The 55,543-nt window shown below is 71.9% G+C and carries 58 protein-coding genes and 1 pseudogene (1 of these 59 cut by a window edge); 22 read left to right on the top strand and 37 right to left on the bottom strand.

Annotation, left to right across the window (positions count from 1 at the left end; genetic code table 11):
• From NP777_RS31790 to NP777_RS31780, 3 genes are all read right to left on the bottom strand, one after another.
• Positions 1-295 carry the 5' portion of a TIGR03086 family metal-binding protein gene (locus tag NP777_RS31790; protein WP_256653618.1) on the bottom strand. Its footprint begins 272 nt before the window's first position, so only the first 295 of its 567 coding nucleotides appear in the window; it begins with the start codon at positions 293-295; its stop codon lies off the left edge, out of view.
• A gap of 389 nt (positions 296-684) precedes the next feature.
• Complete coding sequence (locus NP777_RS31785) at positions 685-1,617, bottom strand: helix-turn-helix domain-containing protein (RefSeq protein WP_256653617.1); 933 nt, start codon at positions 1,615-1,617, stop codon at positions 685-687.
• Between the two features lie 185 nt (positions 1,618-1,802).
• Entirely contained in the window at positions 1,803-2,537 is a 735-nt protein-coding gene (locus NP777_RS31780; protein WP_256653616.1) for a hypothetical protein, read from the bottom strand.
• A gap of 304 nt (positions 2,538-2,841) precedes the next feature.
• On the opposite strand from NP777_RS31780, the gene NP777_RS31775 reads away from it, so the two are divergent.
• From NP777_RS31775 to NP777_RS31760, 4 genes and pseudogenes are all read left to right on the top strand, one after another.
• Entirely contained in the window at positions 2,842-3,528 is a 687-nt protein-coding gene (locus tag NP777_RS31775; RefSeq protein ID WP_256653615.1) for a DUF4232 domain-containing protein, read from the top strand.
• Positions 3,529-3,589: 61 nt separating this feature from the next.
• The gene (locus NP777_RS31770) at positions 3,590-4,336 is read left to right on the top strand and encodes an FG-GAP repeat domain-containing protein (protein WP_256653614.1); all 747 of its coding nucleotides are present in this window, start codon (positions 3,590-3,592) and stop codon (positions 4,334-4,336) included.
• A 294-nt stretch (positions 4,337-4,630) separates the two neighbouring features.
• Positions 4,631-6,154 (top strand): annotated as a pseudogene (locus NP777_RS31765) (MMPL family transporter); the annotation flags it as partial.
• 73 nt (positions 6,155-6,227) lie between these two features.
• A complete protein-coding gene (locus NP777_RS31760; RefSeq protein ID WP_256653673.1) occupies positions 6,228-6,866 on the top strand; it encodes a response regulator in 639 nt (212 codons plus the stop codon).
• 145 nt (positions 6,867-7,011) lie between these two features.
• On the opposite strand, the gene NP777_RS31755 is transcribed toward NP777_RS31760, so the two are convergent.
• From NP777_RS31755 to NP777_RS31735, 5 genes are all read right to left on the bottom strand, one after another.
• Positions 7,012-7,905 carry a dihydrodipicolinate synthase family protein gene (locus NP777_RS31755; RefSeq protein WP_256653613.1) on the bottom strand — a complete coding sequence of 298 codons (894 nt, stop codon included), beginning with the start codon at positions 7,903-7,905 and terminating at the stop codon, positions 7,012-7,014.
• Positions 7,906-8,040: 135 nt separating this feature from the next.
• A complete protein-coding gene (locus tag NP777_RS31750) occupies positions 8,041-9,012 on the bottom strand; it encodes a MerR family transcriptional regulator (RefSeq protein WP_256653672.1) in 972 nt (323 codons plus the stop codon).
• A gap of 65 nt (positions 9,013-9,077) precedes the next feature.
• A complete protein-coding gene (locus NP777_RS31745) occupies positions 9,078-9,545 on the bottom strand; it encodes a GNAT family N-acetyltransferase (protein ID WP_256653612.1) in 468 nt (155 codons plus the stop codon).
• 152 nt (positions 9,546-9,697) lie between these two features.
• The gene (locus NP777_RS31740; RefSeq protein ID WP_256653611.1) at positions 9,698-10,423 is read right to left on the bottom strand and encodes a DUF899 domain-containing protein; all 726 of its coding nucleotides are present in this window, start codon (positions 10,421-10,423) and stop codon (positions 9,698-9,700) included.
• Between the two features lie 221 nt (positions 10,424-10,644).
• A complete protein-coding gene (locus tag NP777_RS31735) occupies positions 10,645-11,328 on the bottom strand; it encodes a DUF4232 domain-containing protein (protein WP_256653610.1) in 684 nt (227 codons plus the stop codon).
• 441 nt (positions 11,329-11,769) lie between these two features.
• Here NP777_RS31735 and NP777_RS31730 point away from each other — a divergent pair, with 441 nt between their 5' ends.
• Together NP777_RS31730 and NP777_RS31725 are read left to right on the top strand one after the other, a co-directional pair.
• On the top strand, positions 11,770-12,465 hold the full coding sequence (locus NP777_RS31730; RefSeq protein WP_256653609.1) for a glycoside hydrolase family 11 protein: 696 nt from the start codon (positions 11,770-11,772) through the stop codon (positions 12,463-12,465).
• 194 nt (positions 12,466-12,659) lie between these two features.
• Positions 12,660-13,214: an NUDIX hydrolase gene (locus tag NP777_RS31725; protein WP_256653608.1), complete on the top strand. Its 555-nt coding sequence runs from the start codon at positions 12,660-12,662 to the stop codon at positions 13,212-13,214.
• Between the two features lie 18 nt (positions 13,215-13,232).
• Here the strand turns inward: NP777_RS31725 and NP777_RS31720 are convergent, their stop codons facing one another.
• From NP777_RS31720 to NP777_RS31710, 3 genes are all read right to left on the bottom strand, one after another.
• Entirely contained in the window at positions 13,233-13,682 is a 450-nt protein-coding gene (locus NP777_RS31720; RefSeq protein ID WP_256653607.1) for a nuclear transport factor 2 family protein, read from the bottom strand.
• Between the two features lie 99 nt (positions 13,683-13,781).
• On the bottom strand, positions 13,782-14,540 hold the full coding sequence (locus NP777_RS31715) for a sulfite exporter TauE/SafE family protein (RefSeq protein ID WP_256653606.1): 759 nt from the start codon (positions 14,538-14,540) through the stop codon (positions 13,782-13,784).
• A 135-nt stretch (positions 14,541-14,675) separates the two neighbouring features.
• Positions 14,676-15,431 carry a DUF4232 domain-containing protein gene (locus NP777_RS31710; RefSeq protein ID WP_256653605.1) on the bottom strand — a complete coding sequence of 252 codons (756 nt, stop codon included), beginning with the start codon at positions 15,429-15,431 and terminating at the stop codon, positions 14,676-14,678.
• Between the two features lie 313 nt (positions 15,432-15,744).
• On the opposite strand from NP777_RS31710, the gene NP777_RS31705 reads away from it, so the two are divergent.
• On the top strand, positions 15,745-18,042 hold the full coding sequence (locus NP777_RS31705) for a protein kinase domain-containing protein (protein ID WP_256653604.1): 2,298 nt from the start codon (positions 15,745-15,747) through the stop codon (positions 18,040-18,042).
• 24 nt (positions 18,043-18,066) lie between these two features.
• Here the strand turns inward: NP777_RS31705 and NP777_RS31700 are convergent, their stop codons facing one another.
• Positions 18,067-19,086 (bottom strand): hemolysin family protein, encoded by a 1,020-nt coding sequence (locus NP777_RS31700; protein WP_256653603.1) that lies wholly within the window; start codon positions 19,084-19,086, stop codon positions 18,067-18,069.
• Positions 19,083-20,486 (bottom strand): hemolysin family protein, encoded by a 1,404-nt coding sequence (locus NP777_RS31695; RefSeq protein WP_256653602.1) that lies wholly within the window; start codon positions 20,484-20,486, stop codon positions 19,083-19,085. The genes NP777_RS31700 and NP777_RS31695 overlap by 4 nt, the downstream gene beginning before the upstream one ends.
• 311 nt (positions 20,487-20,797) lie before the next feature.
• On the opposite strand from NP777_RS31695, the gene NP777_RS31690 reads away from it, so the two are divergent.
• The 3 genes from NP777_RS31690 to NP777_RS31680 all read left to right on the top strand — a co-directional run bounded on the left by NP777_RS31690 (position 20,798) and on the right by NP777_RS31680 (position 22,993).
• Complete coding sequence (locus tag NP777_RS31690; RefSeq protein ID WP_308405272.1) at positions 20,798-21,478, top strand: hypothetical protein; 681 nt, start codon at positions 20,798-20,800, stop codon at positions 21,476-21,478.
• Between the two features lie 115 nt (positions 21,479-21,593).
• A complete protein-coding gene (locus NP777_RS31685; RefSeq protein WP_256653601.1) occupies positions 21,594-21,845 on the top strand; it encodes a hypothetical protein in 252 nt (83 codons plus the stop codon).
• Positions 21,846-21,856: 11 nt separating this feature from the next.
• On the top strand, positions 21,857-22,993 hold the full coding sequence (locus NP777_RS31680) for an SPFH domain-containing protein (RefSeq protein WP_256653600.1): 1,137 nt from the start codon (positions 21,857-21,859) through the stop codon (positions 22,991-22,993).
• A gap of 74 nt (positions 22,994-23,067) precedes the next feature.
• Here NP777_RS31680 and NP777_RS31675 read toward each other — a convergent pair whose 3' ends face one another.
• Positions 23,068-24,084, bottom strand: a complete 1,017-nt coding sequence (locus NP777_RS31675) for a metallophosphoesterase (RefSeq protein ID WP_256653599.1) — start codon at positions 24,082-24,084, stop codon at positions 23,068-23,070.
• A gap of 159 nt (positions 24,085-24,243) precedes the next feature.
• Between NP777_RS31675 and NP777_RS31670 the strand changes: the two genes are divergently transcribed.
• The gene (locus NP777_RS31670; RefSeq protein WP_256653598.1) at positions 24,244-24,687 is read left to right on the top strand and encodes an NUDIX hydrolase; all 444 of its coding nucleotides are present in this window, start codon (positions 24,244-24,246) and stop codon (positions 24,685-24,687) included.
• Between the two features lie 74 nt (positions 24,688-24,761).
• Here NP777_RS31670 and NP777_RS31665 read toward each other — a convergent pair whose 3' ends face one another.
• Positions 24,762-25,652: a LysR family transcriptional regulator gene (locus tag NP777_RS31665; RefSeq protein ID WP_256653597.1), complete on the bottom strand. Its 891-nt coding sequence runs from the start codon at positions 25,650-25,652 to the stop codon at positions 24,762-24,764.
• Positions 25,653-25,760: 108 nt separating this feature from the next.
• Between NP777_RS31665 and NP777_RS31660 the strand changes: the two genes are divergently transcribed.
• Entirely contained in the window at positions 25,761-26,777 is a 1,017-nt protein-coding gene (locus NP777_RS31660) for a PhzF family phenazine biosynthesis isomerase (protein WP_256653596.1), read from the top strand.
• A gap of 16 nt (positions 26,778-26,793) precedes the next feature.
• Positions 26,794-27,807, top strand: coding sequence for a zinc-dependent alcohol dehydrogenase family protein (locus NP777_RS31655; protein ID WP_256653595.1), 1,014 nt, complete (start codon positions 26,794-26,796; stop codon positions 27,805-27,807).
• 56 nt (positions 27,808-27,863) lie between these two features.
• Here NP777_RS31655 and NP777_RS31650 read toward each other — a convergent pair whose 3' ends face one another.
• From NP777_RS31650 to NP777_RS31640, 3 genes are read right to left on the bottom strand one after another with little or no spacing between them, the layout of a single operon-like run.
• Entirely contained in the window at positions 27,864-28,643 is a 780-nt protein-coding gene (locus NP777_RS31650) for a hypothetical protein (protein WP_256653594.1), read from the bottom strand.
• Positions 28,644-28,693: 50 nt separating this feature from the next.
• Positions 28,694-28,918 carry a hypothetical protein gene (locus tag NP777_RS31645; protein WP_256653593.1) on the bottom strand — a complete coding sequence of 75 codons (225 nt, stop codon included), beginning with the start codon at positions 28,916-28,918 and terminating at the stop codon, positions 28,694-28,696.
• Positions 28,915-29,349 (bottom strand): ATP-binding protein, encoded by a 435-nt coding sequence (locus tag NP777_RS31640; RefSeq protein WP_256653592.1) that lies wholly within the window; start codon positions 29,347-29,349, stop codon positions 28,915-28,917. Before NP777_RS31640 ends, NP777_RS31645 begins: the two co-directional genes overlap by 4 nt.
• Between NP777_RS31640 and NP777_RS31635 the strand changes: the two genes are divergently transcribed.
• Together NP777_RS31635 and NP777_RS31630 are read left to right on the top strand one after the other, a co-directional pair.
• The gene (locus NP777_RS31635; protein WP_256653591.1) at positions 29,348-29,905 is read left to right on the top strand and encodes a DUF5753 domain-containing protein; all 558 of its coding nucleotides are present in this window, start codon (positions 29,348-29,350) and stop codon (positions 29,903-29,905) included. The two genes, NP777_RS31640 and NP777_RS31635, sit on opposite strands and share 2 nt — an antisense overlap.
• An 11-nt stretch (positions 29,906-29,916) precedes the next feature.
• On the top strand, positions 29,917-30,111 hold the full coding sequence (locus tag NP777_RS31630; RefSeq protein ID WP_256653590.1) for a DUF397 domain-containing protein: 195 nt from the start codon (positions 29,917-29,919) through the stop codon (positions 30,109-30,111).
• Positions 30,112-30,649: 538 nt separating this feature from the next.
• Here the strand turns inward: NP777_RS31630 and NP777_RS31625 are convergent.
• From NP777_RS31625 to NP777_RS31575, 11 genes are all read right to left on the bottom strand, one after another.
• On the bottom strand, positions 30,650-31,249 hold the full coding sequence (locus tag NP777_RS31625; RefSeq protein WP_308405279.1) for a hypothetical protein: 600 nt from the start codon (positions 31,247-31,249) through the stop codon (positions 30,650-30,652).
• A 34-nt stretch (positions 31,250-31,283) separates the two neighbouring features.
• Entirely contained in the window at positions 31,284-32,384 is a 1,101-nt protein-coding gene (locus NP777_RS31620) for an ABC transporter ATP-binding protein (protein ID WP_256653589.1), read from the bottom strand.
• The gene (locus tag NP777_RS31615) at positions 32,381-33,229 is read right to left on the bottom strand and encodes an ABC transporter permease (RefSeq protein WP_256653670.1); all 849 of its coding nucleotides are present in this window, start codon (positions 33,227-33,229) and stop codon (positions 32,381-32,383) included. Before NP777_RS31615 ends, NP777_RS31620 begins: the two co-directional genes overlap by 4 nt.
• Positions 33,230-33,300: 71 nt before the next feature.
• Positions 33,301-34,143, bottom strand: coding sequence for a molybdate ABC transporter substrate-binding protein (gene modA / locus NP777_RS31610; RefSeq protein WP_256653588.1), 843 nt, complete (start codon positions 34,141-34,143; stop codon positions 33,301-33,303).
• 141 nt (positions 34,144-34,284) lie between these two features.
• Positions 34,285-34,674: a TOBE domain-containing protein gene (locus NP777_RS31605; protein WP_256653587.1), complete on the bottom strand. Its 390-nt coding sequence runs from the start codon at positions 34,672-34,674 to the stop codon at positions 34,285-34,287.
• A gap of 120 nt (positions 34,675-34,794) precedes the next feature.
• Positions 34,795-36,216: an FAD/NAD(P)-dependent oxidoreductase gene (locus tag NP777_RS31600; protein WP_305890332.1), complete on the bottom strand. Its 1,422-nt coding sequence runs from the start codon at positions 36,214-36,216 to the stop codon at positions 34,795-34,797.
• Entirely contained in the window at positions 36,206-36,517 is a 312-nt protein-coding gene (locus NP777_RS31595; RefSeq protein WP_256653586.1) for a (2Fe-2S)-binding protein, read from the bottom strand. Before NP777_RS31595 ends, NP777_RS31600 begins: the two co-directional genes overlap by 11 nt.
• Positions 36,498-37,868: an NAD(P)/FAD-dependent oxidoreductase gene (locus NP777_RS31590; RefSeq protein ID WP_256653585.1), complete on the bottom strand. Its 1,371-nt coding sequence runs from the start codon at positions 37,866-37,868 to the stop codon at positions 36,498-36,500. Before NP777_RS31590 ends, NP777_RS31595 begins: the two co-directional genes overlap by 20 nt.
• Entirely contained in the window at positions 37,865-38,548 is a 684-nt protein-coding gene (locus NP777_RS31585) for a GntR family transcriptional regulator (protein ID WP_256653584.1), read from the bottom strand. Before NP777_RS31585 ends, NP777_RS31590 begins: the two co-directional genes overlap by 4 nt.
• A gap of 27 nt (positions 38,549-38,575) precedes the next feature.
• The gene (locus NP777_RS31580; RefSeq protein WP_256653583.1) at positions 38,576-39,577 is read right to left on the bottom strand and encodes a proline racemase family protein; all 1,002 of its coding nucleotides are present in this window, start codon (positions 39,575-39,577) and stop codon (positions 38,576-38,578) included.
• A gap of 148 nt (positions 39,578-39,725) precedes the next feature.
• Positions 39,726-40,637 carry a dihydrodipicolinate synthase family protein gene (locus tag NP777_RS31575; protein WP_256653582.1) on the bottom strand — a complete coding sequence of 304 codons (912 nt, stop codon included), beginning with the start codon at positions 40,635-40,637 and terminating at the stop codon, positions 39,726-39,728.
• Positions 40,638-41,082: 445 nt separating this feature from the next.
• On the opposite strand from NP777_RS31575, the gene NP777_RS31570 reads away from it, so the two are divergent.
• Positions 41,083-42,879, top strand: a complete 1,797-nt coding sequence (locus tag NP777_RS31570; RefSeq protein WP_256653581.1) for a cellulose-binding domain-containing protein — start codon at positions 41,083-41,085, stop codon at positions 42,877-42,879.
• A 115-nt stretch (positions 42,880-42,994) separates the two neighbouring features.
• Positions 42,995-43,339 carry a hypothetical protein gene (locus NP777_RS31565; RefSeq protein ID WP_191066830.1) on the top strand — a complete coding sequence of 115 codons (345 nt, stop codon included), beginning with the start codon at positions 42,995-42,997 and terminating at the stop codon, positions 43,337-43,339.
• Positions 43,340-43,751: 412 nt separating this feature from the next.
• Here NP777_RS31565 and NP777_RS31560 read toward each other — a convergent pair whose 3' ends face one another.
• The gene (locus NP777_RS31560) at positions 43,752-44,450 is read right to left on the bottom strand and encodes a response regulator transcription factor (protein WP_256653580.1); all 699 of its coding nucleotides are present in this window, start codon (positions 44,448-44,450) and stop codon (positions 43,752-43,754) included.
• Positions 44,451-44,667: 217 nt separating this feature from the next.
• Here NP777_RS31560 and NP777_RS31555 point away from each other — a divergent pair, with 217 nt between their 5' ends.
• From NP777_RS31555 to NP777_RS31535, 5 genes are all read left to right on the top strand, one after another.
• Positions 44,668-46,059, top strand: a complete 1,392-nt coding sequence (locus tag NP777_RS31555) for an aldehyde dehydrogenase family protein (RefSeq protein ID WP_391858615.1) — start codon at positions 44,668-44,670, stop codon at positions 46,057-46,059.
• 62 nt (positions 46,060-46,121) lie between these two features.
• Positions 46,122-47,222, top strand: coding sequence for an AMP-binding protein (locus tag NP777_RS31550; RefSeq protein ID WP_256653579.1), 1,101 nt, complete (start codon positions 46,122-46,124; stop codon positions 47,220-47,222).
• Positions 47,223-47,492: 270 nt separating this feature from the next.
• Positions 47,493-47,903: a hypothetical protein gene (locus NP777_RS31545; protein WP_256653578.1), complete on the top strand. Its 411-nt coding sequence runs from the start codon at positions 47,493-47,495 to the stop codon at positions 47,901-47,903.
• An 87-nt stretch (positions 47,904-47,990) separates the two neighbouring features.
• Positions 47,991-48,659 (top strand): DUF3105 domain-containing protein, encoded by a 669-nt coding sequence (locus tag NP777_RS31540; protein ID WP_256653577.1) that lies wholly within the window; start codon positions 47,991-47,993, stop codon positions 48,657-48,659.
• On the top strand, positions 48,656-49,378 hold the full coding sequence (locus NP777_RS31535) for a DUF305 domain-containing protein (RefSeq protein WP_256653576.1): 723 nt from the start codon (positions 48,656-48,658) through the stop codon (positions 49,376-49,378). Before NP777_RS31540 ends, NP777_RS31535 begins: the two co-directional genes overlap by 4 nt.
• Before the next feature lie 35 nt (positions 49,379-49,413).
• Here the strand turns inward: NP777_RS31535 and NP777_RS31530 are convergent, their stop codons facing one another.
• The 7 genes from NP777_RS31530 to NP777_RS31500 all read right to left on the bottom strand — a co-directional run.
• Entirely contained in the window at positions 49,414-49,959 is a 546-nt protein-coding gene (locus NP777_RS31530) for a TetR-like C-terminal domain-containing protein (RefSeq protein ID WP_256653575.1), read from the bottom strand.
• A 348-nt stretch (positions 49,960-50,307) separates the two neighbouring features.
• On the bottom strand, positions 50,308-51,777 hold the full coding sequence (locus NP777_RS31525; RefSeq protein WP_256653574.1) for an alpha/beta hydrolase: 1,470 nt from the start codon (positions 51,775-51,777) through the stop codon (positions 50,308-50,310).
• Positions 51,778-52,057: 280 nt separating this feature from the next.
• The gene (locus NP777_RS31520) at positions 52,058-52,477 is read right to left on the bottom strand and encodes a GNAT family N-acetyltransferase (protein WP_256653573.1); all 420 of its coding nucleotides are present in this window, start codon (positions 52,475-52,477) and stop codon (positions 52,058-52,060) included.
• Positions 52,478-52,575: 98 nt separating this feature from the next.
• Positions 52,576-53,376 carry a protein kinase domain-containing protein gene (locus NP777_RS31515; RefSeq protein ID WP_256653572.1) on the bottom strand — a complete coding sequence of 267 codons (801 nt, stop codon included), beginning with the start codon at positions 53,374-53,376 and terminating at the stop codon, positions 52,576-52,578.
• A gap of 118 nt (positions 53,377-53,494) precedes the next feature.
• Positions 53,495-54,109 (bottom strand): hypothetical protein, encoded by a 615-nt coding sequence (locus tag NP777_RS31510; protein WP_256653571.1) that lies wholly within the window; start codon positions 54,107-54,109, stop codon positions 53,495-53,497.
• Between the two features lie 71 nt (positions 54,110-54,180).
• Positions 54,181-54,627: a hypothetical protein gene (locus tag NP777_RS31505; RefSeq protein ID WP_256653570.1), complete on the bottom strand. Its 447-nt coding sequence runs from the start codon at positions 54,625-54,627 to the stop codon at positions 54,181-54,183.
• 677 nt (positions 54,628-55,304) lie between these two features.
• The coding region (locus NP777_RS31500) for an ATP-binding protein (RefSeq protein ID WP_256653569.1) at positions 55,305-55,543 on the bottom strand (239 nt) is incomplete at its 5' end.

The following is a 55,543-nucleotide window of genomic DNA, read 5'->3' as shown; positions in this document are numbered from 1 at the left end:
GCACCGTGCGCTCCAGCGCTCCCGGCCCCTCGAAGGCGGCCACCAGGGCGGCGGCCGATGTCGGAAACGTCTTCTTGAGCGCTTCCGGAGCGGGGTCGAGCGCCGGCAGAGGTGGCTGCGCCCCCATCACGACGGCGAACCTGTGCTGTACCGCCACCAGATGGTCGACCAACTGCTGGACGTTCCATTCGGTGCAGGGCGTGGGCGCGCTCCACTGCTCCTCCTCCACGGCCTCGACCAGGTGGGCGATGGTGTCGATGACCCCGGCGAAAGCCGTGACGGGTGTGGTGGACATGGGGAACCTCCAGTAGGGGTGAAAGGGTGGCTGTGCGGGCCGGTCGCGGAATGCGCGTGTTCTCCCGCCGCGTGCGAGCACCGGACGCGTGATGCCGACGGGCGGGGACACAGGGGGGACACAGGGGGAGGAAAGACGGGGGCGGCAGCGTCATCGGCGGCAGGAGGGCGTGCGTGACGGGGCCCCCGCGGCACTCCCTGCCGGCCTCGGGTCGGAGGCTGTCGGGTGATGTTCAGGTGTGACGCTCTGAGCGGACCGTGGCTTTGCGACGGCCGGACGGGCGGCCATCCGGGCGGCCGGGCAGACAGGCGGCCGGACGGGCGGACGGGCAGACAGGCGGCCGGACGGGCAGACAGGCGGCCGGACCAGCGGACGGGCGGACGGCTCGGTCAGGAGTGCGCGAGAGGAACGACGTGTGCGGGGGTGCCGGCCGCGCTACGAGAGGTTGCCGACATGTCCGCGGCGGGCTCGAGGGTCTGGTTGAGCAATTGCAGTGCCGCCTGAGCGGCGGAGCCAGGTGCCGCCGTCGTCACCACCAGCCGGATCCCCTGCCCCCGGGGCACCGGGAACGAGTGCTGCAGCACGTCCATCTCCCCGACCATCGGATGGCGCATCCGGTACTCGGCCATGTCCCAGGCGCGCACCCGGTGCTCGGCCCACAGCGTGGCGAACTGCGGGCTGCGCACGGTCAACTCGCCGATGAGAGCGGCCAGACGCGGGTCGTCCGGGTATTCGCCGACCGCCTGCCGTAGTTTGCCCACCACGTCCCGTGCCTTCCTGGGCCAGTCCACGTACAGGTCCCGCGTATGGGCGTCCAGGAATACCAGCCGGGCGGTGTTGGGCCGCGTGGCCGCCTGATCCGGGCTGTCCGGGGCCAGGTGCCCGGCGAACAACGCATGCCCGGCGCGGTTCCACGTCAGGACGTCCGAGCGTCGGCCGAGGACGACCACGGGTGAGTCCCCGAAGGCATCGACCAGTTGGCGCACCGCTGCGGTGACCCGCTCGGCGGGGAGCCGACGGCGGCTCTGCCGGGCGTCACCGGACAAGGTGTGCAGGTGGCGCCGTTCCGGGTCATCCAGCCGCAGAGCCGTGGCCAGCGCATCGAGGACCTGCGGCGAGGCGTTGAGCGACAGCCCCTGTTCCAGCCGGATGTAGTAGGCCACGCTGACGCCGGCCAACTGGGCCAGTTCCTCACGCCGCAGCCCCGGCACCCGCCGCCGGTCGCCGTAGTCCGGCAACCCCACGTCTGCCGGCTTCAACTGAGCCCGGCGCCGGGACAGGAACTCACCGAGGAGGGATTTGCCGCGCGCTGTCTCGTCCATGCGACCGAGTATGGACAGGCTCTCTCCAACTAGCCTGCCCCTGCGAGTAGCAGGCGCGGAGCCGCCGAGCGCGTGGCGCCGATCGCTGATTCAGCTGGCCGATCGCTGATTCGTCCGGTCCTGTCGCTGATTCCGCTGGTCCGATCTGGTTCCTCCGGCCCTATCGCTGATCCGGACGAAACCGCCTAGTGCGAGACGTTGTCCCACGCCTCGCCCAGCCAGCTCTCATGGCTCTCCTCCAACGCGACCAGGGCGGCGATCAACCGCTCGTCCCACCAGTCCGCGAGGAGGGACAGCTGGAACTCGTAGCCGCCGTCGTGCCAGTCCAGGACGGTCTCGCCGTCGATCCGCCACTTCGTGCGCCGCGGTGTCCGCGCCCCGCCGCCGCCTCCCATGATGCTCAGGAAGGCGAGGGCCAGCTGTACGGGCCAGATCAGCCACCACACGACCCACCAGAAGGGGTGCCCCTTGTGGCCCACGGCGACCGGGCGGCCGGTCTGCTGTACGGTCCAGCGGGTCCTGACCCGCCCGCCCCTCGCGGCCGGTTCGCGGACGATCGAGCCGAGCGGCGCCCCGGACTCGTCCACCACGTCGTACGTCGCCGGGCGGCCCTTGGACGCCGTCCTGGTGACCACCGTCGCCAGCTTCCGCTCCCGGTGCGGGTCGGCCCACAGGACGATGGAGCGGCGGCCCTGCTTACGTGCCTGTCGGTACTCGTCCAGCCCGCCCGGGGGCAGCGGCCGCTCCGGGTAGGCGACGGTCCGTACGAGGTCGCTCCCGTCGGGCGCCTGGCGGCCCTCCCACATCCGTATCTCGCGGTACAAGGCGCCGTCCTCCGGCTCGCTCGCCTTGTCCTTGTCCGCCGTGTGCCCGGCCTGGGTCCGCTCGCCCAGATCCCCCAGCCACATCTTTCGCCCCATGAGACGCCTCACCCTCGTGCACAACAGCCATAACGCGCTGGCCGGGACTCTATCGGGCGGCCCCGCGGACTCGACGGCCCGCGGGCGGACTGAGCCAGGTGATAGGCCGTCACGTCGGTGTACTCGCCATTGATGTGCTGTTGTTCACACCCCAACGACCATGCGGACAGGCCGGATGACGGCACGTCAGCGGTTCGTTAGTGGGGCGCTAATGGAACGGTAGGGGTCAGCGGCAGGGTGGGTGGCACACCGAGCGAAACGTCGCCGGGCGCAGTACTCCGCTGATGACGAAGAGGGTCATTCCATGCTTATCAACCGCTCCCGGATCCGTACGTTCGCCGGTGCGGGTCTGCTGGTGACGGCCGCGATGTTCGCGACCGCTTGCCAGAACTCGGACGACACGAGCAGTGGGTCCGGTGACTCGTCCGCGTCCGCCGGGGCCACGGCCGAGGCCTCGACCGGGACGGGGACCGGCAAGCACAACGGCTCCGGTTCAGAGGCCGGGTCCTCCGGCGAGAAGGGCAAGGGGAGCCAGGATGGCTCCGGCGCCGACACCGGGAACGGTGAGCGGGGCAAGGTCGGGCAGGCGTGCGGGGCCAACGACATTTCCTGGAGCACCAGGTCCGAGACGCAGGCCGGGGGATACATCCTGGTCATCGCGAAGGCCAAGCCGGGGATCACCTGCACTCTGCCCGCCGCGCTTCCCACGGTCGCCTTCGGGTCGGACGGCACCCAGGCGGGCCCCGCGGAGCAGGCCGTCGGACCGGCGATCACGCTGGGCAAGGGGACGACCGCCTATGCCGGGGTGAACCCGAAGACCACCAACGAAGACGGCGGCAAGGAGCTGGACAGCATCATCGTCGGGATCGGCGATGAGGACCCCAACCCGGTCTCCCTGCCGGTCGGCACCATCACCGTCGACGAGCCCATCGTCACCAACTGGCACACCTCCGCGGCGGACGCCGTCCCCTTCGGCGGAACGGACCAGTAGCCCGGAGGGAGTCGGCTCCGCGCCGCGGTGTTCTCGCAACAACAACGTTAGGAGTTCGCAGATGCTTCGCAAACGGTCACGTCTGATCGCCGCGCCGATCGCGGCTGTCGCCCTGACCCTGACGGTCGCCGGTTACCACGCCAGTGCGGCCGGGTCGTCGCCCTCGGGCGGCGCGGGACAGTCGGGGAAGGTCACCAAGGTGGCGGGCCCGTGTCTGGCCGATGCCACGACGCTGATCGGCGATCTCGACGGCGACGGCCACCCGGACAAGATCACGAACCCTGGGCACACCGGAACCAAGATGACGATCCAGTGGGGGACCGCGGACGGCTCGTTCGGCGCGAAGCAGGCAGTCAGCAAACTTCTCGGCGCGAAGCAGGGGGAGGTCGCGACCGCCGCGGTCGCCGACTTCCAGAATGACGGCGCCCTGGACATGGTCGTCAACATCGTCGAGCCGGCCGACGGGGACGACCCGTCGACCGCGCGCGTCGCGGAGTACCGCCCCGGCCCGCTCAAGCGGTCCAACCTGGGCTCCGCCGAATCCCGCCACTCCGACATCGGCGACCACGGCGAGGTCCAGCAGCTCCGGATCGCCAACTACGGCGACGACCCGTACCCGGACCTCGCGATCCTCAACAACTCCGGTGACGGGCAGCTGGATCGGGACGTACGTCTGTCGTACGCGGGCAGCGGCCCGGGGGACTTCGACTACGCGCTGAAGGAGAAGTACGGCGAGTTCGGGTCCACGGGCGAGCCGCCGTCCATGCCCGGCGACGGTTGGAAGCAGTTCTACGAGCCCTGCTCCTGATTCCTGACCTCCTGATTCCTGACCTGACCGCGACTGGCGCCGCCGGGCCTCTGGGCACCGGCGGCGCCCCGCGTCCGGGGTGAAGGCCGCGTATCGGCCACCGTAAGGAGGCCATGGCCACCGTAAGGAGGGCATGGCCACCGTAAGGAGGGCATGGCCTCCGTTGACGCGCCCGGCACGTCGTCCACGACCGGCCGCCGCCCGAGCGGCCGTGCCCGTCCACCGATCGGTGGACGGGAAGTTCAACCGGGTACCTCTGTCGGCCAACTGACCTGGCCAGCGAGGCTTTCGGGCATGAAATCACTCACTGTGCGCATGGCGCGCTGGAGCGCCCGGCACCCCTGGCGGGCCATCGTCGGCTGGCTGGTGTTCGTGGCGCTGTGCCTGGGGGCCGGCGGTGCCGTCGGGACACACGGCGCGACGACGGCCGACTACCGGGTCGGCGAGGCGGGGTGGGCGGAGGCGATGGCCGCCGAGGGGGGTCTGGAGCGCCGGGCCACCGAGCAGGTGCTGATCTCCGCCCGGTCGGGCGCCCTCGACCGGGGCGCGGCCGAAGCCGCCGCCGGGGACCTGACCGCCCGGATGAAGCGGCTGCCCGAGGTCGCGGGCGTCGCCGACCCGCTGCTGTCCGGGGACCGCCGGATCCTCATGGTCGAGGTGGCGCTGAAGGGCGAGGAGCGGGACGCCAAGGACAAGGTCGACGCGCTGGCCGGGCAGACGGACGCCGTGGCGAAGGCGTATCCGGGGCTGCGGCTGGAGGAGACCGGGAGTCCGTCCATCAGCAAGGGGGTCGATCAGCAGCGCGGCGACGACCTGGCGCTCTCCGAGAAGATCACGCTTCCCATCACCCTGGTCACCCTGCTGGTCGTCTTCGGATCCGTGACCATGGCGGGGGTGCCGCTGCTGCTCGCGCTGTCGTCCATCGCGGCGGCCATCGGGCTCTCCATGGTGGCCTCACACGTTTCGCCCGACGCGGGGGTCGGCACGAACGTCATCCTCATGATCGGGCTCGCGGTCGGCGTCGACTACACGCTCTTCTACCTCAAGCGGGAGCGCGAGGAGCGCGCCCGCGCGGGCGGCCGGCTCAGCTCCGAGGCGCTGGTCGACCTGGCCGCGGCGACCTCCGGCCGGGCCGTGGTGGTCTCCGGGCTCGCGGTCGTGGCCTCCACCGCGACGCTGTATCTCGCCTCCGACGTCATCTACTCCTCGCTGGCCACCGGCACGATCGTGGTCGTCCTGGTCGCGGTGGCCAGTTCCCTGACGGCGCTGCCCGCGATGCTCGTCAAGCTGGGAGAGCGGGAGGAGCGCTCGGCGCGGCGCCGCGCCGGACGAGGCAAGCCCGCGCGCCGGACGCGGGGCGACGGCGGTGGCCGGGTATGGGCCGCTCTGCTGCGGCCCGCGAGCCGGCACCCCCTGGCCACCCTGTGCGTGTCCGTGCTCGCCCTGCTCGCGCTCGCCGTCCCGTTGGCCGAGTTGAAGATCACGGAGATGAGCCGGGACACCCACTCCCGCGACATCGCCGCCATGCGGGTGTACGACCGGCTCAACGCGGCGTTCCCGGAACAGCGGGTCACCCACCAGGTCGTCGTACGTGCCGACGCCGCGCGGTCCGGCGAGGTCGGCGGGGCGCTGCGGGAGCTGGCCCGGCGCGCCGACGCCGACCCGCTGTTCACCGGCGCCTCGCGCGTGCGGACCTCCGCCGACCACCGGATCAGCGTGCTCGAGCTGAAGGTGCCCTACCTGGGCAACTCCGACCAGGCGTACGACTCGCTCGACCACCTGCGCGAGGACTACCTCCCCGCGACCGTCGGCCGGGTCGGCGTTCGGTGGGCGACGGGACGCGGATCCTGGCGATGATCCCCATGGCGGGCGAGGTGGAGGCATGAGGGACATGGGCGAGGGCGGTCTGCGGATCGTGGTCGTGGACGATCACACCGTGATGCGGGCCGGGGTGATCGCCCTGCTCGCCGCCGAGGACAGCATCGAGATCGTCGGCGAGGCGGGTGACGGTCGCGCGGCGCTCGAACTCGTCGAGCGGTACGACCCCGATGTGGCCCTGGTCGATCTGCGGATGCCCGTACTGGACGGGGTGGCGACGACGACCGAGATCGTGGCCCGGTTTCCGCGTACCCGGGTGCTGATCCTGACCACGTACGACACCGACACGGAGATCGAGCGCGAGGTGGAGGCCGGTGCCATCGGCTATCTGCTCAAGGACACCACCCGCGAGCAGCTCGTCGACGCGATCCACGCGGCGGCACGGGGTGAGACGGTGCTCGCGCCCCGGGTCGCGGAGAAGCTGGTCGCGCGGATGCGGCGGCCCGTTCAGGACCCGCTGACCGAGCGCGAGACGGACGTCCTCAACGCCGTGGCGGACGGTCTCACCAACGCCGAGATCGGACGACGGCTCGTGATCGCCGAGGCCACGGTGAAGACGCATCTGCTCCGGCTGTTCGCCAAGCTCGATGTGAACGACCGGACGAGGGCGGTGGTGGTGGCCATGGAGAGGGGGATCTTGGAGCGGCCATAGGGGGCGATGCCGTCGGTAAGGCCATTGCCGCCGGGGTCACTCGGGCCACCGGGGCCACTGGCGCCGCCAGGGCCGCCGGGGCCGCCGGGGTCACTGGGGCCGCCAGGGCCGCCAGGGCCGCCGGGGCCGCCGGGGCCGCTGCCGGTCAGGCGTTCAGCCGAAGCTGTTCGAGCACCTCGGCGACCTGTGCGCGGCCGTCGGCATCGAGGCCGCGCAGCGGGAGCGGGAGGCCGCGGGGCGGGGTGAGGCCGATGTGCGCGGCGGCCTCGGCGATCACGCGCGGGGAACCGTGCTGGGTGAACAGGTCCCACAGCGGCTGGAGCCGCCGTGACTCCGCCCGCGCCCCTTCGGCGTCGCCGGACCGCGCGGCACGGGTGATCGCCAGCGCCGGTCCGGGGAAGGTGCCGCCGAGCACCGAATACCAGGCGTCACACCCGGCGTTCAGCCCTGTCGCCCCGAAGGCGTCCCCGCTGACGCCCACGGTCACGTCCCCGGGCAGGATCTGCCGCAGCCGCTGGACCCGGGCCCGCGCGGCCGCGGGGTCGGCGGGCACCCCCGGGATCTTGATGGACGCCACCCGCGGCAGCTCGGCCACCCGCGCGTACAGCTCGTCGGTGAAGGTGAAGTGGGTGGTGCGAGGGTTGTCGTAGACCACCAGCGGCACCGAGAGGTTCGCCGTGACGTCCTCGAAGAGCCCGAACACCTCGTCCTCGGTCAGCGGCTGATACGACACCGGCGCCAGCAGCACTCCGGATACCCCCGCACGCTGCGCGTCCTCCGCCACCTCCAGTACATGCCGGGTGCGCAGCGCGCCGATGCCCACGATGACCGGGGTCCGCTCGGCGTGCTCCACGGCGATACGGGCGGTACGGGCGCGCTCCTCGCGGGTCAGGTAGGCGTACGAGCCCGTGGAGCCCAGCGCTCCGATCGAGTCGACTCCGGCGGTGGCCAGTCGGCCGACCAGGGTGGCGAAGGCCTTCTCGTCGATGCCGGTTTCGGTGGTCGGGGTGAGCGGAAAGGCACTCAGGCCGGTGAACATGGGCGTCTCCCGGATAGTCAGGCGCTGCGCGCCGGTCTCTGCAAGCGGGTCTCTACGGGCGAGTCACTACGGGCGAGTCACTACGGGCGGGTCTCTACGGGCGGGTCTCTGCAAGCGGGTCTCCACCGGCGGGCTCTACCGGCCGGTTCCCTGCTGAGGGTTCGCCCGCAACCAGGTCAGCACCTGGTCCGCGTGCTCGTTCGGCGGGAAGATCGGATAGAAGACGTGCTCGATCGTGCCATCGCGGATGATCAACGTCAGCCGCTTGTAGAGCGTCAGCCCGGTCACGTCGAACGTGGGCAGACCGAGCGTCTGGGCCAGGCTCCGCGTGGGGTCGGAGAGCATCTCGAACGGCAGGCGGAGCCGCTCGACGACCTCGCGCTGATAGCCGGTTTCCTGGCTGGACAGCCCGAACACCTGGACCGCGCCGGCCGTGAGCAGCTCCTGATAGTGGTCGCGGAAGCCGCACGCCTCGGGCGTACAGCCGCGCGCCCCGGGGATCGCGTCCCAGCCCTCGGGCAGGTCGGTGCCCGGACGGCCGGTGAGCGGATAGACGTAGAGCACCGTCCGGCCCGGTCCGAGGGCGTCGAGACGGACCGTCGAATCGCCGGTGCTGTGCAGTTCCAGGGACGGCACGGACGTCCCGGGCAGATGGGCGGCCGCGCCGTCGTCCTCGGGTACGGGCAGGTCGGGCGGCAGGTTCACGTAGTCGGTCATCAGGCGCTCTCCTTCGCGGGTGGCCGGGACACGGCTGTTGCGGTGGGCGGCCTGCTGAAGGTGCGTGATCAGCGCCGCCCGGCGCGCGGTGAGCCCGGCGATGCGCCGGGAGAGCTCGTCGATCGCCTCCCGGTACTCGGCCAGTGAGGCCGGGCAGTCATCGGCGTGCCGATGCCCGACCGCGAGGCAGTCCAGGAACGGCCGGGTCCGCTCCACGGGCAGCCCGAGCCCGCTGAGCGCCCGGATCTCCCGCACGAGCCGCACATCGTGCTCGTCGTAGTCCCGGTAGCCGTTGGCCAGCCGCTCGGGCGTCAACAGCCCCAGCGATTCGTAGTAGCGCACCGCTTTGGTCGTCACACCCGCCCGCCGGGCCAGCTCACCGATTCGCACGTCTCTCACCTCGAAGAACGCTAAACCTTGCCCCCGAGGGTAAGGTCAAGCCGGCGCCCGCCGGGCTACTGATCGGGCGCTGCCGCCCGGGAAACGCGCTTCCGGTAGTGGACGCGGTCGTACTGGCCGTCCTGGCGGCGTTCCGTCACCTCGTATCCGTACCTCGGGTAGATCTCCTGGTTCTCCCACATGAGGGCGTTGGTGTAGAGCCGGATCTCCGGGAGGCCGAGGGCGCGTGCGTGGGTTTCGGCGAAGGTGAGCAGATGCCTGCCCAGGCCCTGGCGGTGGGCGTCGGGGTGTACGGCGATGTTCTCCAGGACGAGGTGGTCGGGCTCCGCCACCAGGACCAGCACGCCCACGACCGGGTCGCCGGTGACGAAGACGCGGCCCGCCGCGATGTCGGCCGCGTGATCGGCGTCCATGGGTGCCGGGCGGAGCCCGATCCGGGTGACGTAGGGGCGGTATGCCGCGTCGATGACGGCCCTTACGGCGTCGGCGTCGGCGGCCGTCGCGGGGCGGGTGTGGTGGTCCATGGCTCCACAGTGTGCGACATGCGGAGGGCGAGGTGTTGTGCTGGTCGCGGGGGTCACGGGGGCCGCGGGGGCCGCGGGGGTCACGGGGGCCGCGGGGGTCACGGGGGCCGCGGGGGCCGCGGGGGCCGCGGGGGCCGCGGGGGCCGCGGGGGTCAGGCGGGCCGGCCTCGCGGGCCTCTGCGCGTTTGGGCCAGCCATTCCGGGGCGGGCTCGGGCTCGCCGTACGCGTCGTGCCAGTTCCACCACTCGTACGGCGCGGTCTGCGGGTAGCCCCCGGGCGAGTCCTCCCAGGTCTCCTGCCGCCCGAGCGCGGTCATGTCGAGGTAGCTCCAGGTGCTGCCCAGTGCCTCGTCGCCGCGGGCGTTGATGAAGTAGGTGCGGAACACGCGGTCGCCCTCGCGGATGAACGCGTTCGTGCCGTGCCATTCGTCCACGTCGAAGTCGGCGTCGAAGTCGTCGGTGATCGTGTACCAGGGCATCGTCCAGCCCATCCGCGCCTTCACCTGCTCGATCTCCGGCTGCGGGGCGCGCGAGGCGAAGACGAGGGTGGTGTCGCGGGCGTTGAGGTGGGCGAGGTCGCCGACGTGGTCGGCGACCATGGAGCAGCCGCGGCAGGCGTGCTCGGGCCAGCCGTAGACGATGGGCTCGAAGAAGGCGCGGTAGAGGATCAGCTGACGACGCCCCGCGAACAGGTCGAGCAGGCTCACCCTGCCCTCGGGGCCGTCGAACGCGTACGCCTTCTCCACCGCCAGCCACGGCATCCGCCGGCGCTTGGCGGCCAGTGCGTCACGGGCGCGGGTCAGCCGCTTCTCTTCCTCGAGCAACTGCTGGCGCGCGGCCTCCCACTCCTGCGGCGAAACGATCGGGGGTGTCTCCATCGTGACGTTCACCTTCCAGTCCGGTTCCAGTCGGGTTCCAGTCCGGTCCACGCTCCACCGCCCCCGCCATCCAGGGTCGGCCGTCGCGGGCGAAGGCGCACGCCGGTGTGCCGGTGCGCCGGAAGTCGAACGTTCGATCGATCAGGCAGCCTTGTTGCCCATACTCGTCGCTCATAGCACATCCCCAGGCCAGTGGCCCGGGGATGCCATGTTGTACGCGCCTACTTGCCGGTGCCGACCGGGTCCACCTTGATGGCGGAGCCGGAGCCGTCGGTGACGGGGACGTTGATGCTCACGGGCAGGGAGTGGGAGTGGGTCTCGTTGGGCGGGGTGACGACGAGGGTGGTGAAGGTCTCGCCGCTGCCGCCGGAGTCGTTCGGCGGGTAGGAGAGCGTGAAGCGGGTCTCCTCACCCGGCTTGACCTCGGTCTTCGGCGCCGCGAGGTCGCTGCGCTCGGCGCTGATCGAGCCGTTCTTGCTCTTGAGGTCCACGCCGGGGAAGCCCTGGAGGGTGCAGGGGGCGGATCCGTTGTTCTTGAGGTCGACGATCAGGGTGCCCTCACCCATGCCGTGCGAGCTCCTGAAACCCAGCTGCGAGGTCTTGCAGGAGTCCGCACCGGCGCCGCCCTGGTCGCCGCCGGCCGAACCCGACGAGCCCCCGTCCGACGAGCCGGACGAGCCGGACGAGCCGGACGAGCCGGACGAACCGGAGTCCGAGGAGTCGCTCGCGGCCGAGGAGGACGAGCTTCCGCTGGCGTCCGCGTTGTCCTGGCACGCGGTCAGACCGAACGCGGCGACAGCGACGACCGCCACGGCGGCGGCCTTGCGGGCATGGCGAAGAGTGGTGGTGCGGTGCGACATGAGTCCTCTGTTGTCGTGGGCCTCGACCCCGTCCTCCGGGGTCATGACAACAAGACTGTCAGCCCACGCCGACGACCTACTGCCACGCCACTAACGCCCTGATAACAGGTTGGCAATGCTCTGACCAGGTACTTCGTCACCCAGACCGCCTTGTAGAGCGAACCTGCTCAATATGAGCGCGAGTTATGGCATGTACGGCATCGTGCCCTTCGCCCGACCGGGCCTCATGGGCACTGCATTGATCCGGAAGGGTTCCGAAAATTTTCGATGGGGAGGTCCCATAAATGATCTCTCATCTCTCCCTCTCATCGATCATTCCTGAACTCGATGGATGAGGTGAGGTGCTGAACAGGCAATATTCACCCTCAAGAGATCACCAGCCCCAGCGGAATTTCCGTAATCCTTGCGGAAACTGTTGACACCCCACCGTGCCGGTCCAACACTGTCCGCACCAACAGGCCCCCATCACAACCGAGGAGGAGAAGCATGCACCGGGACGACACCCCCGCCCGGCCGATCAGCCGCAGGAACTTAATCGGCCGGGCCGGCGCCCTGACGCTGGTCACGTCCGGGCTGACGCTGCCCACCATCGGAACCGCCAGCGCCGACACGACCATCACCACGAACCAAACCGGCACCAACAACGGCTTCTACTATTCGTTCTGGACCGACGGCGGCGGTTCGGTCTCCATGACGCTGTCGTCGGGCGGCAGTTACCGGACCTCATGGTCCAACTGCGGGAATTTCGTGTGCGGTAAGGGCTGGACCAACGGCAGCCGCAGGAGCGTGCAGTACTCGGGCAGCTTCAACCCGTCCGGCAATGGATATCTGTGTCTCTACGGGTGGACGTCAAACCCGCTCGTGGAGTACTACGTCGTCGACAACTGGGGTACATACCGGCCCACGGGGACGTACAAGGGCGCCGTCACCAGCGATGGCGGCACGTACGACATCTACCAGACGACGCGCTACAACGCCCCCTCGGTCGAGGGCACCCGGACCTTCAATCAGTACTGGAGCGTCCGGCAGTCGAAGAAGACGGGCGGCACCATCACCACGGGCAATCACTTCGACGCATGGGCCCGTTCCGGAATGGGTCTTGGCACGTTCAAGTACTACATGATCCTCGCGACTGAGGGATATCAGAGCAGCGGGAATTCGAATCTCACCGTGAGCGGATGACATTCGGATCCGACCCGTCCGTCCCGTGCCACCACCACAGAGCCCCAGGCCGACCCGCCTGGGGCTCACGCGCACGAGGGCGCACGCGGTACACGGGATATACGGGATATACGGGATACACGGAGCAGGGAGCCCGAGTCGAGGGTGAGGAAAACCGCGCGCCGTGGGCGGGCCGGCGTCGTTAGGATCCGCGCATGGCCACAGCCGATCACTCAGTCCTCCATGTCCTTACGGGCTACCGGCCGAAGACCACCGCGGAATGCGCCGACGTCAAGCGGGTGCGCGACGTCATCGAGGCGGGCGCGCCCTGGGACCGCACGAGTCCCCTCCACATCACCGCCTCCGCCCTGATCGTGCACCCCGACAGCGGCCGGGTGCTGCTGCGTTGGCACCAGCGCCACCAGTCGTGGCTGCTGGTCGGCGGGCATGGCGACCCGAGTGAGCACGATCCGCTCGCCATCGCGCTGCGGGAGGGGCGGGAGGAGACGGGGCTGCCCGATCTGGCCCCGTGGCCGGACGCGGAGGTGCGGCATCTGGTGATCGTCCCGGTCCCCGCGAACAGCCGGGAGCCGGCGCATGAGCACGCCGATGTGCGCTTCGTGCTGGCCACCGGCGCTCCCGAGGCGGTACGGCCGGAGAACCCGGACGCGCCGCTGCGCTGGCTGACGCCGGACGAGGCGCGGATGGCGATCACGGAGGCGAACATCCTGGACACCCTGTCCCGGGTGGAGCCCCTGCTCACCCGCTGATCGCTCAATGGCCCGGCGTCATGCCCGCGGCTGGGGCGTGCTGAACGCCTGGGCCACCGCGAGGCTGTCCTCGTAGACGTGGTGCCGGGTGACGAGGCCGCCCTCGAACGTGAGGTGCAGGGCGAACCGCGCACGATAGGCGCGCCCGGTGGACCGGGCGGTCTGACGGATCTCGCCCAGCACCACCGCGTCGTCGCCGTCGACGAGAATCCGCTCGACCTCGGTGTCCGCCTCCTCGGGCACATGGTGCCGGGCCAACTCCCGGAAGTGGCCCACCACATCCGCGCGGGTGGACCGGTGCCGAATCCACGGGGTGGCCGCACGGCCGTGCTCGCTCTCCGGCCAGTCCAGCTTCCAGTCACTGCGCCCGGCATACAGCTCGGCGATCCGCTCGGGGTCCCCCTCACCGATGCGGCGCAGCAGTTCCTCCACCAGGGCGCGGGTGGTCATGGGCGCGGCCGAGGACATGGTGATCCCTCCGATCGGAAACCTTGCGGGAAGCGATCACCATGCTGCCGGGGGCAGCGGATCGGTGCGATTACGTCCGGGGTAATGCCGTCGGCGGGGTCAGCGCCAGAGGGAGATGGCCAGGCCGAGGCCGCCCAGGGCTATGGCGATTCGGAGGGGGGTTTCGGGGAGGCGGCGGACGGCCAGGGGGCCCAGCCAGCTGCCCAGGAGGGCGCCCAGGCCGAGGGTGGCGGCGGCGGGCCAGTTGACCGGGGCTACGGCTACGTAGGCGACCGCGGCCGTTACGTTGGCCGCGCCGGTGGCGATGTTCTTGACGGCGTTGGTGACCGGGAGGGGTTCCGTGGCCGTCAGGGAGAGCACTGCCAGCATCAGGACGCCCGAGGCCGCGCCGAAGTAGCCGCCGTAGAGGCCGACCAGCAGGACCGCGCACGCCAGCGGGAGGGTGGGGCGGGCGGTGTGGGCCAGGGGGCGTGAGCGGGAGGCCATGAGCCGGCGGAGCGGGTCGCGGACCAGGATCAGTACCGAGCCGAGGGCGATCAGCCACGGTACGACGGCCTCGAAGGCGGAGGACGGGGTGGACAGCAGCAGGGCGGCCCCGACCGCGCCGCCCAGCGCCGCGATGGCGGCGAGGCGGAGGAGGCGGTCGCGTCGGCCGCGGAGTTCGGCGCGGGATCCGGCCGCGGTGCCGACGGTGTTGGAGAACAGCGCCACCGTGTTGGTCACATTCGCGGCCACCGGCGGCAGTCCCACCGCCAGCAGCGCCGGATAGCTGAACAGCGAGGCCAGCCCCGCGATCGAACCGGCGAGCCCGGAGGCCACACCGGCCGACACCAGCAGCACCGCGGAGCCGATGCCCATCCGTTCCCCACCCCTGTGCCTGTGCCCGGTGCGCCGCGTCGGCGGCGCCGCTTCATCCTCCAGGGCGGGCTGTCTTCTATGCAAGACAGTGTTCATGTAGATGAACAGTCGGGCACAGGGGTGCTTGTGCGCGTGTTACCAGGTCAGGGCGGTCTGCGCGTCCTTCTGCCAGTACGTGACCTTCGCCGCGCTGTCGACGTAGACCGAGCCGCCGGGCAGTTCGACCGGCTTGGGGTCCTCGTTGCCGTCGATGAAGACCTCGAGCGAGTCGACCTTGCCGCCCTCGACGCCCGAGCCGTCCGCCGCGGAGGTGGTGATGCCCGCGTAGGCGCTCTCGCCCGGGGCGAGCATGACCACGGCCTGCGGCTTGCTGTCCTCGTTCACCGGGGTGGCGGCCTGCGCGTCGGCGCCGAACTTCAGGCTCGGGTAGCCGACCAGCTTGCAGTCCACGCCGGCCTTGTTGGTCGCCTTGAGCAGCATGTGATTGATGGGGCTCTTGACGTTCTGGACGGTGATGGCCGTCTTGTTGATGTCGCAGTCGCCGACCGGGTCGGACTCGGAGCCGCCGCCGGAATTCTGGGTCTGCGACTTCGCGTCCTTGACACCGGCGGCGCCCTCCTTGCCGCCCTGGTTCTCCTTGCCGCCCTGGTTCTCCTTGCCGCCCTGGTTCTCCTTGCCCGGCTCGGCCTTGCCCGCCTCGGCCTTGCCCGCACCCTGTTCGTCCGCGCCGGACGCGGGGGCCGTGGCCGACGAGTTCGCCTTGCCCGCGTTGTCGGAGCCGCCGTCTCCGTCCCCGCTGCACGCCGCGGTCACGCTCAGCGCGGCGACGGCCACGATGGAGGCGGCGATCGTACGGACGGTGCGGCCGCGACGGTAGGCGGTGACGTTCATGGCGGGCTCCCCCAATGGGTCGGCGGTCCGGCCGGTGTTCCGCACCGGCCCTCGGTGTGGCTATGAGCTTTCCGTGGTCCGCTGGCGTATCACTGCCGTCCCGGCTCCGTTCCGCTAACGCGCGACTAACGGAACTTCCCTGTCCGCACCGCCCCGTTCGCCCCCGCGCGCGGCCGTGGCGCACATCACCGTTCCGCCACGTCCTGGACCGCATGGTCCGCCGGGGCCCCGGCCGACCTAATGTAGGTCTCCGGTAGGACCGTGTTCGAGACGCGAAAACAGCGCGGGAGAGGCGCGGGAGAGGGGATCGGCGATGCCGCTGGCCACCGGGGATCCGGAATCCATAGGCGGCTACGCCCTGCTCGACCGGCTCGGGGCGGGCGGCATGGGCGTCGTCTATCTCGGGCGCGCGGCCTCGGGGCGCCGGGTCGCGATCAAGCTGGTCCATGAGCAGTACGCGCAGGACGAGGAGTTCCGCACCCGCTTCCGGCAGGAGGTCGCGGCGGCGCGCCGGGTGAGCGGGGCGTTCACCGCCCCCGTCGTGGACGCCGATCCGGAGGCCGACCGGCCGTGGATGGCCACCCTGTACGTACCGGGCCGAACCCTCTCCGAGGTCGTCCGGAGGAACGGGCCCCTGAGCGGGCGGGAGTTGCGGACGCTCGGCCTCGGACTGGTCGAGGCGCTGCGCGACATCCACCGGGCCGGGGTGGTGCACCGGGATCTGAAACCGGCCAACATCCTGATGGCCGAGGACGGTCCGCGCGTCATCGACTTCGGCATCTCCCGCGCCGTCGACAGCCAGACGCTCACCGTCACCATCGGGCGGGTGCTCGGCACCCCGCCGTTCATGTCGCCGGAGCAGCTGCGCAGTCCGCGGGGGGTCACGGGGGCATCGGACGTCTTCTCGCTGGGCTCGCTGCTGGTGTACGCGGCGCGGGGCAGCAGTCCGTTCGAGTCGGACAGCCCCTATCTGTCGGGCTACCAGGTGATGTACGAGCAGCCGACCCTGGAGGGGGTCCCGGAACCGCTGCGGCCCATCGCCGAGCGCTGTCTGGCCAAGGATCCGGAGGCCCGGCCGGAACTGGACGAGCTGCATCGCCTGCTGCGCGGGCTGTCGGATTTCCCGGCGGCTTCCCCGGCGGCGGCCGATGGCTCCGCGACGGCGCACGGGCCCGGGACGGTCGGCAGCCCCGGGGCGGCCCCCGGCCCCGCCGCGTCCGCCCCTGGACGTCCTCCCGTCTCCCCGGCCGCGAGCCCAGCCCCGGCCCCGACCCCGGCCCACGCCCCGCAGCCCCCCGCCTCCCCGCCGGCCCCACCGCGGCGAGGCGCCCGGCGGCAGCTCGTCGTCACCACCGCCGGAGTGGCCCTGGCCGTCACCGGGCTCACCGTCGCCGCGGCGGTCTTCGCCCCGGACATGACGGACTCGTCGGGCGACGCGTCCGCCACCGCCGACGCCGCGCACTCCCAGCGGCCCGCCTCGCTCCCCAAGGGCTGGCAGCCGTGGCGGGCGGACCTGCGGGCCGAGACCGAGGGGCCGCCCCTCGTCTACAACGAGCCGGGATGTGCCCCGGAGGACGGCCGGACCCTGTACTGCGGCGGCAACGGGTTCACGGTCGCCAGGGTCGACGCCGCCACCGGCCACGTCCAGTGGCGGTGGGGCACCCGCCCCCAGCTGGCGCGGCCCATCGGGGTGCGGGACGGAATCGTCTACACCTACCGGGAGGCGGAGGGCGGCGAGCGGTACGTCGTGGCCCTGGACGTCGCCACCCGGAAGCAGCGGTGGGAGCGGAGCATCAGCGGCTCCGCCGACGTGCGCATGTTCCGCGGCGGGGTGCTGACGCTGTCGTCGGATGCCCGGGAGCTCGTCGCCTACGGGCCGTCGGGCGCCCGGCTGTGGCAGTCTCCGGCGCTCGAGGGGAAGTTCTGCGAGCCGACGACGCTGGACGGTGCGCCGTACGCCCTGTGCGCGCCCAACGACTCCAACGGCCTGGCCGCCGAGGGCCCGTACGACCTGCTGCGGCTCGACCCCTCCGACGGCACGCAGCGGAACCTCACCACCCTCCCGCGGAAGGCGCTGACCCTCGGCGCGGTCCAGGGCAAGCCGCTGTTCCTGGTCCCGCAGACCGCGAAGGAGGTGTACGACTCGGGGTACGAGCGCCCGTACAACGCCATGGTGCGGGTGGATACGCGCACCGGCGAGATCACGCGGATCCCGCTGCGGCGCCCCGTGCTCGGCAAGCCGACCCTGCTGGACGGCACCGTCTACTTCGTCCGTCCCAACGGAATGGTCACCGCGGTGGCGGCGGACAGCGGCCGCGAGCTGTGGCAGCGGTCGACGGAGACGGAGAGCCTGTCCGAGCCGGTGCTGTCCCGGCGGTACGGGCAGCTGTACTTCGCCAACCGCTTCGGCCGTCTGCTCGCGCTGAACGTGGCCGACGGCAAGGAGGCGTGGCGCACGGCCGCGCTGAACGACCCCGGGACCGCGGCGGAGGACGCGGAGCCGAGGGTGCTGCTCGTCAAGGACGCGATCGTGGCGACGGCCGGGGACACGGCGTTCTCCGTACGGCCGGACCGACCGTCGGTTCATCCGCCGGCCCGGCCGTCGGCCTGAGCCGCGCCGTGTGACGCCCCCCGGCTAGGCCGGGGTGGCCGGGCCCACCAGTTCGTCCAGGACGTCCGTCATCGTGACGAAGCCCAGGACCGCGCCGGTGTCGGCCGTCACGGCGGCCAGATGGGCCCCCGTGGCGCGCATGGTGGTGAGGGTGTCGTCCAGCGGGGTGTCGGCGCGCACACGGGGGACGGTGTGCACGGCGGTGGGCGGGAAGGGGCGGTCCCGGTCGGCGACGCCGAGGGTGTCCTTGATGTGCAGATAGCCCAGGATGGCGCCGCCGGGGCCGGTGACCGGGAGCCGGCCGTAGCCGGAGGCGGCCGCCGTGCGTTCCAGTTGGGCGGGGGTGACGCGGTGGTCGACGGTGACCATCTCGTCGAGGGGGACGAGGATGTCGCCGACCCGCCGGGTGCCCAGCTCCAGGGCGTCGCGCAGCCGCTCGCCACCGGACTTGTCCAGCAGCCCGGCGTCGCTGGAGTCCCGTACCAGCCGGATGAGTTCGTCGTCGGTGAAGACCGACTCGACCTCGTCCTTCGGCTCGACCTTCAGCAGCCGCAGCAGCGCGTTGGCGAACGCGTTGACGCCGAAGACCACGGGGCGCAGGAGGCGGGTGAGGGCCACCAGCGGCGGGCCGAGGAGAAGCGCGGTGCGCTCGGGCGCGGCGAGGGCGATGTTCTTGGGGACCATCTCGCCGATGAGCATGTGGAGATACGTGGCCGCCGTGAGCGCGATGACGAACGCGATCGGATGCACCAGGGCGGGCGGGACATGGACGGCGTCGAAACCGGGCTCCAGCAGATGGGCGATGGCCGGTTCGGCGACCGCGCCCAGCACGAGGGAGGAGATGGTGATGCCGAGCTGGGCGGTGGCCATCAGCGCGGACAGGTGCTCCAGCGCCCACAGCACACCGCGCGCCCGTTTCTCCCCCGCCTGCGCACGCGGTTCGATCTGGCTGCGGCGCACGGAGATCAGGGCGAATTCGGCGCCGACGAAGAAGGCGTTGGTGAGGAGGGTGAGGGCGCCGATGGCGAGTTGAACGACGGTCATCGGGCGGCCTCGGAGGACTCAGAGGTGTGGCCGGTCTCGGCGGCCTCGGGGGACCGGGGGGTGTGGCCGGTCTCGGCGGCCTCGGAGGACTGGGGGGTGTGGCCGGTCTCGGCGGCCTCCGTGATCCGTACGCGGTCGGCGCGGTGGTGGTCCACCTTCAGGACCGTGAGCTGCCAGCCGTCGTCCGTCTCAAAGGTGTCCCCGGCCGCCGGGATCCGCCCCAGGGCGGTGGCCAGCAGGCCCGAGACGGTTTCGTACGGGCCCTCGGGGGCGGTCAGGCCGATGCCGGTGAGTTCGTCCAGCCGTACGCCGCCGTCCGCCTCCCAGGCGCCGGGGCCGAGCGGCACCAGGCCCGGCGTCTCGTCGGTGTCGTGTTCGTCCCGGACGTCGCCGACGATCTCCTCGACGATGTCCTCCAGGGTGGCGATGCCCGCGGTGCCCCCGTACTCGTCGATGACGACGGCCATGGTGTGCGCGCGGCGCAGCCGGTCCAGCAGCCGGTCCACCGGGAGGCTGTCGGGCACCAGCAGCGGGGGCGTGGCCAGATCGGTGACGGGGGTGGTGGCGCGGCGGACGGCGTCCAGGGCGAGGACGTCGCGGATGTGCACGGTGCCGACCACCTCGTCCAGGGTGTCGCGGTAGACGGGGAAGCGGGACCGCCCGGTGGCCAGGGTGAGGTTGGCCGCGTCGGCGGCGGTGGCGTGGGCCTCCAGCGCCTGGACGTCCACACGCGGGGTCATCACGTTCTCGGCGGTCAGCTCGCCCAGGTGGAGCGTGCGGACGAACAGCTCGGCCGCGTCCTGCTCCAGCGCGCCCTCGGCGGCCGAGTGGCGGGCCAGCGCGACCAGCTCGTCCGGCGTACGGGCGGAGGCCAGTTCCTCGGCGGGCTCCAGGCCCATGCGGCGCACCAGGCGGTTGGCCGTGTTGTTGAGGTGGTGGATCAGCGGGGCGAAGGCGGCGGTGAAGGCGCGCTGCGGGGAGGCGACGGCCTTGGCCACGTGCAGCGGGCGGGAGATGGCCCAGTTCTTGGGCACCAGCTCCCCGGCGACCATCAGCACCACCGTGGAGACGGCCACGCCCAGCACCACGGCGGTCGTCGAGGCCGCGCCGTCGGGCAGGCCGATCGCGGTGAGCGGGGTTTCGAGGAGGGCGGCCAGCGAGGGCTCGGCGAGCATGCCGATCACCAGGGAGGTGACGGTGATGCCCAGCTGGGCCCCGGAGAGCTGGAACGTCAGCCGGCGCACGGCCGTGAGCGCGCTGTCGGCCCCGCGCTCACCGGCTTCGGCGGCGCGCTCCAGGGCACCGCGCTCGACGGTGGTGAGGGAGAACTCGGCGGCCACGAAGAGGGCGCAGGCGAGGGTGAGGGCCAGTGCGAGGAGAAGCAGCAGGATCTCGGTCACCGTGCCACTCCCGTCTGCCCTGTAAGGGGTGCTCCGCCTAGGGGCGGGCGGGGTGTGGCACGGGTGGTACTGGGAGGTTCGCCCATTGCGGGTCCGGTGCTCCTTACGTCGCTGGGAGAGTGCTGGGGGCGCTAGTAGGTCAAGTGTCCCCACAACCATAGTAAAGGGACGGTAAAGGTGCGCGCCCGCCAGGCCACCGCTGCGGCCCGCGCCCCAATCGGCTCCGCGTAACCTGCGGCTTTCCCGTGTCTGCTTGATTGGCCCCGGGGTTGCCTGTCGTCGGCACAGGTTTATCGGCAATACTTCCGGCCGTGGAGCAGAGCAATGGACCGATCATCCCGCCCATGCACACCGCCGGGACGGATCCGGGGTACATCCCCGGCCTGACGTCCCCGCGCCCTGCCGATGTGGAGGAGGACACCCCGGACAAGGCAGCGGCGGAGCGGCCGCCGGAGGAAGTCACCGCCGAGGACGAGCCGAAGCTCGACGAGGAAGAGCGCGTCGAGGCCGCGGCGGAGTCCGACGGCGAAGCCGACGCGTCGAAGGACGTCGTCGCGTCCGACGGGGAAGCGGACGACGGCGCGGAGGACGCGGACGGGGACGCGGACGCGGACCAGGACGAGGACGAGGACGGCGGGGTCGTCTTCGACGTGTCCGACCGGCGCGGCGCCATACGGGCCGGTCGCCGCGGAGTCGTATTCGAACTCGACGGCGAGAAGGCCGAGTTCGGGTGGGACGAGATCGGCGCGGTGGAGGTCGACACCCCGCGGTTCGGCAAGCGCTTCGGGATCACCGTCTATACGACCAACCGGCGCTGGTACACCGCCGATGTCGAGGCACCGGCCCGCAAGTTCCTCAAGGAATGGACGGCGGAGCTGGACGCGGTGCTCGACGCGTACTTCGAGGACTCGGAGAGCGGCGGGGCCGAGACCGAGACCGAGGCCAAGGACGCCGAGGGCAAGGCCGACGAAGCCAAGGACACCGCCTCGTAGCGGCCGTCCGCGCGGGTGGCGGTTCTCCCGATCCCCGCTGCGCACAACCGTATCCGGCGCCGGGAAAACGGTCTAACGTCGGATTTCAGCAGCGGAATGACGGGGGGCTGCCGCTATGACACCGGATGATCCTGTGATCGGTCGCACCGGGGTGCTGCTTCTGGGCACCCGTGGTGCCAGTGGTCCCGGCGAGGTCCTGGTGCGCGTCAGGGGTGGTTCGGAGACGTTCCTCGCCTGGTCCTCCGACCCGCTGCCGCAAGGCGCGTCCGTTCTCGTGATCGACTCTCGCGGCTCCCGCCAGGTCGATGTCATCGAGTGGGCCGATCCATTGGAGGCGTCGTCCGGCGGGGCCGGCGGCGCAGGCTGAGGAGACGAAGGATGTTCGGTTACCGCGTGCCCGCACCCGACCAGGCGATGCTGATCTCGGGTGGCAGGCGTGGACATGGGGGTGCGCCGTTTCGCGTGGTGACAGGGCACGGCAAGTTCGTGCTCCCGGTCTTCCGCAAGGTCCGCTTCCTGACACTGGCGATGTGTGAGGCCGAGGTCGCGGAGAAGTGCGTCAGCCGACAGGGCATCACGCTGACGGTGCGCGCGGTGATCGCGTTCAAGGTGGGCAATGACACCGAGTCCATCGTCAACGCGGGCCAGCGGTTCCTCTCCGACCAGGAGCAGATGGCGGTGCTGACCGGGCGGATCTTCGCGGGTCATCTGCGGGCCATCATCGGCTCGATGACGGTCGAGGAACTCATCACCGAGCGGCAGAAGCTGGCCACCGAGGTGCTGGACACCTCCAAGGCGGAGATGGCCAAGATCGGTCTGATCGTGGACTCGTTGCAGATCCAGTCGATCGACGACGGCGACACCGGCTATATCGACGCGATGTCCGCCCCGCACAAGGCCGCCATCCAGCGGCAGGCCCAGATCGCCCAGGCCAAGGCCAGCCAGGCGTCGGCCGAGGCGGAGCAGGAGGCGGCGCGCAACCAGGCCGAGTACGCGCGGCAGACGGCGGTGGTGCAGGCCCAGTACAACGCCGAGGTGGACCGCGCCCAGGCGCAGGCCGCCCAGGCCGGACCGCTGGCGGAGGCGCACGCACAGCAGGAAGTACTCTCCGCGCGCACGGAGTTGGCCCAGCGGGCGGCCGATCTGCGGCAGCAGCAGCTGGTGGCCGAGATCGTGAAACCGGCGGAGGCGGAGGCCGAGCGGATCCGGGTGGTGGCGCTGGCCGAGGCGGAGCGGATGAAGATCCAGGCCGAGGCGGCGGCCTCACACGGCCGGGTCGCGCTCGACCGCATGCTGATCGACCAACTGCCGCAGATCGTCAAGGAGGCCGCCTCCGGACTCTCCGGGGCGAACGTCAACGTCCTCAACGGGGCGGACGGGCTGGGCGAGATCGCGGCGAGCCTGGTCGGGCAGGGTCTGACCATCCTGGACGCGGTGCGGCGCAACATGAACGAGTCCGAGGGGAAGAAGCAGGACCGGCGTGGGCAGGAGGACGGCGTCGTGGACGTCCACTAGGGCCGCATGGCGGGGCCCGCCGGGGTGTGCGCACCGTCGGCGGGCCGTGCCCTCACGTTCGGGTTCAGGGGCGCTCAGGACGTGAACGGCACCCGGGTCCAGCTCAGCACCTGCTTGCTCCCCGGCTTCACCGTGACCTTCAGCCAGTTGTCGGCGTTGCTCGAACCGTCGACCGTCACCCGGGACAGGTTCGGGGCGGGATTCCCGACCCCGTAGAAGGACAGCCACTTCGAGCCGCCGTCCAGCGGCTTGTCACTGTTGTAGACGTGGCTGTCGCCGTTGAGCAGATACACCGGCCCGCGGAAGGCCGCGGACTCGTCGGCGATCGCCTTGACGATCGGCTGGAAGGCCGAATAGTCCGCGAAGGCGGGGTCCTTGACCGTCGGGTCGAACATGTCGGCCTGGGTGAGGAGGGTGACCGCCTTGTCGTGGTGGCGCCGGGCCGCGTCGAAGGTCTCGTGGATCAACCGCACGACGGCGGCCGTGCGCCCCTTGGCCTCGGCGGTCTGCTCCGGCGTGGGCGCGGTGTTGCCCGTCCACGGCGCCATGTCGTTGTTGCTGCCCACGATGTGCAGGGCGGCGAAGGACACGCCCGCCCGCCGGTAGCCAACGTTCTCGGGATAGCCCTGGGCCGCCTGCGAGGTCACCGGGACGCTGTTCTCACCGAGGGTCCGGCCGGGGTGCGGGAAGAAGACCTTCCGGATGGTGGCCAGGCGCTCCAGCGGGTTGTAGCCACCGTTGTTCGGGCGGTGGCAGTCCGTCCACTCGTTGTCGCCCACCGTGTAGACCAGCGGGTCCTCGAACCGGTCGAAGTCCGACTTGATCATCTTGAAGTACGCGTCGTCGCAGACGGACGAGCCGTCCTTGATGTCACCCAAGTGATCGACGAACCGCACATCGGGGTCGGCGTTGATCTGGTCGATGACCTTGGGGAAGTCGGCGATCTCGGCGCTGCCGTACGGAATGTCGCCGATCACCGCGAAGGTGTACCGGCCCTCGCCGGAGTCGGCGGCCGCCGGCCCGGCGCACAGGCCGAGCGAAACCGCGCTCAGGGCAACCGCGGTGCACGCGGCACGGTGCCACAGTCTCATCGTGTCCTCCTACTGATCTGCGGCCCGCCACTTTCCCGACCCGGCCTTAACAATCCGCCCGGCCGGAGGGAGCGAAACATGAACTCCTGCGCACACCCCGCTCCCACGCCCGCCACGTTGCTACGGTGAGGGCGCCAGCCAGCCGAGAGGGCCGAGAACGTGACCACTGACCGCCCCCAAGACCGCCCGCACACCGTGAGCGTCGCCGGCGTGATCGTGGACGAGCGCGGCCGGGCGCTGCTGATCAAGCGGCGCGACGGCAGCACCTGGGAACCGCCGGGCGGTGCGCTCGACCCCGATGCCGCCATCCCCGACGCCCTGCAGCGCGAGATCCTCGAGGAGACGGGCGTCAAGATCGCGCTCCCGGCCGCGCTCACCGGGGTCTACAAGGACATGAACGACCTCACCGTCTCCCTCGTCTTCCGCTGTGAGGCGCTCGACGGCACCCCCGCCACCGGCCCCCGCACCCGGGCCTGGCGCTGGGCCACCCGCGCCGAGGTCCCCGATCTCGCCGACGAGGCGTACGCCGTGCGCGTCCTGGACGCACTCGACACCGCCACCCCACCGGCGATCCGCGCCCACGACGGCGTCACGCTCGTCTGAGGCTCGTCCGGCAGTCGTCTGAGGCTCGTCCGAGGCCCGTGCGAGGCCCGTCTGAAGTTCGTCCGGCGTACGGCTCACGCCGCCAGCAGCCGCGTCAGCTCGTCCGCCACGGCCCGAGCCGCGGGGCTGGTCCAGCGGCGGCGGTGGCGGGTGAGCTGGACGGGGACCGGGGGGATGGCCGGGCCGTGGACCTCGGCGAGGTAGCCATCGGCAAGTTGCCGTTCCACCGTGGCGCGGGGGAGCAGCGTCAGGCCGAGGCCTGCGGCGACGCAGGCGCGGGCGGCCTCGATGCTGCCGAAGCGGGTGAGGCGCGGTGCCGGGCCGGGGAGGTCGAGGAGGGTGCGGACGAGGTGGTCGCTGTAGGAGCAGCCCTGTTCGTGGACGAAGAAGCTCTGTTCGGCCAGTTGGTCCCAGCCCGCCTCGCGTCCGGCCAGCGGATGGCCGGGGGCGGCGACGTAGACGAGGGGTTCGCGGGCGATGGGGCGGGCCACCAGGTCGGCGTCGGCCACGTCCGGTTCGAGGAGCAGGACGAGGTCGAGCCGTCCCGTACGCAGCCCCTCGACGGCCGCCGCGCTGCCCGCGGGGTGGAGGTGGAGGTCGATGCCGGGGTGGCTGCGGCGCAGCGAGGCGATCACTCGGGGGAGGTGCGAGGCGCACAGGGACTCGCCCGCGCCGAGGGCGACCGGGCCCTCCACCGCGCCGTCGCCGTTCCCGGCCGCCGCCACCGCGCGCAGCCGGGCCTCGGCGTCCAGGACCTCCTCGGCCTCCGTCAGCAATCGGCGACCGGCGCTGGTCGGCAGGGCGCCCGAGGGCAGCCGGTCGAAGAGACGGGTGCCCAGCTCCCGTTCCAGGGTGCGTATCTGGACGGTGACGGTGGACTGGGCGAGATGGAGCTCGGTGGCGGTCGCGGTGAAGCTGCCGGTTCTCGCCAGCGCCGCGAACGTCTTCAGGAGTCGTGTGTCCACGACGGTCAGGATAGAACGCCTCCGACCTGCTCTCATCGGGTTCCTCGATCGACTCGAGCGAAAGGAATCGTTGGACGCGATACCGGGGTCGGTGGAACCGTGGAGGCCATGACCGCACCCACCGGACCCACCGCGTCCACCACCACATCCACGACGCCCACCGCGTCCACCGCATCCACCCCGGATGTCGACGTGCTGCACTACTCCGCCTTCACCACCCGCCCCGACGGCGGCAACCCCGCCGGTGTGGTCCTCGACGCCTCGGCCGTCGCGGACGACGACGCGGCGATGACCGCCATCGCCGCGCGGGTCGGCTACTCGGAGACCGCGTTCATCACCGAGCGGGACGAGGCCGCGCGCCGCTACCGGCTGCGGTACTTCAGCCCGCTCGCCGAGGTCGCGTTCTGCGGACACGCCACCATCGCCACGGCCGTGGCCCTCGCCGAGCGCGACGGCCCGGGTGAGCTGGTCTTCGACACGGCCTCGGGCGAGATCCGCGTCGAGACCACGGCCGACGGCGACGGCCCGCCCCGCGCCACGCTCACCAGCGTTCCCACCCGCTCGCGCCCCGCCGACCCGGGTACGGAGCTCGAGCCGGCGCTGGCGGCGCTGGGGTGGTCCGCGGACGACCTGGACCCGGCCCTGCCCCCGCATGTCGCCTTCGCGGGCAATGACCACCTCGTCCTCGCCGCCGCCACCCGCGAGCGGCTGGCGGACCTCGACTACGACTTCGACGCGCTCGGGGCGGTGATGCGGCGGCGCGGCTGGACGACGGTGCATCTGGTGTGGTGCGAGACGGCGGAGGGCGCGGGGGACGGCTCCACCGAGAAGCTGGCCTTCCACGCCCGCGATCCGTTCCCCGTCGGCGGGGTGGTCGAGGACCCGGCCACCGGCGCCGCGGCCGCCGCCTTCGGCGGCTATCTGCGGGTACTCGGCCTGGCCGACGGGCCGACCAGGGTCCGTATCCGCCAGGGCGAGGACATGGGCCGCCCCAGCGACCTCCTGCTCGACGTCACGCCCGACGACCCCCGCTCGCGGGTCAGCGGCCAGGCCGTCCCGATCCCGCGGACCGGTCGGGGAACGGACCCGGAAGCCGGGCCATGCACGACCCCGCGGACCGCGTGAGAAGAGGAACGGTCTCATGAAGACGCGCTACTACCACCTGCCGCGCCTCACCGGCGTGGACGCCCTCCGGCTGGACGAGCGCGAGGTGCCCGCCCCCGGGCCGCGCGAGGTGCTGGTCCGGATGCGGGCCTGGTCGCTCAACTACCGGGATCTGATGATCGCGTCGGACGCGTACGGACGTGCTCTGAAACCCGATGTCGTACCGCTGTCCGACGGCGCGGGCGAGGTGGTGGACGCCGGTTCCGAGGTCACCCGGTGGCGGGAGGGCGACCGGGTCGCCGGGATCTTCATGCCCGGCTGGCTCTCCGGCCCGGCCGCCGCGCGGAAGACGGCGGGCGCGCTGGGCGGCCCGACGGACGGGGTGCTCGCGGAGTACGTCCTCTTCGACCAGGAGGCCCTGGTCGCCGCCCCCGCGCAGCTGGACTTCGCCGAGACCGCGACGCTGCCCTGCGCCGCCGTGACCGCTTGGCACGCGGTGGCCGTCTCCGGCGGACTCACCCCCGGCCAGACGGTGCTGACCCTGGGCAGCGGCGGAGTGTCGCTGTTCGCCCTCCAGTTCGCCACGCTCGGTGGGGCGAGGGTGCTCGCCACCTCCAGCGACGACGCCAAGCTGGAGCGACTGCGCGCCCTCGGCGCCATCGACGGCATCAACTACGCCCGCACCCCCGACTGGGGCCGCGTGGTGGCCGAGGCCACCGGCGGCGGGGTCGACCACGTCGTGGAGGTGGGCGGCGCGGGCACCCTGCCGCAGTCGCTGGAGGCGGTACGCGTCGGCGGGCGGATCAGCCTCATCGGCGTACTGTCCCGGGACGGCGGGGCCGACCCGTCCTCCGTACTGCGCAAGGGCGTCACGCTGCAGGGGATGTTCGTGGGCAGCCGCGAGATGTTCGAGCAGATGAACCGCGCGATCGAGCACCACCGCCTGCGCCCCGTCGTCGACCGCGCCTTCCCCTTCGCCGAGGCGCCCGCCGCGTACCGGTACTTCGCGGGGCGGGGGCACTTCGGGAAGGTGGTCATCACGGACGGGTGACGACACTCTCAAAAGCCGGGGTCACCGCTTCGTCTGCGCCGCCCCCGCGGAGTCGATCACGGCCTGGGCGAGAGCCCGTGCAGCTTGGCGATCAGCCGCCGCAGCAGGGCCACCCGGTCACTGCCGCGCGGCCGGCAGTCCTCCAGGCGCCGGACGACCCCCGGCGGCACGTCCTCGACCCCGACGGCGTCCACGACCTTGTCGAGCGCGTGGAGGCCCCAGTACTGGCTGAAGGCGAGCGGCTCCTTCACGACGGCGTCCGTGAGGGCCACCAGCGCGTCCGAGTCCGGCACCGCGTAGAGGCGCGCGTACGCGGCCAGGCGCAGACCGCCGTCGGGGGAGCCGAGCCAGCCGTTCAGCTCGGGGTCGGCGAGCCGCTGGGTGGCGCGCACCAGCCGGGCGAAGATGCCGTTCATGCGCTGCGTACGGGCGGACCCGCTGGACATCGACGTACGGACCTCGCGGTATTCGGCGGCCAGTCGGCGCACATCCGTGAGCGCCGTCGCGCCGTCGGCCTCGGGGCCGTCGTCGCCGCTCCCCACGAGGGCGGCGTCGGCGATCCGCTCGGCGGCCTCGATGCGCCGCTCGACCGCCTCCTTGAACTCCAGGCGGACCCCGCCCGGCAGTTCGATGCTGTTGAGCAGATCGCGCAGCCACGGCACGACGGCGACCACCAGGAGCGCCACGGTGACGTTGTCTATCTTCAGGCTCGGCGCCAGCACATGGGTGACGGCCACCGCGATGGCCACGCAGCTCACCACGGACGCGACGATGACCCGCCGCCGCCCGGCCCGCCCCGAATACCCCTCGCCCTCCCCGGGCTCCCCCTGCCTCATGTGCCCCAGCATGCCCCAACCGGGCCCGGCTCAGGCCGGATACCGACGCTCTACCCTCTCCGCTGTGATCGGGCCCGCTCGGCCTTCAGCAGGCGCTGGTAGTCGGTGAGTACGCGCAGCAGCGCGAAGCCGGTGCCGAGGGGGACGGTGCCGAGTTGCAGTTGCGGTTGGTGGGGGTCGCTGAGGTCGGCCCGGATGTCGGGGAGCCGTACAACGTGGGCGGCGAACTCGTCGCGGAGGATTGTGGCGACCCGCTCGGCGGGGGTGGGGTTCATGCGGTGCTTTTCGTGTGCGTGGGCGGGACGTTGAACTCGAACCACACCGCTTTGCCAGTGCCTTCGGCCGGTTCGTCGAGGGTCATGCCGCAGACATCGGAAAGGGCCGTGACCAGGAAGAGGCCACGCCCGTTGGTCTCATCGTTCGCCGCGCGGCGGGGCGAGGGGAGTTCGGGGCTGTCGTCGTGGACGGTCACCCGGACGCGGTCGTGCTGAATGGTGGCGGCCATCCGTACGTCGCCCTTGCCGTGCCGATGGACGTTGGTCACTAACTCCGACGTGCAGATCGCTGCCGCGTCGGCCAGTTGGGGAAGTCCTGAAGCCGCGAAGATCCCGCGCACGAAGTCGCGGCACAAGCGGGGTGAGGTGGGGAGGGCGGGGGCGGAGAGGGTGTAGCGGTACGGATGTTCCGGGTGTGCGGGTGCTCCCATGCGACGCCTCCGTGGCGCGTTCATCCCCGGGATCTTCCAGACGGAGGATTACATCCGCGCTATCTTCCGGGTCAGCGACGTGGTGACGGATCCCGTGGACATCGACAGGGCGGTCGAGTTCCGCATGCGACGCCAGGCAGCCCTCACCGCCGAAGAGCCGCCGGCGGTCCACGCCGTTATCCACGAGGCCGCGTTGCACATGCGGTTCGGCGGCTCGGCCGTGACGCGCAAGCAGTTACTGCGGCTCGTGGAACTGGCGGAAATGCCGCATGTGACGATCCAGGTCCTGCCCTTCACCGCAGACGGTGTTCCAGCGGTGAACACCCCCTTCAGCTTGATCGCTTCACACGGCGGGATTCTGGAAACGCTCCAGATGGACCACGCCGGCCAGTCCACACTCCTCCACGGCCCTGACTCGATCAACCAGTACCGAGCGCACTTCGACCGGCTCGGTTCAGTAGCCCTCCCGCCAGTGGACGGCAGCCCTTCTGCGGTGCGCGACGACGTGCGAGATTCGCTGGGCCTGATCCAACACCTCCGCTACAGCCATTACTAGGAAGCGCGGGCATGACTGACCTCAAGTGGCGCAAATCCTCCTTCAGCACGGACGTTGGCGCCAACTGCGTGGAACTTTCCACCACCCCCGACGGCATCCACATACGCGAGAGCGACGAGCCCGAGGCGGTGATCCGTACGACGCCCGCCGCGCTCGGCGTGTTCATACGCGCCATAAAGACTGGCCGCCTCGATCGCACCCTCTGAGCGCAGGCCGGATGCCAGGTGCGGGTATCGTCTCGCGCGCTTCGCGCGATTGAGCAGCGGGGCAGGGGGCGGGGGCGCAAGGCGCGTTGCCGGCCGCCGGGCCGGTGGGGGCCGACGCCGATCCGGAGCGCGGCCCGTCGGGACGGCCCCTCCGGGTACCCCCTCCGAAAACACTTGATCTGAAGCAACTACCTTGTCAAGGGTTTTCGGGAGAGGTACCCCCCTACGGCGTCGAGTGCGACGGTGGACCGTCCAGGCGCGGCTGATGGGTGGTCCAGCGTCGCAGTGGATACGGAGTCCGCCGGTCCGGCGACGGGCCTCGCCCCCCGGGCGCCGCTGCCGCCACCGGCGGTCACTCCCACCGGCCCGGCGGTCGGCGGTCGACCCACGCCCCCCGCCCCCTGCCCCGCTGCTCAATCGCGCGAAGCGCGCGAGACGGCGCCGCACCCGGCCCATGCACCGCACCCGGCCCATGCACCGCACCCGACCCATGCGGCACCCCCGGCGTACGCGGCCCGTCGGGCGAGCGGGACGGCCCTCAGCCGACGGGTAGGCGGTCACGCCCGGCGCGAAACCCCGTCCGGCCAGACGACGTCGACGGGTACGCCCGCCTCACGCGCCTGCCCCACCGCATCCGCCGTACCACCGCCCTTGCCGGAGGGCGGCCGCCCGTCCCACACCGCCATCCCCGGGGCACGCCGTCCCGCACCGTGTACGGGTACAGCTGCGCCAACTGTGCGCGCACGCGCCCGGAGAGCAGATCAGACGCGACCGCTACAGCGCGACGGGAGTAGTCGGCGGCGCTGCTGATGTCGCCGAGCAGGAACGCGCACTCAGCCAGTCCGATCCAGTCCAGAGCGTGGCCACGTCCAGCCTCCGGGCCGCGCCGGTCCAGGGCAGTACGGATGTGGTCGGCGGCTTGGTCGGCGTAGCGGCGCGGGTCTGCGCGGGCCATGTCCAGGAGCCTGCCGCCGGTGGCCCCGGCGAGTTCGGCATCGTCGAAGTAGCCGATCCAGTAGGGCTCGCCGTCGGGTCGTCCGGCGTCACTGAGCGCCTCGGCAACCTGTCCGGTCGCACGTCGGAAACCGGATGGCCGGTCCATGCACGCCAGGGCCCACGCCTCCCGTGTGTGGAGCATCGTCCGCAGCCTTGGGCCCGCTGTGCGGAGTTGCTCACGCCGGGTATGCGTGGGTCTGGGTTGCCTTGAGGGTGGCCCAGACAGTGCGGCCCGGGTGGAGGGACAGTTCGGCTACCGCCGCCGTCGTGAGGTCGGCCAGGAGGGGGAGTTCGCCGGTGAGGTCGACGCGGATCTGGTCGCCGTGGGACTCCAGGCCGGTCACCTCCAGCCGCCACAGGTTGCGGGCGCTGGAGTCGGGGCGGTCGCGGTGGAGGGTGACCGCGGCGGGTGGGAAGACGACGAAGGCGGGGCCGGTGAGGTCCTCGGTGGTGGTGATGGTGGTGCCGCCGTCGAGCGTCACGGTGTGGCCGTCGGCGCGGCCCTGGTAGAGGTTGAGGCCGACGAGGCTGGCGATGTAGTCGGTGCGAGGGCGGCGGGAGATGTCCGCCGAGGCGCCCTCCTGGACGATACGGCCGTCCTCGACCACCACGAGCCGGTCGGCCAGCACCATCGCGTCCAGCGGATCATGGGTGACCAGGACCGCCACCGCCTCGAAGTCGGCCAGATGGCGGCGGAGTCCGGCGCGTACGTCGAGACGGGTGCGGGCGTCCAGTGCGGCCAGTGGCTCGTCCAGCAGGAGCAGCCGGGGGCGGGTGGCCAGGGCGCGGGCGAGGGCGACGCGCTGGGCCTGGCCGCCGGAGAGGGCGCGGGGTTTGGCGCCCGCGCGGTCGGCCAGGCCCATCCGGTCCAGCCACTCGGCCGCCTGCGCGCGGGCCTCCGCCTTGGGCACCCCTTGGCAGCGCGGGCCGAACGCCACGTTGTCCAGCGCGGTGAGGTGCGGGAAGAGCAGATAGTCCTGGAAGACAACGCCGACCGGGCGGTGTTCGGGCGGCGTCCGCAGCCGGTGCGACGGCTCCTCCAGGGTCCGGCCGTCCAGCCGCAGCGCACCCTCGGTGAGCGGGGTGAGCCCGGCCAGGGCGCGCAGCGCGGTCGTCTTGCCCGCGCCGTTCGGCCCGAGCAGCGCGACCACCTCGCCGGGCGCGGCGGTCAGCCGCAGGTCGAGCCGGAAGCCGCCCCGGTCCACGACGAGCCGGGCGTCGAGGCCGTCGGTGCGCAGCGCGGCCTCCTCGGTGCGGGAGGTGTCCGTATTCGTCATGAGGCGGCCATCCAGCGGTCGCGCAGCCCGGCCAGGACCGCGATGGAGACGGCGAGAAGGACGAGGCTGAGCGCGATGGCGGCGGCCGGGTCGCTCTGCAGCGCGAGATAGACCGACAGCGGCATCGTCTGCGTACGGCCGGGGAAGTTGCCCGCGAAGGTGATCGTGGCGCCGAACTCGCCCAGCGCCCGCGCCCAGGCCAGCACCGCCCCGGCCGCCACGCCCGGCGCGACCATCGGCAGGGTGACGCGCCGGAACGCGGTGAAGCGCGAGGCGCCGAGGGTCGTGGCGGCCTCCTCGTAGCGCGGATCGGCGGCCCGCAGCGTGCCCTCGACGCTGATCACGAGGAACGGCATCGCCACGAACGCCTCCGCGACCACCACCCCCGCCGTGGTGAACGGCAGGGTCACGCCGAACGCCGAGTCCAGCCAGCGGCCCACGATCCCGTTACGGCCCAGCGCGAGCAGCAGCGCCACACCGCCGACCACCGGCGGCAGCACCAGCGGCAGGGTCACCAGGGCGCGCAGCAGCCGGCGGCCGGGGAAGTGGGCGCGGGCCAGCAGCCAGGCCAGGGGCACGCCCAGGACCAGCGCCACGGCGGTGGCGGCGGTCGCGGTGATCAGCGAGAGGCGCAGCGCCTGCCACACCGCGACGCTGGTCAGCTGGTCGGGCAGGCTCCGCCAGGGCGCGCGGACCAGCAGCGCGACCAGCGGAAGCACCAGGAAGACCAGGCCGGCGAGGGCGGGCAGCAGGAGCGGCAGCGGGACGCCCGCGCGGAGGCGGGGGGTACCGCCCGCGCGGAGGCGGGGGGTACCGGGGCGCCGTCGCCGTGTGCCGCTGCCCAGAACCTCCGGGGGGCCGGTTGCCCCCGCTGGCTCCGTCACGGTCTTCGGCTCCGCCCCGGCGTTCCGCTCCGTCACGGCTTGAGGAAACCGGCCTGGCCGAGCACCTTCTGGCCCTGTGCCGACTTCACCAGGTCGATGAAGGCCGTGGCCCCCTCCGCGTTCCGGGCGTTCTTCAGCGGGGCGATCGGATAGTCGTTGATGGCCTGCTTCGACTCGGGGAACTCCACGCCCGCGACCTTGCCGCCCGCCGCCTTCACATCCGTCTTGTAGACGACGGAGGCGTCCACCTCCTTCAACTGCACCTTGGTCAGCGCGCCCTTGACGTCCTGCTCGTACGAGACCGGGGTGAGCTTGAGCTTGGCCGCGGTCAGCGCCTTCTGCGCCGCCGAACCGCACGGCACCTCCTTGGCGCACAGCGCGACCTTCAGCCCGGAGTGGGTGAGGTCCTTGAGCGTCTTGATCTTCTTCGGGTTGCCCGGGAGGGTCGCGATCTCGAGCTGGTTGCGGACGAAGGTGGTCGGGGTGCCCTTCGCGTCCTTGGCGTCGGTGACGGTCTTCATGGTCTTCGGGCTCGCGGCGGCGAAGACATCGGCGGGCGCGCCGGAGGTGATGCTGGCCGCGAGGGCGTCGCTGCCACCGAAGTTGAAGGCGACCTTGGTGCCGGGGTGCTCCTTCTCGAACGTCTTGCCCAGCGCGGTGAAGCTCTCCTTCAGCGAGGCCGCCGCGAACACGGTCACCGTGCCGGACAGCTTCTCGGAGGAGGAACCAGAGGCGGACTTCTTGGCGGAGTCACCGGAGTCACCGGAGGAGCAGGCGGTGAGCGTCAGCGCGGCGAGCGCGAGACCGCCCACCACCTGGAGCGTCCAACGGGATCGGGATCGGGATCCGGAACCGGATACGGAACGGGTCGTCATGGGGTCTGTCTCTCCCTCTCTGCGACTACTGCGGCTGCTGCCGGCTGCTGCGGCTCCCGCGGCTGCCGCCTGTGCCGCCTGTGCCGCCTCTGCCACTGGGTCTGCCGCTGCCTGTGTCTGTGCCGCCCTCGGCGCGCATGTTCACGGCGTTTCCACGACCACGTTGGTCGACTTGATCACGGCGACGGCCGGAACGCCCGGCTCCAGCTTCAGCTCCTCCGCCGACTCGCGGCTGATCATGGACACCACGCGGAACGGGCCCGCCTGGATCTCCACCTGCGCGGACACATCGCCGAGGATCACCTCGGTGACGATCCCCGAGAAGCGATTGCGGGCCGAGGAGCCGGGGTGATCGCGGTCCGTGCCGCTGGCGACCTCGCGGGCGAACGCGGCGAGCGCCGGGCCCGGGATGATCCGGCGCCCCTGCTCGTCCCGTTCGGCGGACAGCCGTCCGCTGTCGACCCAGCGCCGCAGGGTGTCGACGCTGACCCCCATCAGGGCCGCGGCCTCACCGATCCGGTACGTATGCATCCGCCGATGGTAGCGCCGCATCTGCGAGGCGGTACATGTCGATCAGGTGGTATCCGTCCAACGATTCGGGTACGGAGGCTGGCATCTGCGCGAGCGACAGGGGGCAGGCGCCCGCGAGCGCTAGGACTCCTCGTCCGCGTCGTCCCCCAGCTCCGCCAGCTCCCCCAGCGTCACCGGCGCCGCGAACGGCCGTGCCGAGAGCGGCCGCAGATCCTCCGCCGTGGCCGGGCGGCCGGTCAGCGACGCGGTGACGGCGGCGACCGCGAAACCGCAGATCCGGCCCTGGCACCAGCCCATCCCCGGGCGGGCCAGGAGCTTCATGGTGCGGGGGTCCTCGGCGCCGAGTTCGGTACGGGCGCGGCACAGCTCCCCGTACGTGACCTCCTCGCAGCGGCAGACCACCGTGCGCTCGGTCAGCCGCTCGGTCCACCCGTCGGGCACGGGGTACGTGCGGTGTAGCGCGGCGGCGAACGCCCGGCCGTGGCGGATCGCGGTGCGCAGCCGTCGTACGGCGCGCGGATCCACCGGCAGCCCGTGCGCCGCCGCCAGCGACAGGGCGGCCAGCCGCCCCTCGGCGACGGCCAACGCGGCACCGCCCACGCCCGCGGTCTCCCCCGCGGCCAGGACGTCCGGGACGGTGGTGCGCTGCCGGGCGTCGACCGCGACGACGAGGGAGCCGTCGAGGTCGCGCCGGGTGGCGGCGCCGACCATCAGCGGCAGTTCGAGGGCGGGGGTGAACCCCCAGCCCAGCGCCACCAGATCGGCCTCGAGCACCTCGCCGCCGTCGAGCCGCACCGCGCGCACCCGGTCCTCGCCCAGGATCTCGGTCACCGTGGTCCTGGTCCGGTACGGGATGCGGTGGCGGGCCAGCAGCGCCGCGTACCGCACCGCCTCGGCGGACTTGGCGGGCGCCCGCACCGCCCCGTCCAGGTGGCGCAGCCAGCCATGCGCCGGGTTGGCCTCGCATACGGCGAGGACGCGCACCCCCGCCTGCGCCAGGCCCGTCGCGACCGGCAGCAGGAACGGGCCCGTGCCCGCGACCACCGCGCGCCGCCCCGCCACCGCCCGGTGCCCCTTCAGCAGTGCCTGGACGCCTCCGGCCGCCATCACCCCGGGCAGCTCCCAGCCGGGGACCGGCAGTTGGCGGTCGTACGCGCCGCAGCAGAGCACCAGCGCACCGGCCCGCACCAGGTCCCGCTCGACGGGGGCCGTCTCGTACGGACCGTTCAGGCGCAGCGTGAACGGCCCGCTGTCCGGGCGGGGGCGGTCGATCAGCCAGACCTGATGGCCGGGAAGGTAGTGGAGGCGGCCGAGGTGGCGCTGGTGGCGCAGCCGGGCGCGGAGGCGGGTGAAGAGCCGCCCGTGCTGGTGGCGAGGGGGCCTCGAGTGCTCGTCGTGGCGCCAGTACTGGCCGCCGGGCAGCCGCCCGGCGTCGATGAGCACCACGTCGAGGCCTGCCTCGGCGGCCCCGACGGCGGCGGCGAGCCCGGCGGGCCCCGCGCCCACGACGGCTACGTCGTACGTCGGCAGATCAGTCCCCATCGCCGCCCTCACCCTCGCGATCGCCTTCCGTCGACAGCCGCATCCCGTCCCGCGCCGGGACCAGGCAGGCCCGCTGTCCCGGGCGCCCGTCCACGGTGATCAGACAGTCGAAGCAGACCCCGATCCCGCAGAACAGCCCGCGCGGTCCGCCCGCGCGCCGTGTGGTCCGCCAGGCCACGATCCCGGCGGCCACCAGCGCCGCGCCCACGCTCTGGCCGGGCCGCGCGGTGACCGTCGTACCGTCGAAGGTCAGCCGGTAGGGCGACGGCCCCGTGCGCTCCTCACTCCCCGCGTGACTCATCCGCACCACCCTCCTCGAACCGTTCGGGGGCGAACGGCGTCAGGTCCAGATCCGTCGCCTCCCCCGTCAGCGCCTGCGCGATCAGCTTCCCCGTCCCGGCCGCGAGGCCGATCCCCGCGCCCTCGTGGCCGCAGGCGTGCCACAGCCCGGGGGCGCGCGGGTCGGGGCCGATGACCGGCAGATGGTCGGGGCAGTACGGCCGGAAGCCCGCGTACACGCGCATCGCCCGCACCGACGCCAGCATCGGGAACAGCCCGATCGCGCCCCGGGCCAGCGCCCGTACGGCGGCGGGGGACGGCCGCCGGTCGAAGCCGACCCGCTCCCGGGTGGAGCCGATCAGCACCGTGCCGCCGCCCGTGCCCTCCACGACCGGCGACGCCTGGAGCTCCGCGTCCGAACTGGCCACGGCGTCCACGTAGTCGGCCGCGTAGACCTTGTGCCGTACGGTCGCGGGCGGCAGCGGTTCGGTGACGAGGACGAAGCCCCGGCGTGGCAGCACCGGCAGCTCGACGCCCGCGAGCCCGGCCACCGCACCGGCCCAGGTGCCCGCCGCGTTGAGGACGGCGGGGGCGCTGACGGTGCCGTGGGGTGTCCGTACGCCGGTGACCGGGGCGCCCGCGTCCCGTCCTCCCGGAGCGCCCGCGTCCCGTCCTCCCGGAGCGCCCGCGTCCGCTCGCCCCGCGGGGGCCGGGGCACCCGTACGCCCTCCCCTCGAGGTGGCCGGTGAGCCCGTACGTCCTCCCGGCCCCAGGAACCCCACCACCTCCGTCCCCGTCCGCACCACCGCCCCGCGCTGCCGCGCGAGCCGCAGCAGGTGGGCCGCCGCCAGCATGGGCTGCACCTGGGCGTCCTGCGGATACAGCGCGCCCCCGGCGGCCTCGCGGGTCAGCCGTGGTTCGAGTGCCGGGAGTTCGGCCCCGGACACCTCCCGTACGACGACACCGCGAGCCCGCTGCCGCTCGGCCAGCGTCCGCAGCGCGCCCAGTGCGGCGGGCGTGGAGGCCACCACCAGCCCGCCCTTCCGCTCGAACTCCCACCGCTCGCCGTACGGGCCCAGGTCCTCGCCCCACACCTGCCGCGAGTACCGCGCGAGCTCCAGCTCCGGGCCCGGCTCCTTGTCCGAGACCAGGACGTTCCCCTCGCCCGCGCCCGAGGTGCCGCCCGCGATGGCGCCCCGGTCGACCACCACGACCCGCAGCCCGGCGAGGGTGGCGAACCAGGCGGCGGCCGCGCCGACGACTCCGGCGCCGACGACGACGAGGTCGGCGGTCTTCGGCAAGTCCTGGTGTGTCGAGAAGTCCTGGTGTTTCGAGAAGTCCTGCTGTGTCGAGTCGATTCCGCCGCGAGTCATGGGCCACCGGCCCACAGCCCGCGCACATGGCCGATATGGCGATGCGTCATGGCCTCGGCCTCCTCCGCGTCCCCCGCCTCCACGAGGTCGAGAAGCGCGTGGTGCTCGGCCGCCGACTGGCCGAGCCGTCCGCTCTCCAGCAGCGGAATGAGCCCCAGCAGCCGGGTCTGGGAGCGGAGTTCGGAGACCACGTCCACCAGGCGCCGGTTCCCGGCATGGCCGAGCAGGGTGAGGTGGAAGACCCGGTCGGCCTCGATATAGCCGATGAGGTCACCGCGTTCGGCCGCGTCCACGATGGCCTGGGCCAGCTCCCGCAGCGCGGGCAGCTCCCCGGGCGGGATACGGGGGACGGCCTCCCGTACGGTGGGCGGCTCGATGAGCAGGCGGATGGACGCCAGATCGTCCAGGTCCCGCTCGGAGACCTCGGTGACCCGGAACCCCTTGTTGGGCACCGAGACCACCAGCCCCTCCTTCACCAGGTCGAGCATCGCCTCGCGGACGGGCGTGGGGGAGACGTCGAAGCGGGCGCCGAGGGCGGGCGCCGAGTAAACGGCGCCGGGGGCGAGTTCACCGGAGATGATGCCCGCGCGCAGGGCGTTCCTGACCCGGTCGCGCAGGCTTTCGCGCCTGCCGAGCGGCTCGAGGCTGGAGCCGCGGCCCCGGGGAGCGGACCCGGTCATATCCCATCCACCACCGTTCTCCCCTCTCTACACCTGAAACCCGGCCGGGAACGGATCCTCGGGGTCGAGATGGAACTGGGCGGTGCCGGTGACCCACGCCCGCCCCGTGATCGAGGGCACGACGGCGGGCAGCCCCGCCACCGTGGTCTCCTCCACCAGCCGCCCGATGAACCGCGTCCCGATGAACGACTCGTTCACGAACTCCTCGCCGAGGCCCAGCTCACCGCGTGCGTACAGCTGCGCCATCCGCGCGGAGGTGCCGGTCCCGCAGGGGGAGCGGTCGAACCAGCCCGGACGGATGGCCATGGCGTGGCGGGAGTGGCGCGCCGTCGAGCCCGGGGCCTGGAGGTAGACATGGCGGCAGCCGGTGATGTCGGGCCGCTCGGGGTGGTGCGGCGGATCCTGTTCGTTCACCGCGTCCATGATCTTCAGCCCGGCGGACAGCAGCTCCTGCCCGGCCGCCCGCTCGAAGGGCAGCCCGAGGGCGTCCAGCTCCACGATGGCGTAGAAGTTGCCGCCGAAGGCGATGTCGTAGCGCACCTCGCCGAAGCCGGGCACCCGCACCGTACGGTCGGTGGCCAGGGAGAACGCGGCCACGTTCCGGATCGTCACCGAGGTGGCGGCCCCGTCGCGCACGGCGACCTCCGCGACCACCAGCCCCGCCGGGGTGTCCAGGCGGATGGTGGTGACCGGCTCCCGCACCTCGACCATCCCGGTCTCGACCAGCACGGTGGCCACCCCGATGGTGCCGTGGCCGCACATGGGCAGCACCCCGGACACCTCGATGAAGAGCACGCCGTGATCCGCGTCCGGCCGGGTCGGCGGCTGGAGGATGGCGCCGCTCATCGCGGAGTGGCCGCGCGGCTCGTACATCAGCAGGGTGCGCAGATCGTCACGGTGCTCGATGAACCACTGCCGGCGCTCGGCCATGGTCGCGCCGGGGAGCGTGCCCACGCCGCCGGTGACCACCCGGGTGGGCATGCCCTCGGTGTGGGACTCCACGGTGTGGAACACCCGCCGCGACCTCATCGGCGCCCCCTGCCCCGTATCCCGGCCCTCACCGGCACGGAAACCCCGACCGTCACGGCCCTCGCCTGCACGGCCCCGACCGTCACGGCCCTCGCCTGCACGGCCCCCACCGGCACGGCCCTCGCCTGCGCGGCCACCGGCACGGCCCTCACCGGTACCCCAGCGCGAGCACCGTCTCGGTCTCCCGGACGACGCGGGCCGCCATCTCCCCGGCCAGCCGCGAACGCGGCGGGCGGCAGGCTCCGCCACGCAGCCCGGCCAGGTCCATGGACACCTTGATGGCCTGGACGAACTCGGTCCTGGAGTCCCAGCGCAGCAGCGGATGCAGCGCGCGGTACAGCGGCAGCGCCTTCTCCAGATCCGCGCCGGAGCCCGAGGTGGCGAGCCGGTACAGCTCCACGGTGGCGTCGGGAATCGCGTTCGGATACCCGGCGATCCACCCCACGGCCCCGGCGAGCCCCAGCTCCAGCAGCACGTCATCGGCGCCGATCAGCAGATCAAGACCGGGGGCGCGCTCGGCGATCTCGTACGCCCGCCGGACATCCCCGCTGAACTCCTTGACCGCGACGATCAGCCCCTCCCCGTGCAGCTCGGCCAGGAGCTCCGGGGTGAGATCGACCTTGGTGTCATGGGGGTTGTTGTACGCCACCACCGGCAGCCCGGCCCGCGCCACCTCGCGGTAGTGGCCGACCACGGCCTCCCGCTCGGCGCGGTAGCTGTTCGGCGGCAGCGCCAGCACCGCCCGCGCCCCGGCCTCCCCCGCCTGCTCCGCCCACCGCCGGCTCTCCACCGCCCCGTACGCCGCCACCCCCGGCATCACCCCGAACCCCTCGGGCGCGGCCTCCACCGCCACCCGCACCACCCGGGCCCGCTCCTCGTCCGTCAGGGTCTGGTACTCCCCCAACGACCCATTGGGGCAGACCCCGTCACAGCCGTGCTCGGCGAGAAACCGCACATGGGCGGCGTAACCCTCGTAGTCGACCGACAACTCGTCATCGTCATGGAACGGAAGCGCCGTGGCGACATGAACGCCACGCCAGGGCGCGGAGAAATCAGGCATGCGGAACCTCCTGGGGGAGGGGACCAGGCCACTGTCCCTTTACCCTTTCAAGGTAGCAGTACAATGTCACACCGTACAGTCCTCGGCACGAGGGGATCCGCCCACCGGAACTCACCGAGAACGCACAGGAGTTCACAGTGCGAACTGTGCGGTCTATACCTTTTGCGGGTGTGGCCATTGTGTCGCACGCGACAGCGAACCTGACTACTATTCACGTTGGTTCGGCCGGTTCCCACGGCTTGTCAGGTGGCTCGTAATCCAAAACGGGGACTGCTCTTCGTCTCTTGTCAGCCAGGTCACCGGCGTGAAAGGCTCGGCGCGCCCCGTAAGGGGAATCCCCAACTCCGAGGCACCGCTGTGCTGTTGGCTGACCACCCCGCGGCCCGTTTGTGAGAGGGTTGCCCCCGGCGGGGGCGCCGCTGTTCGTGAGTGAGGAATTGCCTCCATGCCCGACCACTCATCTCCCAGGGAATCGCCCGGGGACGGCTCCCCGACGCGCCGTGGGGTCGCCGAGGCGCCCGGCGAAGATGTCGATGGCGCGGCCTCCGCCACGGCGTTGCTGGGCGCGTACTGGGACGCGGTCGCCGATTACGCGGAGCTGTGCACCACCACCCCGGAAGACGGGATGCGGCTCGCCACCGAGGCGTTCCGGCGGGGGATCCGGGAGACCCGCAACCGCCGCACCCGGGGCTTCGGCAAGCGCCTCCCGTGGCTTCCGCTCTTTCTGACCTCCGTACGGAAGACCGCCGCCGACTGGGACGCCCACCGGCACGGGGACCGGCTCAACCCCGAGCTGCGGACCTGGCTGGCCTCCGACCTCGCCGCCCGGTTCGCCGCACCGCCCCGCGACCAGCCGCTCGCCCTGCGCGCGTTGCGGGACCTGCCGGAGGCGGACGGGGAACTGCTGTGGCTCGTCGAGGTGGAGGCGCGGTCCACCGAGGCGGTGGCCCGGCAGCTGGGGTACGACCCCGACTACGCCACCGATGAGATCGCCCGGGTCCGCGCGGCCTTCCGCGAACGGTGTCAGCGCGCCCATGTGGACACCCTCACCGACGAGGAGTGCCGCAGCTACGCCAAGCTGCTGGACGCCGCCACCCGGGCGCCCGACTCCCCCTCACCCGCCGACCTGTGGCAACACCTCGCCCGTTGCCGCACCTGCCGGGACGCCGCCACCTGCATGTACGTGGACGGCGCCGGGCTGCCCGGCGCGCTGGCGGGCGGGGTCATCGGCTGGGGCGCGCACCTCTACCTCAAGCGGCGCCGCGCGCTCGCCGAGCGGACCCCGGGCGCCGCGCCGAGCGCCCGCGCCGCCGCGCCCACCGCGCACGCGGTCCGCGCGCCGCTGTGGGAGCGGCTGCGCGACCGGGTCCTGGACACGATCGGGGCGCGGCGGAGCAGACCCGCCGGTGGTGTGGAGGGCAGAGCCGGCGGCGTGGAGGGCAGAGCCGGTGCGGGCGGCAGAGCCGGTGCGGGCGGCACGAGCGGGGCTCGCTCCGGGGGGCACCGGGTCGTCCGGGGCCGCGCCGCCCGCCGCCGCTTACGCAGAGCCCGTACGACGGTCATCCTGGCGGTGATAGCCGTCGTCGCCCTCGCCGCACTGGTCGCGATGACCAGAACCGCCGCCGACTCCGACAACCGCACCGGCGGTTCCACGGGCCCCGAGGTGACCCCCGGCAGTCTGGGCCCCGCCACCTCCTCGCCGTACAACCCCGGCGCCCCCGCCTCCCCCAGCCCCTCCAAGAGCGAGGAGGGGAAGGACGGGAAGGACGGGAAGGGCTCCGGCAAGGGGCACGAGGAGAAGCACGGGCGCTCCCCCGCCCCGTCCGCCCCGTCCGCCTCGTCCTCCAAGGGCGACTCCGGCTCCGGCTCCGGCTCCACGTCCGGCCACGGCGGCAAACCGCCCTCCGGCCACCGGAGGCCCGGCGGCGACGCCGACTGCACGGCCCGTTTCCAGGTGGTCAACGAATGGCCCGACGGCTTCCAGGCCGCCGTCACCCTCACCTCCCGCGAATCCCTCAATGACTGGCGGGTCACCTGGACCTTCCACGACTCCCAGCGGGTGACGCAGATGTGGGACGGGGAGTTCACCCAGCACGGCTCGAAGGTGACCGCCACCCCGGCCGACTACAACAAGCGGGTCAAGGCCGGTGGCTCCCTCTCCATGGGCTTCCTCGGCAGCCGGCGCGACGGCAACCGGCCGCCCGGCTCCTTCACCCTGAACGGCCGCCCCTGCGCGGACTGACGGCGTCTTCCACAAACGCTCCACACCGCTCCATACCGCCCGCACCGCTCCATACCGCTCCGCACCACCCGGATGGCGGAACAAGACCTCCGCCCCCGGGGGAATCCATCTCGGAATGAGCAGTGTCCTCAGCGGCATCGTGACCCTGCCCCCCGACGCCCCCGCCGGGCGGGCGGCGCGGGTGGTGGTGGAGGTGCGCAACGTGTCCCGCTCCGACACCCCCGAGTCGATCGTGGCCGCGCAGGTCCTCACCGATGTGCCACTGAGCCCGGGCGGCCACGTCCCGTTCAGTGTCACCGTCCCCGGGGAGCTGGTCCCGGGGGACAACTACGGGCTGCGGGTCCATGTGGACGTCAGCGGCTCCGGGGTCATGGAGAACGGCGATCTGGTCAGCGCCGAGGCCAACCCCGTACCGGCCGGATCCACCGCGGGGCTGATCGCCCCGGTCACGATCGTCTGAGGTGACGGGTCCAGCGACCTGCGGAAGGTGCGCTTGTGGTTGAGGAACGTCTGGACCTCGGTGTGGTCCGCCCGCTTCGCCCGCTCGACCCGCTTCGTCAGCCGGGCCACCGACCCGCGGACGGTCGCCGGGCCCTTAGCCGCTTCAGCGCCCGGTCCAGCCGCTCCAGCCGCTTGTCGATCTTCTTGGCGCGCTTGCACAGCCCCCGGGAGCCGTCCCCCGCTCCCTTCGAACCGTCCCCCGCCCCCTTCGAACCGTCCCCCGCCCCCTTCGAACCGTCCCCCGCTCCCTTCGGCGCCTTCGCGCCCGGGGAGGCGCCCGGTGCCGAGGCCGGGGAGGGGCCGGGCCGTCCCGGGCTGGGGGAAACCTAGGAACCTTCTTTGTGGAAACTCTGTGGGACAGGGCTACGGAGCTACGAGCCCTCGCCCGGCCGCAGGACGAACCCCACGCCGCGCACCGTGTGCAGCATCCGCGGGCGGCCGCCCGCCTCCAGCTTGCGGCGCAGATAGCTGACGAAGGTGTCCACGGCATCCGTACGAACGTCGAAGTCGTAGCCCCAGACGCGATCCAGCAGCTGATCGCGGGTGAGCACGATCCCGGCGTTGCGGGCGAACACGTCCAGCAGCTCGAACTCGCGCCGGGTGAGCCGCAGCTCCACCCCGTCCAGCCGCGCCTCCCGGGACTCCGGCACCATCTCCAGCGCACCGGCCCGCACCCGGTCGGTGGCGGCGGGCGGACGGCGGCGCAGCAGCGCGTGCAGCCGCAGCACCAGCTCCTGGAGGGCGAAGGGCTTGACGAGATAGTCGTCGCCCCCGGCCTGGAGCCCGGCCACCCGGTCGGCCACCTCGTCGAGCGCCGACAGCATCAGCACGGGCACGTCATTGCCGTCCGCGCGCAGGCCGCGGCACACCTCGATCCCACTCAGGTCGGGCATGGAGATGTCCAGGACCACTACATCGGGCGCCCCGTCGCGCAGCGCGGCCAGCGCGGCGTGGCCGCCGTCCGCGAGGGTCACGGCGAACCCGTTGAGCCGCAGCCCGCGCTCCAGGGACCGCCGGATGGCCGCGTCGTCATCCGTCACCAGGACGCGACCGCTGCCCGTGCCTGCCATGTCCGGACCACCTCCGGCCCGGCATGGTACGTGCCCCGCCGTGCGCGCGGGCCGTTCCAGAGGGCGGGGCATGGCCTTTGGGCCAATTGACTCCGTCCCGTCCGCGCCGTGGGATTGGCCTGGTTCACCCTTTTCCCGCCGCGCCCGCCCAGGAGCCGGTGTGTCCCGCGCCCGCGAAGGAGCCAGCGTGTCCCAGCCCACCACCGCCCCGGATGCCCTGGACGCCCCGGTTGCCCTGGACGCCCTCGATGACCTGGACGCGCTGGGCCCCAAGGGGCCTTACCGCTCCCGCCACCGGCTCACCGTCAACGATGTCACCGGCGCGCCGATGGCCGAACTCTCCCTGGTGCCCCGGCTGTTCGTCACCCGGGCGCTGGCCGCGCTGCGCGCCGCCGATACCCTGCCCCTGGAGGAGCGGCTGGCCGCGCTGAAGCGGGCCGGGGAGCTGTTCGCCACCGGCACCGTGGCCGGGATGCCGGCAGCGGCGTACGAGGACGCGGTGTGCCGGATGTCGGGCACCCCGCTCGCCAATGTGCGGATCGCCGTGGAGGCGATACGGCTCAGCGCCACCGAGGCGCACCGCAGCGTCCAGGCGGCCCGCCCGGTGGGGGCGGTGGGCGACTGGCGCGATCCGTACGCCCGGAGCGGCACCGCGGTGTGGACCCGGCGCGGCGATGTCTTCGCGGTGCACGCCGCCGGCAACCACCCGGCCGTGCACGCCCTGTGGCTGGAGGCGCTGGCGCTGGGTTACCGGGTGGCCGTACGGCCCTCCCGCCGTGAGCCGCTCACCCCGTACCGGCTGGTCGGCGCGTTGCGCGAGGCGGGGTTCGGGACGGATCAGGTGGTGCTGCTGCCCACCGACCACGACGCGGCGGGCGAGATCCTGCACGGCGCGGACCTCTCCATGGTCTACGGCGGGCAGGAGGTCATCGACCGCTACGCCACCGATCCGGCGGTGCTGCCCAACGGGCCCGGCCGCTCCAAGATCCTGATCACCGCCGACCGGGAGTGGCGCGACCACCTCGATGTCGTGGTCGACTCGATCGCCCGCCACGGCGGCACCGCGTGCGTCAACGCCACCGCCGTCCTCGTCGAGGGCGATCCGGCGCCGGTCGCCGAGGCGCTGGCGGAGCGGCTCGCCGCGCTCCCCAGCCTGCCGCCGCAGGACGAGAAGGCGGTGCTGCCGGTCCATCCGCTCGAGGTCGCGCGCGGCTTCGAGCGCCTGCTGCTCGGCAAGGCCGCGGGCGCTCGGGCCTGGCTGGGCGGCGACGGCGTGGTGGACGACCTCGGCGACGGCAGCGCCGCCCTCCGCCCCGCCGTCTTCCAGCTCGACGATCCGCGGGACGCGCGGCTGGGCGTGGAGCTGTCGTTCCCCTGTGTCTGGGTGGCCCCCTGGACGCGGGAGGCGGGCGTCGCCGCGCTCCGGGACAGCCTGGTGGTCACGGCGATCACCGGGGACGAGGCGCTGCTGGACGGACTGCTCGCCGAGCCGTCCATCAAGAACCTCTACATCGGCGACCACCCCACCCACTGGATCGCCCCGGGCATCCCGCACGACGCGTATCTCGGTGAGTTCCTGATGCGTACGAAGGCCGTCATCCGCGGCTGACCCGATGAGTCCGCGCCCCTGCCGCCACCCCCGTACCTGCCGCCATCCGCGAGGAGCATCCCGTGCCGACAGCTTCCCTTTCGGTGCTCGACATCCCCTTCGACGAGCGCCCCGACCCCGATGAGTACATCCGCGCCGCCATGGAGTGGCACTTCGGCCCGGACACCGGCTCCCCGTTCTGGCTGCGGAGGGCGGAGACGCTGGACTTCGATCCCCGGCGGGACATCAAGGGCGTCGCCGATCTCGCGCTCTTCCCCAATGTCACCGGCGAGTTGCGCGAGGTGCCGGTGCGCGATCTGATCCCCCAGGGCTACGGCGCCGACGCCCGGATCGTCGGGGTCTTCGAAAGCGGCGGCACCACCGGCGCGCCCAAGCGGATCGTGTGTCTGCGCGACTGGCTGGACCGCCTCACCCACGGGCTCAGCGCCGACCTCGACGGGCTCGGCATCCCGCGCGGGGTGGACTGGCTCGCCATCGCCCCCAGCGGCCCCCATATGGTCGGCGAGATGGTCGCGGGCACGGCCGCCCGGCACGGCGGGCTGATGTTCCGTGTCGACATGGATCCGCGGTGGGTGAAGAAGCTGATCTCCACCGGGAAGGCCGAGGAGACCGACGCCTATGTGAACCATCTGGTGGAGCAGGCGGCGTACGTCCTGCGCACCCAGGACATCGGGGTGCTGATGACCACCCCGCCACTGCTGGAGCGGCTGGCCCGGCACGACGACCTCGTCGAGCTGATCAGCGAGAAGGTCAAGGGCATCATGTGGGGCGGCGCCCATATGGACGCCGACACCCGCGATCTGCTGCGCACCGAGGTCTTCCCCGGCTGTGAGCTCTACGGCACCTACGGCAACACCATGATCCTCGGCGGCGCCACCGAGCGGCTGGGGCTCGGCCCGGACGAGGCGTGTGTCTTCGATCCGCGTACGCCGCTCGTCACCTTCTCGGTGGTGGACCCCGCGAGCGGGCGGCCGGTGCCGTACGGCGAGCGCGGCCAGGTGGTGATGAACCACGTCAGCAAGTCCGCCCTGCTGCCCAACAACCTCGAACGCGATCTGGCGATCCGCGTCCCGCCGCCGGAGGGCGGGGTCGGGGACTCGGTGGCGGATGTGGGGCCGGTGGCGATGTTCGACGACGAGGTCGTGATCGAGGGCGTCTACTGATACGCGCCTCCTGATGGGCGTCTACTGATACGCGCTCTGATACGCGCCTCCTGATGGGCGCCTCCTGATGGGCGTCCACCAGACATCCGGACGCCGGAGGTGGCGGCGCGGCCGGCACCGGGCCGTCACCAGGCGTTTGCCGCGTTCCGCCATGCACCCATTCAGTCGCGACAGTCGCAGTGGTTACGATCTGGCGCGATGGGCAGAGGGCAGCGCGGAGGAGAGGCCCGCATACGGAGGGGCCACATAGGCCACATACGGAGGGACCCGGTGCGCGGCACCGTGCCTTCTGCCCTCTGCCGTGCCGTGCTGCTGCTCGCCGCGGCGATATGGGTGGCGCCCTCGTGCGTCCATCCCGCCGCCGCCCACCACGCCCTGTCGACGGGGTGCCCGCACCGCCTGGCGGAGACCGCGTCGGCCCAGCCGCACGAGGAGCCGGTCGCGTATCCGGCTCCGGGGCACCGCCCGTCCGACACCACCGGCTCGGGGTCCGGAAGCGACGACTGTGTCGCGGGCCCCCGGGGCGTGGTCCAGGCCCTGGTGCCCACGCCCGTGCCCCCGCCCACCCTCGCCGAGGTTCCGCCGCCCGACGGCCCCCGGGACCCGGACTCCGCCCGAGCGCCGCCGGACCACCCCGTCCGCGCCCTCGGCCTCCATCAACTCCAAGTACTTCGGACCTAGGCCGACGCCGGTCACCGCGATGCACCGCTCCACCCATCCAGTGTGCGAACTGCGCGAATTGCGCGAACTGCGAGGTTGAGGACAGCCATGGGCTCCAAGGGATCGAAGACGAAGGGCGCGGCGGCCGACCGCCGCGCGAAGATAGAGGAGTTGCGCCGCGCCGAGAAGGCCCGCGAGCGCCGGTACCGGATCATCACCATCACCTCGGTCACGGTGATCGTCGCCGGACTGGCCGTCGGGGGCTACTTCCTCGTCGACGCGAGCGACAAGAAGGAGGAGAAGGCGGCCGAGGTCACCTCGTCGGTCGTGCGGACCGGCGAGTTCAAGGGCATGAAGACCTGGAAGAACCTGGGCCGGACGCATGTCCAGGGCACGGTGAAGTACGCGATGTCGCCGCCGGTCGGCGGAAACCACAACCAGGTCTGGCAGAACTGCAACGGCGATGTCTACACCAAGCCGCTGACCAAGGAGAACGCGGTGCACTCGCTGGAGCACGGCGCGGTGTGGGTGACGTACACCGACAAGGCGTCGAAGGAGGACATCGCCACCCTCTCGGAGCGGGTCAAGAAGACCCCGTACTCGCTGATGAGCCCCTACCAGGAGCAGGACGCGCCGATCGTCCTCAACGCCTGGGGCAATCAGCTCGACGTCGAGAAGGCATCCGACCCGCGGGTGGCCGACTTCTTCAAGAAGTTCGTCCAGGGCAAGCAGACGCCCGAGCCCGGCGCCTACTGCACCAACGGGAAGACTTCGTGAGCGACGGGACCGCCGTCGGCCGCGCCTCCCGCCAGCCGCTGGTGGCGGGGATCGCCGCCGCCCTCGCCCTGCTGACGCTGGTGGCGGTGGCGGTGCTGTGGCTGACGAGCGACCGCTCGGAGGGCTCGACCGATACGGGGACGCCGAAGGACACCTCGGCCGAGGCCGGATTCGCCCGCGACATGTCGGTCCACCATCAGCAGGCCGTGGAGATGTCGTTCATCGTGCGCGACCGCACGAGCGACGACGAGGTGCGGCGGCTGGCGTTCGACATCGCGAGCACCCAGGCCACCCAGGCCGGGATGTTGCAGGGCTGGCTGGACATGTGGGGGCTGGACAAGATGTCCGAGGACCCGCCGATGACGTGGATGAAGCACATGTCGTCGGACGGCATGGCGGGCATGGACCACGGCTCGATGAAGGGCATGGGCTCCGGCATGGGCTCCACGTACAAGCCGCACGACGGCTCGCTCATGCCGGGCATGGCCACCAACAGCCAGCTCGACGAGTTGCGCAAGGCCAAGGGCAAGGCGGCCGAGGTGCTCTACCTGAAGCTGATGACCGCCCATCACAAGGGCGGCGTCGAGATGGCGAAGGGCGCGGTCGAGCTGGTCAAGGACTCGACCGAGAAGCATCTGGCCCGGACGATGGTCCAGGGCCAGCAGTCGGAGATCCAGCTGATGGCCGACATGCTCAAGGCACGCGGCGCGTCCTCCTGACCGCCGACGATGGCGCCCCTGTGATGGGGGCGCCATCACCCCTGCCGTACGAACACCCCGGACCGGGCCGCCTGATACGTCACCTCGACGGTGGTGTGCACCAGCCGCTCGTCGATGGCCCCGCGCAGGATGAGCACCCGGTAGTAGAGCGGCGCTCCCAGCGAGGCGATGACCTCCCACGCGTCGGTCCCCTCGGGGATGTCTCCCCGCTCGACCGCGTTCCGCACGATCAGGGTCACCTCCTCGGTCCGCCGTACGAACGCGTTACGGAGGATCTCCTCGACCCTGGTGTCATGCGCGGCGGCCGCGATCAGCCCCTGCATGACATTGCGGTTGCGCATGGCGTTGTTGAAGTCCGCGATGGCCTGGGTGAGTTGACTCAGATCCCGCCGAAAGTCCCCGGTGTCCGGGGTGGGCAGCGTCGAACTGCGCTCGGCCAGCAGGTCGACGACCACCCCCTCCACCGTCCGCCAGCGCCGCCGGATGGTCGACACATGCACCCCCGACCGCCGCGCGAGCCGGTCAAGGGTGAGCGCGGCGAACGAGTCGCGGTCGAGCTCCTCGTACGCGGCCGCCAACACGGCGGCCCGAGTCCGGGCCGTACGCCCTCCCGGGCGAGTCGACCCATGCGGTGGTCGCTCTGTCATGACGCGCCGACTCTACGGCCCCTCCACCCTCGTGAGCACCAGATCTTCACGACCCCCGGGCGCCGAACGCCCGGTAACCCATTGCACGGCGTACACGCCCCTCGCTAGTGTGACACCCGTTACTTAATGCGCGTGATAGCGCATTAGGACAACGTGGCGCAGAGTTTGCCGGACCTTCCTCACGAGGGGAAGGAAGGTCCAGCACGCTCCCTTTTCCACTCGTGGCCTTCGGGGTTGGGCGGCCGGGTGCGGTCAGCCGGCGCAGGATTCGTTCTGCTCCTGTTACTTGCTGGGTTCCGCCGCGCAGGCGAGGTCCCGCGACGGGCGCTGCCCGTGGGTCAGGAATGCCGTCACCGCCTCGTTCGCGCACGTATTGGCGCCGAACGGATAGACCCCGTGTCCGCCCTGGTCGGCCGTCACCATCGTGGCCCGCTTCCCGAACGCCCGCCGCAGCTTCTGGGCGCCGGCCAGCGGCGTCCCCGGGTCGCGCTCGTTCTGTGCCATGAGCACGTTCGACGGGCCCCGGTCGCCGATGCGCACCGGCGGCTCGACCCGCTTGTCCGGCCAGAACGCGCACGGTCCGATCCCGGCCGTGGACCCGCCCAGCATCGGGTATTTCTGCCGGTCGACCGCGACATTGCGCTGATACTCCCGGACCGTCCCCGGCCAGCGCGTATCACCGCATATCACAGAGAAACGCGCGGACATGAGGTTCTCGAGGTTGGGCAACGGCGGAGTGGACGGCACCGGCCGGTCCGTGTCGAGCGCCTGCCAGAACTCGGCCAGCTGGGGCATGAGCGCATCGGAGTAGAGACGGTCGAACGTGAACCCGCGGAACGCGTTGCCGTCGATGCCCTGGACCGGCTTCGTCTCCAACCGCTCCGCGAGATCGTAGAACTTCGCGGTCACCTGCTCCGGTGTGGTGCCCAGGCCGTACTCGGGGTGCGTGGCCACGAACGCCGCGAAGTCCGGGAACCGGTCCTCCAGTCCACGGGCGAACAACCGCATGGCCGTGACGTCGTAACCGCCGGGACCCAGGTTGCTGTCGAGCACGACCCGGTCGCTGCGGGTCGGGAACATCGTCGTGTACACCGCGCCGAGGTAGGAGCCGTAGGAATGACCGAGGTACGAGAGTTTCGGCTCACCCAGTGCCGACCGGATCCGGTCCATGTCGCGCGCGGTGTTCGCGGTGGTGGTGTGCGGCAGCATTTCCGCCGTCTTCGAGGTAGCGCACTGCTCGGCGATGGTCCGCGCGTTCCCCGCCTCCCGCGCGACATCGGCCGCGGTGTGCGCGTACGGCGGGAAGTTGCCGCGGTACTGCTGCTCCTGCGTGAGATCGCAGGTCACCGGCGTGCTGCGGCCGACACCGCGCGGGTCGAAGCCGATCAGGTCGTAGGAGTCCAGCACCTTCCGCGGCAGCTTTGAGGCGGCGAGAAGGGCCGGGTAGTCGAGTCCCGTGCCGCCGGGGCCGCCCGGATTGGTCAGCAGCACGCCGCGGCGCTGCGACGGCTTCTTGCTCGCCAGCCGGGAGATCGCGATCTCTATCCGCCGGCCGTCGGGTTCGCGGTAGTCCAGCGGGACTTCGAGCGTCGAGCACTGGAGACGGGGTGAGTCGGCCTTCTCCGGGCACGGGCCCCACCGCACGGTGTCCGGCGTCGCCGCCACCGACACCCCCGGCATCGCGGTCGCAGCCACCGCGGTCGCAGCCACCGCAGTGGCTGCGACGGCGAGGGACAAGGCTTTTCTACGCATCTGAAGTTCTCCTGAGAGGGACACGGGGGCGCCAGTTCCTTGCGGATGTGTGCCCAGCCACCGGACACCATGGCGACGAGCCCGACGAGCCCGTGTCGGATCCGGGTTGTCTCGGCACGTGAACGAGCCTGTCCGTGCGGCGCGGCCGGCACATCGGCCCGACGGCTCGAAACGACCTCGCCCACGGGCGAGCCCGTGATGCGGCTCCGGTCGAGGGCACCTCAGCCCTCGGTCCGACTCACCGGCCGCTCAATGGGGCTGCCGTGGACCGCGTCCGGCGCTACCCCGCGCCCGGCTCCGCTCGATGGCCACTGTCCGAGCCCGCCCGAGGTTGCGCTGTGGGCGGCATCCACACCATGTGTGCGTCGTTCACGGCGTTGAAGCCGAGCTGTTCGTAGAGCGCGTGCCCTTCGGCCGAGGCACGGAGCTGTACGTGTGAGCAGTCGTGCTCGGCGAGCCACTGCAAGAGGGCGATCAGACAGGCCCGCCCGTGGCCGTTGCGCCGGTGCGAGGGGTCGGTGATCACGGAGTGCACGTGTCCTACGTTGGCGGCGGTTGATCGAGGACTGGGGAGGCGTCTTGTGTATTCGCCAACGGCACAGGACAGCAGTGGGCCGGAGCCGGAGACACCGATCACGAACACCGCGAGCGACGAATCATGCTCCAGCCGCTCCGCGAAGGCACCCAGGCACCTTCGCATCCACGTGTCGTCCGAGGGCGCCGGCCCCAGACTGGTGAACATGACGTGCCGCAACCGTACGAGCTCCCGTGCGTCGGCGCTCGTGGCACGCCGAGGCCTCACGGGGCCATTCCTTCGAGGAGGGCTGCCAGTTCACCGGACGTGGGCCGCTTGTGCGGATCCGGGTGCAGACAGGCCATCAGGGCCTCTTCGAACGCCGGGAACGGCCACGGTCGCACCAAGGCGAGATCATGGGTGACGCCCTCGGCGATATCCCGCAACTTTCCTTGCCGCGGACCGTTCGGCTCGTGATAGGGCACGGGCCGCCGCCCCGTCCAGCACCAGAACAGCGACGCGCCCAGCGCCCATACATCGGATGCCGCTGTGACGGGGATGTGCTCGGTCTCGGAAGTGTCCAGCACGGCCTGGGCGATCTCCGGGGCGGTGGTGTGCGTGAGAGCTCCCCGGTACGGCACGCGACCGGTCTCCAGATCCGGCCGACCGGGAGTCACAGGACCGCACGCCAACGCATAGTCGATCAGCGTTGCCGTTCCGTCCTCGGTGACCAGCGTGTTAGTGGGCTGGATGTCGGCATGGGCCCAGCCGGTGGTGTGGAGGGCGGCTCCGGCACTCGCCATCGACCGGGCACATGTGATGAGGAGGCGGCGAGTGTCTGGGCCGGCGTCGCGCCGAGCCGGGGCGAGGGCGTTCCACATGGGGGCGCCCGGAGCCCAGGTCAGCGCCAGCCAGCGACCCGCCTCCCAGTGCCCAGCCCCGACCAGGTAGCCGGACGAGATGGCTGCCAGACGATCGAGTTCGGCGATGACGCGCGCCTCCCGATCGAGTTCTGCGCGCTTGTCGCGCTCCGCATGGCCCCCTTCGGCGTTGGCTTTCAGCGCGTACTGGCCGTTGGCCGCCACTACCTGCCACGCCCTCGACCCACGCCGGTCGGAAACTCTCCGGGCCCCGGTGATCAGTTCACCACGCTCGGCCAGATATGCGGCCAGGGCCCTTACGGGAGCCACCCACGGCGCTCTCTCATCCGTCATGGGGTACCTCTCCCTCGAGCTGATGAGCCGCCCAGGACCGCACTCGCGACCATGTCACATCAAGATCATCGCTCAGCCCGCCGGCCACGGCGAAGACGTCCCGGCCATCGTCTTGGGCCTGCGCGACAACGGTGGCCAGGCGTGGCGTGCGGGGCAGAAGCCGGGCATCCACGGTGGGCACCGCAGCGCGCACTGCGAGGAGCGGAAGCGGTGGCGGAACCACCGGCCGTCCCGTGCAGTCGGTTGCCCTCTGCTCCGGCCAGAACTTACCCGCCACGACGCCGACCGGACCATAGGCGGCCTTGAGAACCCAGTGCGGCCAGGTCAGCACACGTTGGCCCAGGTGCGGTGCGAGTTCGACCGCGATCACGGCGCATGCCAGTCGAGCACCTGCCGCTCGGCGCGCCCGCACGTCCTCGGCGACTTCCACGGCGATGGCGAACACCTCGGACGCGATGGTCTCCAGGTCGTTGCCCGCAGTCGACCGGTAGCGCATCCACCGGGTCTGCCCGGTCCGCGTCGCCGGAGTCAGATACGGGCAGTTCCCGGCTACGGCATCCATGTACGGCCCGAGGCCCACCGCCGCGGCGTCGCCGACGCTCACCTGGCTCAGCAGAGGAGGTGAGGGCAGGGCCCTGGCGGATTGGGTCCGCCGAGGCGCTGCTGCCGACGTGGTCATGGCCGTCGCGCGGCCGCGGTCCCAGTCGGCGTCGCGACCTCCTCGTCGCCCTCGCCGCCGCTCGGCACCGGCGAGCAGTCCCAGTTGGTGACCACGGTCCCGGTGCGTTCGTACCGGCTGAGGGTCTCCGTGTCGATCCCACCGGAAGCGTCGGCGAACCACACAGCGGGAAGAGCGCCGAAACGGGCGGTGTACTCGTCAACCCAGTCCACGCGACCCGCCCCCCTGACCGGCACGTGGCCGATGGGAGCGCCCGCGTGACGGCGGCAGAACGAGGCCAAGCCGACCGGGTCGGTTGCCAGGTCGTGCCATGCGGCATCGATGCGGGCGGAGAACATCGGCATTACACGGTTATCGCCGCGTGACTGGCGTTCGGCGTAGAGGGCGAAGAACTTGCCGAGTTCGTCGAGTTCGATACCGGCAGGGCTGGTTGGCACATCCATGGTGTTCCCTTCCTTTCAGAGACGGGCGTGAGAGCCGGTTCAACGTCGCGCCGCCTCTCGGGGCGGCGCCGCGCATGACAGGCACAGGCTGCGTGTGGTCATCGCCAAGGACGGCAGCGCCGTCCCCCTGGTCGGCTGAGTCGCGGGGCGCGGCTGCCGGTGGTCGCATTGTCCTTCCTGTTCCTAGCGGGGCACTCCATAGACGACGGAGCCCCGCCAGGCCCCGCGCACCTGCACATGGCCGCGGATTCGGCGCGATATCACCTCAGTTTCCTGCCCGCGCGGGGGTGGTCCGGCTTTGGTTCCTCGGTAGTCGTGCGTACGACCCACCCAGGTTGAGCCGGGCCTCAGTACCGCTGTCGGCCTCCGGGGTAGCGGACCGGTTCACGGCACTCTGGTGCGTCCGCAGGAGGGGGCCGAGCACCCAGCGCGTAACACAGAGCCGCGTGCAGTTGCTCCGCCTCGGGACCGTCAGCACCAGCGAGGCAAGGGCGACGTGCTGCCCGGAGCGGACGACCTGAAGCGGCAGCGCCAGGTGGCCATCCCGCGCGTGGCACAGACCACGGCCCGGGACAGGCCCGACCTGCCACGTCTCTGCCCCAACGGATCGGGATCGGTTCATTCACACGCTCCCCTCGGTGTCATTGGCGGCCTACCCGGCCCCGGTCCCATGGGCCTCACCCGTCGATCCCACATCGCAACTCGCCCCACACCCGCTTTCCCCAGGGCAACCGATCGGCCCCCCATCGCCAGGCGCACTCCTCCACCACGGCGAGGCCCCGTCCCCGCTCGTCGTCGGACCCGGCAGTGCGCGGCACGGGCAGCGTGCGGCACTTGTCCACGACGGCGATGCGGACCACGTCGGGCGCGGGGCGGGTGACGGTGACGCGGATGACGCGGCAGTCGGTGTGGTCCA

This window comes from Streptomyces rugosispiralis, assembly GCF_024505145.1.
Lineage (GTDB): Bacteria > Actinomycetota > Actinomycetes > Streptomycetales > Streptomycetaceae > Streptomyces > Streptomyces rugosispiralis.
This window is presented reverse-complemented; position numbering and strand designations above follow the sequence as displayed.

Coding starts and splice junctions, on each gene's coding strand:
- NP777_RS31785 (WP_256653617.1), bottom strand. CDS start 1,617: ATGGACGAGACAGCGCGCGGCAAATCCCTCCTCGGTGAGTTCCTGTCC.
- NP777_RS31780 (WP_256653616.1), bottom strand. CDS start 2,537: ATGGGGCGAAAGATGTGGCTGGGGGATCTGGGCGAGCGGACCCAGGCC.
- NP777_RS31775 (WP_256653615.1), top strand. CDS start 2,842: ATGCTTATCAACCGCTCCCGGATCCGTACGTTCGCCGGTGCGGGTCTG.
- NP777_RS31770 (WP_256653614.1), top strand. CDS start 3,590: ATGCTTCGCAAACGGTCACGTCTGATCGCCGCGCCGATCGCGGCTGTC.
- NP777_RS31760 (WP_256653673.1), top strand. CDS start 6,228: ATGGGCGAGGGCGGTCTGCGGATCGTGGTCGTGGACGATCACACCGTG.
- NP777_RS31755 (WP_256653613.1), bottom strand. CDS start 7,905: ATGTTCACCGGCCTGAGTGCCTTTCCGCTCACCCCGACCACCGAAACC.
- NP777_RS31745 (WP_256653612.1), bottom strand. CDS start 9,545: ATGGACCACCACACCCGCCCCGCGACGGCCGCCGACGCCGACGCCGTA.
- NP777_RS31740 (WP_256653611.1), bottom strand. CDS start 10,423: ATGGAGACACCCCCGATCGTTTCGCCGCAGGAGTGGGAGGCCGCGCGC.
- NP777_RS31735 (WP_256653610.1), bottom strand. CDS start 11,328: ATGACCCCGGAGGACGGGGTCGAGGCCCACGACAACAGAGGACTCATG.
- NP777_RS31730 (WP_256653609.1), top strand. CDS start 11,770: ATGCACCGGGACGACACCCCCGCCCGGCCGATCAGCCGCAGGAACTTA.
- NP777_RS31725 (WP_256653608.1), top strand. CDS start 12,660: ATGGCCACAGCCGATCACTCAGTCCTCCATGTCCTTACGGGCTACCGG.
- NP777_RS31720 (WP_256653607.1), bottom strand. CDS start 13,682: ATGTCCTCGGCCGCGCCCATGACCACCCGCGCCCTGGTGGAGGAACTG.
- NP777_RS31715 (WP_256653606.1), bottom strand. CDS start 14,540: ATGGGCATCGGCTCCGCGGTGCTGCTGGTGTCGGCCGGTGTGGCCTCC.
- NP777_RS31710 (WP_256653605.1), bottom strand. CDS start 15,431: ATGAACGTCACCGCCTACCGTCGCGGCCGCACCGTCCGTACGATCGCC.
- NP777_RS31705 (WP_256653604.1), top strand. CDS start 15,745: ATGCCGCTGGCCACCGGGGATCCGGAATCCATAGGCGGCTACGCCCTG.
- NP777_RS31700 (WP_256653603.1), bottom strand. CDS start 19,086: ATGACCGTCGTTCAACTCGCCATCGGCGCCCTCACCCTCCTCACCAAC.
- NP777_RS31685 (WP_256653601.1), top strand. CDS start 21,594: ATGACACCGGATGATCCTGTGATCGGTCGCACCGGGGTGCTGCTTCTG.
- NP777_RS31680 (WP_256653600.1), top strand. CDS start 21,857: ATGTTCGGTTACCGCGTGCCCGCACCCGACCAGGCGATGCTGATCTCG.
- NP777_RS31675 (WP_256653599.1), bottom strand. CDS start 24,084: ATGAGACTGTGGCACCGTGCCGCGTGCACCGCGGTTGCCCTGAGCGCG.
- NP777_RS31660 (WP_256653596.1), top strand. CDS start 25,761: ATGACCGCACCCACCGGACCCACCGCGTCCACCACCACATCCACGACG.
- NP777_RS31655 (WP_256653595.1), top strand. CDS start 26,794: ATGAAGACGCGCTACTACCACCTGCCGCGCCTCACCGGCGTGGACGCC.
- NP777_RS31650 (WP_256653594.1), bottom strand. CDS start 28,643: ATGAGGCAGGGGGAGCCCGGGGAGGGCGAGGGGTATTCGGGGCGGGCC.
- NP777_RS31645 (WP_256653593.1), bottom strand. CDS start 28,918: ATGAACCCCACCCCCGCCGAGCGGGTCGCCACAATCCTCCGCGACGAG.
- NP777_RS31635 (WP_256653591.1), top strand. CDS start 29,348: ATGCGACGCCTCCGTGGCGCGTTCATCCCCGGGATCTTCCAGACGGAG.
- NP777_RS31640 (WP_256653592.1), bottom strand. CDS start 29,349: ATGGGAGCACCCGCACACCCGGAACATCCGTACCGCTACACCCTCTCC.
- NP777_RS31630 (WP_256653590.1), top strand. CDS start 29,917: ATGACTGACCTCAAGTGGCGCAAATCCTCCTTCAGCACGGACGTTGGC.
- NP777_RS31625 (WP_308405279.1), bottom strand. CDS start 31,249: ATGCTCCACACACGGGAGGCGTGGGCCCTGGCGTGCATGGACCGGCCA.
- NP777_RS31620 (WP_256653589.1), bottom strand. CDS start 32,384: ATGACGAATACGGACACCTCCCGCACCGAGGAGGCCGCGCTGCGCACC.
- modA (WP_256653588.1), bottom strand. CDS start 34,143: ATGACGACCCGTTCCGTATCCGGTTCCGGATCCCGATCCCGATCCCGT.
- NP777_RS31605 (WP_256653587.1), bottom strand. CDS start 34,674: ATGCATACGTACCGGATCGGTGAGGCCGCGGCCCTGATGGGGGTCAGC.
- NP777_RS31600 (WP_305890332.1), bottom strand. CDS start 36,216: ATGGGGACTGATCTGCCGACGTACGACGTAGCCGTCGTGGGCGCGGGG.
- NP777_RS31595 (WP_256653586.1), bottom strand. CDS start 36,517: ATGAGTCACGCGGGGAGTGAGGAGCGCACGGGGCCGTCGCCCTACCGG.
- NP777_RS31590 (WP_256653585.1), bottom strand. CDS start 37,868: ATGACTCGCGGCGGAATCGACTCGACACAGCAGGACTTCTCGAAACAC.
- NP777_RS31585 (WP_256653584.1), bottom strand. CDS start 38,548: ATGACCGGGTCCGCTCCCCGGGGCCGCGGCTCCAGCCTCGAGCCGCTC.
- NP777_RS31580 (WP_256653583.1), bottom strand. CDS start 39,577: ATGAGGTCGCGGCGGGTGTTCCACACCGTGGAGTCCCACACCGAGGGC.
- NP777_RS31575 (WP_256653582.1), bottom strand. CDS start 40,637: ATGCCTGATTTCTCCGCGCCCTGGCGTGGCGTTCATGTCGCCACGGCG.
- NP777_RS31570 (WP_256653581.1), top strand. CDS start 41,083: ATGCCCGACCACTCATCTCCCAGGGAATCGCCCGGGGACGGCTCCCCG.
- NP777_RS31565 (WP_191066830.1), top strand. CDS start 42,995: ATGAGCAGTGTCCTCAGCGGCATCGTGACCCTGCCCCCCGACGCCCCC.
- NP777_RS31560 (WP_256653580.1), bottom strand. CDS start 44,450: ATGGCAGGCACGGGCAGCGGTCGCGTCCTGGTGACGGATGACGACGCG.
- NP777_RS31540 (WP_256653577.1), top strand. CDS start 47,991: ATGGGCTCCAAGGGATCGAAGACGAAGGGCGCGGCGGCCGACCGCCGC.
- NP777_RS31525 (WP_256653574.1), bottom strand. CDS start 51,777: ATGCGTAGAAAAGCCTTGTCCCTCGCCGTCGCAGCCACTGCGGTGGCT.
- NP777_RS31520 (WP_256653573.1), bottom strand. CDS start 52,477: ATGCGAAGGTGCCTGGGTGCCTTCGCGGAGCGGCTGGAGCATGATTCG.
- NP777_RS31505 (WP_256653570.1), bottom strand. CDS start 54,627: ATGGATGTGCCAACCAGCCCTGCCGGTATCGAACTCGACGAACTCGGC.